Genomic DNA, 55,916 nt, shown 5'->3' on the forward strand with positions numbered 1-55,916 from the left:
AAAGGCGTGCCCTCTACCGGCAGCGGGTGCTCACCTGCAGCACGGCCGCACGCAGCATGTCGCGGTCGGCTTCTTCGACGGCGTTCTGGAAATAGTCCATGTCCTGCTTGCCCAGCTCGCACGGGTCGACGATGTACCCCGGTGGCCACAACCCCAGCAGCTGCGCCACGCCATGCACGATCTGCTCGGGGGTCATCTGCCGACGGATCCGGAAGTAATTGCGGCGCGGCCCGAACGCGGGATGGACCTCGCGCCGACCGATCAGGCGTGGCGCCACGCCCGCCGCGCTGATACCGTCACCGCCATCGATGCTGCCCGCGGGCAGATCCAGCATCAGTGGCGCCGGTGCAGGCGGTTCCTCGGACGCGGGCGTGTTGACATCCGTGGGTGCCGACGGGGTCGGGCGTGGCGCTGTCGAGGGGGCCGGACGCGCCGCCGATGTGGTGGGGGGCGCCGGATGTGGTTGAACCGCCGGGGGGTGCTCCGGCGGTATCCAGCGCAATGAAATCCTGGCACCTTCGTCGCTGCGCAGCGTCATCCTGCCACTGCCCAGCAGCCACACTGCCATCAACCCATGCACCAGCAGCACCGCCAGCCATGCCGCCATGCGCGGCAGCTTCGGCGAATCGGACCACGACAGCGCGACTGCAGTCATCGGCAAAGCATCCATGCAGGGACCGGTGGCGCAGACTAGCGGGCGGCCCGAAAAATTCCGTTGGCATCGGTGTCGGCTGAAACCATCGTCCCGTGCGGCCGCCAGCCCGTGGCAGAATCGGGCGATCCGCCGTTACCCGTGTTGCCGATGTCGACGATCACCGCTGCCGCACCGCCCGTGAATTCCCCCAGTCGAGTCCTGCTGGCCAGCCTGATCGGCACCACCATCGAGTTCTTCGATTTCTACATCTACGCCACGGCTGCAGTGCTGGTGTTTCCGCACCTGTTCTTCCCGGACAGCAGCGAACAGGCGGCGCTGCTGCAGTCACTGGCAACGTTTGCGGTCGCGTTCATCGCGCGCCCGGTGGGCTCGGCGGTGTTCGGCCACTTCGGTGACCGCATCGGCCGCAAGGCCACACTGGTGGCCGCGCTGCTGACCATGGGCCTGTCCACGGTGCTGATCGGCCTGCTGCCCACCCATGCCCAGATCGGCCTGTGGGCCCCGGCGCTGCTGGCGCTGTGCCGCTTCGGCCAGGGTCTGGGCCTGGGCGGGGAATGGGGCGGGGCGGTGCTGCTGGCCACCGAGAACGCACCGCCGGGCAAGCGCGCCTGGTACGGCATGTTCCCGCAGCTGGGCGCACCGCTCGGCTTTCTGCTGTCGGCCGGCATCTTCCTCGTGCTTGGCCGCTGCCTGAGCCAGGACGACTTCCTGCAATGGGGCTGGCGTATTCCGTTCGTGGCCAGCGCGCTGCTGGTCGGCCTTGGCCTGTGGGTGCGCCTGAACATCCACGAGACACCCGATTTCAAGAAGGCACTGGAGCGCAAGGCGCCGGTGCGGCTGCCGATGTGGACGGTGCTGCGTGACCATCCGGTGCCGATGCTGCTGGGCACCCTGGGCGCGTTCGCCACCTTCGTGCTGTTCTACCTGATGACGGTGTTCAGTCTCGGCCATGGCACCGCAGTGTTGGGCTACAGCCGCGAGCAGTTCCTGCTGATGCAGATGGCCGGCATGCTGTTCTTCGCGCTGGGCATCCCGCTGTCGGCGCGCTATGGCGACCGTTGGGGCACGCGGCGCACGATGATCGTCGCCAGCGTACTGATCGTCGGCTTCGGTGTGCTGTTCGCGCCGCTGTTCCAGCCGCACAGCCCGTGGCTGGTCACCGGCTTTCTGTGCCTGGGCCTGTTCCTGATGGGCTTGACCTACGGCCCCTGCGGCACCTTCCTGGCCGAGATCTACCCGGTGGAAGTGCGCTATACCGGCGCGTCGCTGTCATTCAACCTGGCCGGCATCCTCGGTGCGGCACCGGCGCCGTACCTGGCCACCTGGCTGGCCGAACGCTTCGGCCTGGTCGCGGTGGGCTACTACCTGTGCCTGACCGCGGTGGCGACCCTGTGCGCGCTGGTGGCACTGCACCGGCGCGCGCTGCGGCTCAACCAAAGAAGCGCTTGAGCGTGCGCCCCAGCCAACCGCCGCCCTGGTGTTCGCGGGCGAACTGGTTCAGGTGCGCCTTGACCTGTTCGGCATAGGCCTGGTCATCACCGCGGATGTGGTTGAACAGCCAGCGCGAGAGCATGGTGCGCAGCTCGTCACTGATGTCCTCGCCGGCCTGGAAGCGCATGCGGTATTCCGATACCCGCTTGATGAAGACCTCATGCACGCGCTTGTGCGCGGCACAGAACGGATAGCCCGCTTCCTCCATCAGCTCTTCCTCGAACGCGAAGTGCGACATGGTGTAGTCCACCACCTCATCGATCACTTCACCCACCGCCGCACGCTGCATGCTGGCCTGGGCCACGTGCAGGTGGTTGAGCATCTCGATGATGCGGCGGTGTTGTTGGTCGATCACATCGATGCCGATGTTCAGATCGTCCTGCCAGACCAGTAGTGCCATCCCCGGCTCCCCTTCATGCGTATGTCGGGGCCGACTGTAGAACTGCCGCGCGGGTGCGGCGTTGATCTGGATCAAAGCGGGCCGGTCAGGGCAGGGCAGGCTCGCGTGGGCGCAGCGGGCTGGCCACCGTGGTGCAGCTGACCCGGTTGCGGCCACCGGCCTTGGCCAGGTACAGCTGGCGGTCGGCCTCGGAGATCAACCGGTGCAGTGCATCACGCTGCGGGCGCAGGCAGCACAGGCCGATGCTGACCGTCATGCGCAGGGTGGCGGTGCCGATGTCCACTTCCAGTGCGGCGATGCGCTGGCGCAGTTCCTCGAAGTACAGCAGCGCCTCGTCCTGTTCCATGTCCGGCACCAGCAGGCAGAACTCCTCGCCGCCGAAGCGTGCGATCAGGTCCTGGCTGCGCGCATGTGCGGCTACCGCGCCGGCCACCGCACGCAGTGCGTCGTCGCCGGCTTCATGGCCATGGGTGTCATTGATGTGCTTGAAGTGGTCGATGTCGATCATCGCCACCGCCACGCACTGGCCATGCAGCTGCAGCTGAGGCAGCTGGCGCTGGCTCTGCTCCAGGAAGCAGCGGCGGTTGGGCAGGCCGGTCAGGAAGTCGCGGGTGGCCAGATCCTGCAGGGTGCCGATCAGTTCCAGCTGGTCCACGTTCTGCGAGACACGGCAGAAGAATTCCTCGCGCGAAAAGGGTTTTCGCAGGAAATCGTTGGCGCCGTTCTTCAGGAAACGCGGGATCAATGAGGCATCGGTATTGCCGGAGATGCCGATCACCGCCACCTTGTCGCGCGAGCGCAGGGTGCGCAGGCGGCGGGTGAATTCCACGCCCTGCATGCCGGGCATTTCCTGGTCGACCACCGCCAGGCGGATCGCCGGGTGCGCCTCGATCGCAGCCAGGCCCTCGTTGCCGTCGGCGGCTTCATGCACCTCATGGCCGTACATGCGCAGCAGGGCCGCAGCATAGCCACGCGCGGACGGCGAATCGTCCACCACCAGCGCGGCGATGCGGCGGTTGCGTTCCAGCCGCTGCACCAGCCACACCAGGTAGTCGATGCTGCCCGGGGTGTTCTTCAGCACGTAGTCGATGATCTGCTGCTGCAGCACGCGCTTGCGCAGGTCCTCGTCGTACACGCCGCTGACCACCACGGTGGGCAGGTCGCGCTTGAGGAAGAACTCGACCACCGCATCACGGTCGCCGTCGGCCAGCACCAGCCCGGTCAGTACCAGGAACCAGCCGCCGCCTTCGCTGAGCAGGCGATCGGCCTCGGCGAGGGTGGAAGCGATCACCACCGGCAGTTCCAGGCGCTGTTCGATGGCCTCGCGCAGCATGCTGGTGAACGCACGGGAGTTTTCGACCAGCAGGATCCGCTGTGGCAGCGGATCGGCCAGGTCGCCATCGACGGCGGCCTGCGGCAGGACGGGCATGATGCGGTGGCTCACGAAGGAGGGCTCGGCACGGATAGCGGCGGTTTCGGGTGTAACTTTAGCGGCGAACGTTGCGCGCTGGGCCAGATTCCGTGTCAGGCCGCCGCTGGCGCCGCGTGGCTGATCGATTCATGCAGGACCAGTCGCAGCCGATTGCCCCGGCAGTTGACCTTGCCGCCGTAAGCAAGCATTCGACCGGCCAGGCGCTCGACGGCCTGGTCGGTGGTGCGTGCCGACAGCGTGCAACCACGGTCGAGCAGGCTCACGACAGCAACGATGCCGCGACGTCCGCCCGCCCGGCCACTTCGGGCACGCACGCAGACCTGCCCGGTCTCCAGCTCCAGCAGCAGTGACACCGCCTCGATCAAGGAGCGATAGATGGCCAGTTGCAGATCTACAGTCAGCAGACAAGGGTTACCCGCCAGCCTGGGCGGAATGACGCGATGCGTGTTGTTCCAGATCTCGCATGCGCCGCCTGCTTGCAGCGCGATGTACAACCCGACCTGCTCCAGCCCGGTGGGGTAGACCATGCTGGCCTGCTCGCGGAACAGACGTGAGTGCACGGATGACGCGTGTTGCAGGCTGTTCGCCACGGCATGATGACCCTGATCCTTCAGCCAGCTGACCATCTCGCTGAGCGAACTGTCCATGCCCTCGCCTAGATGCTTCAGATGGGCCGCGCGTTCACGCAGCTCACGCTCGCTGGTCTGGTGGGAACTGCGTGCCAGACGCAGGGCGTTCCGTTCAGCCTGCCAACGGGCCTGTGCGCGTTGATGGTGATAGCTGATGCTGGATCCGAGTGCGAGCAATGCGACGCTGATCACAGCCATGTTCTGTTGGGTGGCGAACGTACCGAGGTCGAAAGAGGAGGGCAGGCCGGTACTGGGCGTAGCGCCGTGAAGTGGGAGATTCAACAGCGGAATCGCGATGGCAGCGCCACGCCAGCCATGCATGAAGGTCAGGGCGATGGCAGGCAGAGCCGCCAGCAGGACAAGGTGTGTGCGGGTGGTATGGGCGCTGCTGTCTGTCAGTTGCATGCCCAACCCCAGTATCAGCATCGCCAGGATCGCCGCAGCTGTAGGCGCGACAAAGCGGGTGCTCCAACTGGGATCCACGTGCCGCTGCGCCCAAAGAAAGGCCAGTGGGAGCAGGGTAATGATGGCCGCGAAGTGGCCAAAGATCGTTCGGTCGACCGCGTCCAGCAGGTTGCTCGGCGGAGGATTCGACCAGAGGACATATGAAATGCTCAGGTTGAGAGCCGGGACGAACAGTGCCGTGCAGATCGACAACGACAGCAGCCAGAGGCCGGTGGCTGCCTCGGACGGCATTCTCCTTCGATGCAGGTAGACCACCAGCATCGCCATCGGCATCAGCAGTGTCGAAGCCAGAATGACCCAATCCAGGCCATAGGAGTCGATCATAGGAATGCGCAGCGTTGCGAAGTACGCATACTCGCCCAGCAGCAGGTAGGGCCACAGACGGGTCGGGACGATCAGCAGCGCCGCTGCCCGGATACCTGCGGGCAGGAAGAACTGATCCAGCGAGAACTGACGCGATATGAGGCAGCTGGCAGCATAGGTGGCGGCCAGCACAAGACCGACCGGACGGATCCGGAAACTCAGTTCAATTGCCTTCTTGAATCGGTCCAAGTCCGAACCTCTCGTCTCCCGGCCAATAATGGCTGGCTACTTCCGCAGACACTATCGACAGTTGGAGATAGGTGCAATCGAGGTGTCTGGCCCCCCTCTGCGCTGCCATCGGCCGCTTCTCATACATCGTGACCGTACACGCGCAGTAGCGTGGCGGCTTGGCCACGTGCGGACGGTGAATCATCCACAACCAATGTGGCGACGCTCTGATCGCGTTCCAGCCGCTATACCAACCATGCTTGGCGGTTGATGTTGTTCGGCGTGTTATCGTCGCGAGCAGCATGCCTGCGAACGCACCCGGATGTTCACCGGCACAGGGCACCGTGGTCGCCATCGATAGCGACCTACAGCAAGGCAGGCTTGGGGCGCTGGCTCGATTGCAAATTTTTTTGGACAGGTATCGGCGGTTTCGGGCGCAACGTCAGCGGGGAATGGGTTTGAATGGCCCCAGCGGATTATGTCCGACAGACGCTACGGAGTGCGCCCCGGCATATGCTAATGGAATTGGGTAGCATCCTTCATGATGCAAATTGCATCCAACCTGGAGGTCAGTGTGAGAAATTCACGAATTCATGCATTTGCTGGTGCGTTGATGTTGGTGCCGTTGTCTGTGTTTGCTTTAGCCCCGGGTGATGACCATGGAGTCAAGATGGCTGCCCGAGGGCTCGGTCAGTCGGTTCCGCTGGCGGAAAACCTGAGCGTGGATCCCGGTTGGCTGGTCTACGGGTTCGAGCGCGATGGCATGGATTATTTCCAGGTGAATGATCTCGCGGGGCGCGTGCACATTGTGATCGGCAATGCTGCTGGAACGTTCTGGGTACTGCCTGCAGGTGATCCATCCGCAAAGGTATCGTTGCCGGAACAGCGCCTGCCTGTTCCCAGTAAGGGCACCAGAACGGTTATCTATCGGGCTGCTTCATTCACGCTTGTCAGATATGCGAGCGGAGCTGATACGTTGTGGGCGGTAGAGGCACCTTAATAGGGCCTGCTGCCGGGATATCGGCGAGCCTCAGCATCGGATTGCATGGGCGCCCGGTGCTCGCCGGGTGCCCGTGACATCCTGGAACAGGGTGGTGTGGGACATGCTGATGCCATTTCACTGCTTTGGCTCGATCCGGTCGCTTGATTGTGAAATGCACTACTGCAGCGCAGAAGGTGCGGGACAGCTGTACGGCGATGGATTGCCGGGCGCGGTCTCAAGATTGGTTTCGCGGTCGAGGAACAGAATCCTGACCCGGTTGCGATAGCAGTCAACGGTCCCGTCATAGGCGAGGGTTCGCCCGGTCAGTCGCTCGAACGCGGTCATGGTTGTCTGCTGGGAAAGGCGCCCATGCGGATCCAGCAGTGACACGACCATGAGGATTCCGCGCCTTGAGCCCATTCTGCCGCATCTGGCACGAATGCGAATTTGACCACCTTCATGCTTGAGAAGAATGGAGACCGCATCAATGAGTGTCCGGTAGGCAGCCAACTGCAGTTCCACGCTCAGGTTACAGGGGTCACCTTTCAGATCCGGGCGAAGAACGCGCTCCGTCAGCTTCCATGACTCACGGATGCCACCAGCCTGCAAGGCCACGTAAAGCCCAAGGTGCTCCAAGCCCGAGGGATAGACCATGCTTGTCTGTTCGCGAAACAGCCGCGAATGGACATTTGAGGTATGCAAAAGGCTGCTGGCCACTGCGTGATGTCCATGAGCCATGAGCCAGTTGGCCAGTTCAACCAGCGAAGTATCGATGCCGTCGCCGAGCTTGCGAAGATGCAGGGCGCGTTCACGCAGCTCCATCTCGCTGGCTAATTGCGAGCTCCTGGCAAGATGGATAGCGTCCCTTTCCCCCATCTCTCGCAGTCTGTAGCGGTGGTAGAAGTGGGTAATGCGTGACCCGAGCAGTAGCAATGCGATGCCGCTGATCGCCATGATCTGCTGAGTGATGAAGGCCGCTGGATCGAATGCGGTTGGATGGGTGTTGGGCGTGGTCAGACCGATAACCATGTTGAGTGTCGGAACTGCAAGGGCAGCGCCCTTCCAGCCGTACAGGCAGGTAAGCGTGGTCGCTGGGAGTGCCAACAGCAGCAGGAACGTTGCCTTCAATGCAATCCACTCTGTGGGCAGTTGAGTCGCAGCTATCCCGATCAGCAGCATCAATGAAAGTGATGCCAGCATCGGGACTTTTCTTAGCGCGCTCCACTGCTGCTCCACGTCCTGTCGCGCCCACAGCATGGCGATGGGGGCTACCGTCAGAATGCCGATGAAGTCACCCACACTGTAGCGAGCCGCATTGGTCAGGAAGGGCGTGGATGGGGGTGTCGGCCAAAGTAGATGGGAAAAGCTCAGGTTGAGCAGAGTGATAACGACACTGGAAGCGGCGGCAATCAGCAAAAGGCCGATCGTCTGCGATTCTGCCATCAGCCGCCGTTGCAGCTTCACAATCAGCATCACCGCTGGCATGAGAAACGCGGAGGCAACGATGACCCACGTCAGGCCGTACTTCTCGATCATCGGCACGCGGGATTGTGCAAAGTACGCATATTCGCCCAACAGCAGATAGGGCCAAAGGCGTGGCGGGCACAACAACACGGCTGCCACCCGGATGCCGGCTGGTAAATAGAACTGATCAAGCGACAACTGTCGGGTTGCCCAATAAGCAACTGCATAAAGCAAGGCCAGCATCAGGCCAGCCGGTCGAATGCGCACCTTCAGCAACAATCCTTCTTTCCACCAGTCCAATCGCACGTCCCCCTCTCCTACGTGTCCCCTGTCAGCATCCATTCGCCGCGGGGCCCGGTTTTCAGGACGGTATCGGTCTGCGAACGATTATGCAATTGCGCAGCTGCGCATTTAGGAATCTGACGAGCCGTCCATCACAGATGTTGCGTGAAAATCTGTGACGCGTGCGGCACGATGAGCGCTCCGATGTGTTCTTCAGAACGTTCCATACACGCGTAAATGCAGGATGTTCACCACAACGCATCCCGCAGCTTGTACCACGACATCGCCGCCACCAGCAGCGGCGTGCGCAGCAGCCGGCCGCCAGGGAAGGGGGCATGCCGCAGGCGCTGGAACACGTCCAGGCGCTCACTCTGGCCTGCAATGGCGGCGGCGATCACCTCGCCGGCCAGCCCGGCGGCGGCCACCCCATGGCCGGAGAACCCCTGCGCGAAGTACAGATTGCCGTCCAGCCGGCCCCAATGCGGGGCGCGGTTGCGGGTAATGTCCACATAACCGCCCCAGACCTGCTCCAGTGGCACGTCGGCCAGCTGCGGGAACACCTGGTGCATGCGCCGCTGCATCACCCCGCGCAGGCCGGGTGGGGGCAGTGCTGAATAGCTGGCACGGCCACCAAACAGCAGGCGATGGTCGTGGCTGAGACGGAAGTAATCCAGTGCCCAGGCGGTGTCGGCCACGGCCATGTTGTTGCCGATCAGGGCACGGGCGCGCTCGGCACCCAGCGGCGCGCTGGCGCCGATATAGGTGCCGACGGGCATGATCCGCCGTTCCAGCTCGGGTAGCAGGCCCTGCAACCAGGCGTTGCCGGCCACCACCAGTTGCGCAGCGCGCACGCTTCCCTGCGCGGTATGCAGGGTGGGCTGCGGTCCGCGCTGCACGCGGGTCACTGCGGAGTTCTCATGGATCACCACGCCGGCCGCACGCGCCGCATCGGCCAGTCCGCGGGCATAGGCCAGGGGCTGCAGATGCGCGCTGAGCGGATCGAACATCGCGGCGCGGTAGCGTGGGCTGTCCAGCTGTGCGCGCAAGGCATCACGGTCCCACCACTGCATGGGGTAGTGGTAGTGGCGTTGCAGATGCTCGCAGTTGGCCTGCAGGTCGCGCTCATGGCGTTCGCGGATGGCGACGCTGGCGTGGCCTTCCACCCAATGGCAGTCGATGCCGTGGCGATCGATGCGTGTGCGCATTGCCTGCACCGCGTCGCGTGACCAGTCGAACAGGTGGCGCGCATCATCACGACCGAGCTGACGCTCCAGCTCGTCCACCTCGCAGCCATAGCCGACCAGCGCCTGGCCACCGTTGCGACCGGACGCGCCCCAGCCGATCCGCTGCGCGTCCAGTACCACCACGCGCTGGCCACGGGTAGCCAGTTCAAGTGCGGCGGTCAGGCCGGTATAACCCGCGCCGAGCACTGCGACATCGGCCTGAACCTCACCCTGCAGCGAGGGCAGTGCGGGCGGTTCTGGCAGGCTGGCGGCGTACCAGCTGGGCGGGAAGGCGGCGCTCACCGCGGGCCTCGCGGGCGCAGTGCGGGAGGGGGGAGCGGGAGAGGACGATCAGCATTCACCCGCGTAGTTTCGCCGATGCGTGACAGCCATGGTGTGACGGCGACGACTTGCCGCCCTCGGCGGGCGACGGGTAACGTGTCGGCACGTCAAGGAGTTTTTCCATGCGCCGCCTGCCCTGGGTGGGCCTGCCCACCGACAGTACCGTGCTCGGCCATCACCGCTTCGCGGTGGCCGGCGAGAAGTACGTGCGCGCACTGGCCGAGGCCGCCGAAGTGACCCCGGTGGTACTGCCGAGCCTGCAGCCACCTTTGCCGGCTGGCGACTGGCTGCAGGGGCTTGATGGCCTGCTGTTGACCGGCGCGGTCAGCAACATCGAACCGCAGCACTACGAGGGCGGTCGCAGCTGGCCGGGCAATCCGCATGACCCGGCCCGTGATGCCAATGCGTTCGCGTTGCTGCGTGAGGCTTTGGCGCAGGATCTTCCGGTACTGGCGATCTGCCGCGGCTTCCAGGAACTGAACGTCGCGCTGGGTGGTAGCCTGCATCCGCAGGTGCATGCGGTGCCGGGCCTGTCCGATCATCGCGAAGACCTGCAGGCGCCGGTGGAGGTGCAGTACGGGCCGGCCCATGCGGTCACCCTGGCTACTGATGGCTGGTTGGCGCAGTGGCACGGCAGTGACCGGGCGCAGGTCAATTCGGTGCACGGGCAGGGCATTGCCCGCCTCGCGCAGGGCCTGCAGGTCGAGGCCGTGGCTGATGATGGACTGGTCGAGGCGGCGCGCAGCCTGCACCATGGTTTCGTGCTCGGCGTACAGTGGCACCCGGAGTGGCGTGTCATGCAGGCGCCGTTCTATCACGCTATTTTCCGTGCGTTCGGCCAAGCTTGCCGGCAGCACCAACAGAACCGACTGGATTCCCGATGAGTTCCCGAACGCGCCCGCGCAAGACGGCCACGCCCCCCGCACCGCAGGAAAGCAGCCTGCTGCGCTGGCTGAAGGAGCGACGCATCACCGAGGTCGAATGCCTGGTGCCGGACATCACCGGCAACGCGCGCGGCAAGATCATCCCCGCCGACAAGTTCTCGCACGACTACGGCACGCGGCTGCCCGAAGGCATCTTCGCCACCACCGTCACCGGCGAGTTCCCTGATGACTACTACGAGCTGACGTCGCCGTCGGACTCGGACATGATGCTGCGCCCCGATCCGGACACGGTGCGCATGGTGCCGTGGGCGGCCGATGCCACCGCGCAGGTCATCCACGATTGCTACACGAAGAACGGTGAGCCACACGAACTGGCACCGCGCAATGTGTTGCGCCGCGTGCTGGCAGCCTACGCCGAGCTGGGCCTGCGCCCGGTGGTGGCGCCGGAGCTGGAGTTCTTCCTGGTGCAGAAGAACACCGACCCGGACTTCCCGCTGCTGCCACCGGCCGGCCGCTCCGGGCGCCCGGAGACCGCGCGGCAGTCGTACTCGATCGATGCGGTCAACGAGTTCGACCCGATCCTCGACCTGATGTACGACTACGCCGATGCGATGAAGCTGGACGTGGACACGCTGATCCACGAATCCGGCGCAGCGCAGCTGGAGGTGAACTTCACCCACGCCGATGCGATGGACCTGGCCGACCAGGTGTTCCTGTTCAAGCGCACCATGCGCGAGGCAGCGATGCGCCACGGGGTGTATGCCACGTTCCTGGCCAAGCCGATGGAGAACGAGCCGGGCAGCGCCATGCACATCCACCAGAGCCTGGTGCGGGTGAGCGATGGCAGCAATGTGTTCGCCGGCGAGACCCATGCCGAAGGCGAGTTCAGCCCGGTGTTCGGCCACTACCTGGGCGGCCTGCAGAAGTACGTGCCGCAGGCGATGGCGTTCTTCGCGCCGAACGTGAATTCCTATCGGCGGTTGGTGTTCGGCGAGGTTTCGCCGAGCAACGTGCACTGGGGCTATGACAACCGCACCTGCGGGCTGCGCGTGCCGCTGGACACGCCTGAGAACATGCGCGTGGAAAGCCGCTTCGCCGGCTCCGACGCCAACCCCTACCTGGCGATGGCCGCGACCCTGGCCTGCGGCCTGCTGGGCATCCGTGAGCGGCTGGCACCGGATGCACCGGTGACCGGCAGTGCCAAGGAACTGGGCTACAACCTGCCGCGCTCGCTGGGCGAGGCGCTGGACGGGCTGGAGCAGTGCAGCGAGCTGCAGGCACTGCTCGGCGAGCGCTTCTGCCGCGCCTACATCTCGGTGAAGCGCAAGGAATATGAGACCTTCTTCCGCGTCATCAGCTCGTGGGAGCGCGAGTTCCTGCTGCTGAACGTCTGAGCATCTGGAATAGAAAAATCCGCCGCCGGGGGGTAGGCTGGCACCCGTTGCCGGCCCCGCCGGCCCCCCTTTCCGCATTCTGGAGCACCCGATGAAGCTGCGTATCCTCACGCTCGGCCTGGCCTCCGCCATGCTCGCCGCCTGCAGCGGTGGCAACGGCGGCGCGCAGGACAGCCAGGTCCTGAACGTCTACAACTACAGCGATTACATCGCCGAGGACACCATCCCGACCTTCGAGAAGGAGAGCGGCATCAAGGTGACCTACGATGTGTTCGACAGTGATGAGATGGTCGAGACCAAGCTGCTGGCCGGCAACAGTGGCTACGACGTGGTGGTGCCGACGCTGAACTTCTTCGGTCGTCAGATCCAGGCCGGCGTGTTCCTGCCGCTGGACAAGAGCAAGATTCCGAACCTGGCCAATCTCGATCCGGCGGTGATGAAGCGCATCGCCACCCAGGACCCGGGCAACCAGTACGGCGTGCCGTACATGATCGGCACCACCGGCATCGGCTACAACGTGGAGATGCTGAAGCAGCGCTTTGGCGGCAGCACCGATATCGCCAACAGCTGGGACCTGGTGTTCAAGCCGGAGAACATCAGCAAGATGAAGGACTGCGGCGTGACCATCCTGGACACGCCGGCGGACATGATTCCGATCGCGCTGCATTACCTGGGTCTGGACCCGCACAGCGGTGACCCGGCCGAGCTGCAGAAGGCGGCCGACCTGCTGAAGTCGATCCGCCCCTACGTGCAGAATTTCCACTCCTCTCAGTACGTGGGGTCGCTGGCCAATGGCGGCACCTGCCTGGTGGTCGGCTGGTCGGGTGACATCATCCAGGCCCGCGACCGCGCCGAGGAAGCCAGCAATGGCGTGCACGTGGCCTATTCGATCCCGAAGGAAGGCGCCCCGCAGTGGTTCGACATGCTGGCGATCCCGAAGGATGCCAAGCATCCGGAAGCCGCTTACGCGTTCATCAACTATCTGCTGCAGCCGAAGGTTGCCGCAGCCAACACCAACTTCATCCACTACGCCAACCCGGTGCCGACCGCGACCCCGCTGGTGGATGAGGCGATCCGTACCGACCCGACCATCTACCCGCCGGCCGACGTGGCCGAGAAGATGTTCACCTATTCGATCAACACGCCGGAGACCGACAAGCTCTACACCCGGCTGTGGACCGAGGTGAAGACCGGCCGCTAAGCCGGTCTGGCGCCGTCGGGCCTTGCCCGGCGGCTCCCTTTCCCTGCGCCGAAGCCTGTACTCCCGCTTCGGCCAAGGTGCCGCAGGATGGCCGGCAGCAGGTCGCGTGCATCGCGGCCGCCGTTGCACAGGAACGACGAACTCATCCGCTGCAGGTTGTGCATGCCGATGAAGAACAACCCCGGCTGCGGTGAAACACCGAACTCGCCGAGCGGATAGCCGTGTGCATCCAGCGCGCCCTGCACGTCGAGCCAGGGCCATTCGGCGACGAAACCGGTGGCCAGCACCACCGAGCGGATGCCTGCGGCCTGCAGATCCAGCTCGCATGGCGACGGTTCCGGCTCCCAGTGCAGATAGACCTCTTCGGGAATGTAGCGGGCATCGTCGGTGCGCGGTTCGGTCCGCGTGGCGTAGTACGCGCTGGCCAGCGAATCGAGATAGGCATACTCGGCCCGAGTGGCCTCGATCGCGGTGCGCAGCTGCGGACGGACATCTGCGAAGCGGGCGGTGTTTCCACTGAATTCCTGCAACCGGCCCAGCAACCTGATGCCTGCGCGGTGCATCGCCAGCAGGCTGATCGAGCTGCCCAGGCCGCCGCTTCCCTTGCCCGAGATCAGCGGAAACTCCGCAGTGCGGGCCTTGCGCAGCGCATCCGGTTCTCCGGCCAGTACGGCGGCCGCTTCACTCACATGCTGGTGGATGCGCCCGGCCATGTCCCACCAGGTCATCGAGTCCTTGCCGCGCAGCCGGCGGGTGTGCGAATGGCGCTGGGCCAGTGACCAGTACACGCTGCGACCGCTGTCGCGCAGGTCCTGGGCGATCTGCGCGCCCGACTGCCCACCCCCGATGACCAGCACCGCGCCATCGGGCAGCTGACGGGCACTGCGGTAGTCGCCCGAGTGCAGCACGGTGAGGCCTGGCGCGGGTGCGAAGGGGACCCGGGGCATCCGCGCGCGGCGGTATTCACCGGTGGCGACCACCACTGCGCGGGCATGGATCGGCCCCTGACTGCTGTCGATGGCATAGCCACCGGACTCAGGCCCAACCCGATGTACCACGCATCCCTCGTTGATCGGCAAGGAGCGCTCGTGGGCATACGCGCGGAGCCGCCGGATCACCTCCGGGGCACCCATGAAGCCCTCCGGGTCATCGCCGGCATAGGCATGACCGTGCAGGGCCATCGTCGCATTGGCGGTATTGGTCTGGAACGACTCCCAGCGTCGCTGCCAGCTGGCGCCCACGGTTTCGGCTTCCAGCACGCGATGCGCGACGCCGGCCTCCTGCAGGAGCGCGCTGAGGGACAACCCGGCCTGGCCGGCGCCGATGATGACCAGTGGCAGCCTTGCAGGCAGGGAGCCCGGCAGGCGGGGCGGGAAGGGGGAGGGGCTGTCCGGGGAAATCACCAGTGTGGGTCCATGCAAGGCCTTGATCCGGGCCATTGCGCGGGCAATGGCCGAGGCCTTCAACAGATCCGGTTCTGAAAAACGTTGTAGATCGGGCCAACGCCGGTGGCGCCTGGCCGGGACGGCCGCAGGATGGTCCAGGGGAGCCGGGGCCTTCGAGTGGACAGGCCACCATGGCGGGGGAAAACCGACACCCCTCGGGGCCCCGGGGCCGCCCACCGGCCGCTTCCACCTGCTCCCGTCATATCCCCTGCGGCCCCCGGCCGTTAGAATGACCGCCGCTGTCCACCGCCCGCTCCCGGAGCCCCCATGCCCGTTGAAGCCCAGCCGGTAGCCGCCGTCGTCGACACGACCGGTGCGCCCGGCTATCTCTCCATTCGTGACCTGCGCAAGGAATTCGATGGTTTCGTCGCCGTCGACGACGTCAATCTGGACGTGCGCAAGGGCGAGATATTTGCCCTGCTCGGTGGCTCCGGCAGTGGCAAGTCGACCCTGCTGCGCTGCCTGGGCGGCTTCGAGACGCCCACCAAGGGCAGCATCACCGTTGATGGCCAGCGCCTGGACGCGCTGCCGCCGTACCAGCGGCCGGTCAACATGATGTTCCAGTCCTATGCCCTGTTCCCGCACATGACGGTTGAACAGAACATCGCCTTCGGCCTAAAGCAGGATGGCCTGGGCAAGGATGCGATCAGCAAGCGCGTCGGCGAGATGCTCGACCTGGTGCAGATGGGCCACCTGGGCAAGCGCAAGCCGCACCAGCTGTCCGGTGGCCAGCAGCAGCGCGTGGCGCTGGCGCGGTCGCTGGCCAAGGGGCCGAAGCTGCTGCTGCTGGACGAGCCGATGGGCGCGCTGGACAAGAAGCTGCGCTCGCAGATGCAGCTGGAACTGGTCAGCATCATCGAATCGTCGGGCGTGACCTGCGTGATGGTTACCCACGACCAGGAGGAAGCGATGACCATGGCCACCCGCATCGCGGTGATGGATGCCGGCTGGATCCAGCAGGTCGGCAAGCCCGACGAGGTCTACGAGCAGCCGGCCAACCGCTTCGTCGCCGAGTTCATCGGTTCGGTCAACCTGTTCGACGGGGTGATCGACGAGGACCTGCCCGAGTACGTCACCGTGCGCTCGCCGCTGTTCCCGGCGCCGATCTACATCGCCCATGGCATCACCGGCTATGAAGGGCAGCCGGTCGCGTTCGCGCTGCGCCCGGAGAAGGTGATGATCGGCAAGGAAGAGCCGGAAGGGCACACCAACAAGGCACAGGGCGTGATCGAGGACATCGCCTATTTCGGCAGCCACTCGGTCTACCACGTGCGCTTGCCCAGCGGCGCCAAGGTGCTGGCCAACTTCGCCAACTCGCAGCGCTGGGCCAGTGATGGCCTCACCTGGGGCGACGAGGTGTGGGTGCACTGGCGCGACAACGACGGCGTGGTGCTGACCTCATGAGCACGGCCGGCCTGAAGCGCTGGCTGCCGGGGCTGCGTGCCACGGTGATCGGCATTCCGTACCTGTGGCTGCTGCTGTTCTTCGCAGTGCCGTTCCTGATCGTGCTGATGATCAGCTTCTCGCTCAGCCGGGTCGGCTCGCCGCCGTACACCTGGCTGCTGCAGTACGCCGACGGCGGCTTCTCGCTGAAGCTGAACCTGGAAAACTACCTGGCGCTGTTCCGCGATTCGATCTATGCGCAGGCCTTCCTGAGCTCGATCAAGATCGCAGCGATCTCGACCTTCCTGACCCTGCTGATCGGCTACCCGATGGCCTATGCCATCGCCCGCCTGTCACCGGCCGCGCGCAACGTGGCGATGATGCTGGTGGTGCTGCCGTCGTGGACCTCGTTCCTGATCCGCGTGTATGCGTGGAAGGCGATCCTGGACCGCAACGGCCTGCTCGACCAGTTCCTGCAGTTCACCGGCCTGCAGTCGCTGATGACGTCGATGGGCCTGCCGAAACTGCAGCTGATCGACACCCCGACCGCCGCCTACATCGGCATCGTCTACTGCTACCTGCCGTTCATGGTGCTGCCGCTGTACGCCAACCTCGTCAAGCACGACCACCGCCTGCTGGAAGCGGCCTACGACCTCGGTGCCAAGCCGTGGCAGGCGTTCCTGCGCATCACCCTGCCGTTGTCGAAGGCGGGCATCATCGCCGGCTGCATGCTGGTGATGATTCCGGCCATCGGTGAATTCGTGATCCCGGAAATGCTGGGCGGCTCGGAGACGCTGATGGTCGGCCGCCAGCTGTGGAACGAGTTCTTCAACAACCGTAACTGGCCGGGCGCCTCGGCGATGGCGGTGGCAATGATCCTGTTGCTGCTGGTCCCGATCCTGCTGTTCAACCGTTCCCAGCAGCGCCTGCTGGAAGGGAAGCAGGCATGAGCCCGCGTACCGCCAGGGGCCTGGGGCTGGGCGTGCTGCTGCTCGGCTTCGCCTTCCTGTACCTGCCGATCCTGCTGTTGATGTTCTATTCGTTCAACAGCTCGCGGCTGGCGATGGTCTGGGCCGGGTTCTCCACCCGCGCCTACAGCGATCTGTTCGCCGACCGCGCGCTGATGGAGGCGATGTGGACCAGCCTGGTGGTGGCGTTCTGGACCGCCTGCACGGCCACCGTGCTGGGCACGCTGGCGGCGATGGTGATGACCCGCTTCAAGCGCTTCCGCGGCAAGCCGCTGTTTGGCGCGCTGGTCACCGCACCGCTGGTGATGCCGGATGTGATCCTCGGCTTCTCGCTGATGGCGCTGCTGGCTTCGATGGGTACGATTCCCGGGTTCCCGGCGCGTGGCTTGACCACCATCTGGATCGCGCACGTCACCTTCACACTGTGCTTCGTCACCGTGGTGGTGTCCTCGCGCCTGCAGGAGATGGACCTGTCGCTGGAAGAAGCCGCGATGGACCTGGGCGCGAGCCGGCTGACCGTGTTCGGCCGCATCACCCTGCCGATCATCGCGCCGGCGCTGGTGGCAGGCTGGCTGCTGGCGTTCACGCTGTCGCTGGATGATGTGGTGGTGGCCAGCTTCGTCGCCACGCCGGGCTCGACCACGCTGCCGATGAAGGTGTTCGCTTCGGTGCGCATGGGCATCAGCCCGAAGATCAACGCACTGGCCACGCTGCTGGTGTCGGCGGTGTCGATCGCCGCGGTGATCGGCTGGTACATCAATGCGCGTGCGGAGAAGCGGCGCCAGCGCGATCTGCAGCTGGCGCGGCAGGACAACGGCTGAGCACACGGCCTGTCGACAGCGCCGGCAACACCCGGCTCACGGACAGCGGCGCACAATGGGGGTCTTCCAGATGGAGATCCCCCATGACCGTCGAGATCATCAACCCGGCCACCGGCCAGGTGACCTACCGCCATGAACTGATGGGTGCAGCCGACATCGAGCAGCGCCTGCAGGCCGCTGCCGATGCCTTCCCCGGCTGGGCTGATCACTCGCTGCAGGACCGCGGCGCCATCCTTCGCCAGATTGCCGCGCAGCTGCGCGCCCGTCGCGATGACCTGCAGCAGGCGATGACCCACGAGATGGGCAAGCTCAAGGCTGAGGCGCTGGCCGAGGTCGACAAGTGCGCGGCCGCCTGCGAGTACTACGCCGACCACGCGGCCGACTACCTGAAGCCGCAGCTGATCGACACCGAAGCCCAGCGCAGCTATGTGCGCTACGAGCCGATCGGCTGCGTGTTCGCGGTGATGCCGTGGAATTTCCCGATCTGGCAGGTGTTCCGTTTTTTGGCCCCGGCGTTCATGGCTGGCAACGTGGCCGTGCTCAAGCACGCCAGCAACGTGCCGCAGTGCGCCGACCTGATCCTGGCGGTGTGCCGTGACGGCGGCCTGCCCGATGGCGTGTTCGATGTACTGCACATCGACAACGACCAGGCCGCCGAGGTGCTGCGCGACGCACGGGTGAAGGCGGTGACGCTGACCGGCAGCGAGCGGGCAGGGCGCTCGATCGCTTCCAATGCCGGCAGCCAGCTGAAGAAGACGGTGATGGAGCTCGGCGGCAGCGATGCCTTCGTGGTGCTTGACGATGCCGACCTCGACAAGACCGTGGCCGCGGCAGTGAAGTCACGTTTCGACAACAGCGGGCAGACCTGCATCGCGGCCAAGCGCTTCATCGTGGTCGATGCGGTGGCCGATGAATTCACCCGCCGCTTTGTCGAAGCGGCGGGTGAGCGCCAGTATGGCGACCCTGACGAGCGCAGTACCACGCTGGCGCCGATGGCGCGTGCCGACCTGCGCGACGAACTGCACAAGCAGGTGCAGGCCAGCGTGGCCAAGGGCGCGCGGGTGCTGGTGGGTGGTGAGCCGATTGCGGGCACGCACGCCGGCTATCCGGCCACCGTGCTCGACCAGGTCGGCCCTGGCATGCCGGCGTATGACGAGGAATTGTTCGGCCCGGTAGCTGCGGTGATCCGTGTCGCTGACGAGGCCGAGGCACTGCGCGTGGCCAACGACACCCGCTTCGGCCTGGGCGGCAGCGTGTGGACGCGCGACCCGGTGCGCGGTGAACGTTTCGCCCAGCGCATGGAATGCGGTGCGGCGTTCGTCAACGCCATCGTCAAGAGCGACGCGCGGTTGCCGTTCGGTGGCAGCAAGCAGTCCGGTTTCGGTCGCGAACTGGCCGACCACGGCATCCATGAGTTCATGAACATCAAGACCGTCTACGTGGCTTGATGGATCATCCAATGCGCCACGACCAACGGTCGTGGCCCACCGGTCTGGTGGGTATCGACCGTTGGTCGATATGTCCCCGGTTTTGTGGGTATCGACCGTTGGTCGATACGATCTACAACCACTTCGCGCGCTTGAACAGCCGGTACAAGCCCACGCACACACCGCCCACGCCAACGATCATCAACGGGTAGGACCACGGTTCGCTCAGCTCGGGCATGTGGCTGAAGTTCATGCCGTACCAGCTGGTGATCAGCGTCGGCGCCGCCAGCAGCGCCGCCCACGCACCCAGCCGCTTGACCGTCTCGCCCTGCGCCAGCGTCACCAGTGACAGGTTCACGCTCAGTGCGGTGCCCAGCATCTCGCGTAGGGTGTCGATCACATCGCTGATGCGTACCGCGTGGTCGTGCACGTCGCGGATGTACAGCTTCACTTCGTCGGGAATCAGTTCGCCCTGGTAGCGGCGCAGCTGTGCCAGCACGTCCTGCAGCGGCGCCACCGCCATCCGCATCTTGTTCAGTTCGCGCTTGAGCTCGTACAGCCGCACCACCGTGCTGCGCTTGTAGGTGTCGGCGAAGATGTCCTTTTCCAGCAGGTCCAGGGTGTCGCGGAAGCGGTGCACGATGGGCAGGTAGTTGTCGACCACGAAGTCGGTCACCGCATACAGGCAGTACGACGGGCCCATTTTCAGCAGCTGGGGCTCGCGCTCGACCCGCGCGCGTACCGGGGCGTAGGACAGCGAAGCGCCATGGCGCACCGTCACCAGAAAGCGTGGGCCGAGGAAGGCGTGGGTTTCGCCGTACTGGATGCGCTCGTCGACCATCTGCGCGGTCGTCACCACCACGAACATCGAATTGCCGTAGGTCTCGACCTTGGGCCGCTGGTGCGCATTGCGCGCATCCTCGATGGCCAGGTCGTGCAGGCAGAACTCCTCCTGCAATTTCAACAGCACATCGTCATTGGGGTCGTACAGGCCGACCCAGACGAAGCCATTGCCACCGGCAATGACATCGCTGATGGCGTCCAGGGTGATGTCGTGGCGTTTGCCCTCGTCATCGTAGTGGACGCAGTTGATGACGCAGGTGGGGTTGGCCGAAGCCGGGGCGGAAGCGGAGGCGGGCAATGACATGCCCGCCATCGTGCGTCAGGGCCGTGTTTCGGACAAGTGAGGACGACGCCCCAGTACCCACGCCAGGGCGACGTGCACCGGCAGCAGCAGCACGATCCACTGCACGTTGTACTGCGCCTGCAGGCTCAGCCAGTGCAGTACCAGCGCGGCCACGGCCTGCACCGCCAGCAGCCACAGCACCACCCTGAACATGCGCCCCGGCACGCGACGGCGCAGCAGGGCGATCGCACCCGGCAGCAGCAGCACCGCCAGCGGCGAAAGCAGCAGCAGGTTACGGTTGGCCCACGCGGCGTAGTGGATGCTGAAGCCCCACAGGAACACCAGCACGCCGCCGAAGAGGGCGCACAGCAGCCAGAACGGCAGCGCCAGCCCGGCCAGCAGGCGCGGACGGCGACGCAGCGCCAGCACGCCGGCGGCGATCACCAGGCCGCACAGCAGCCACGGCCACCAACGGCGCGCGAACTCCTTCGGCTCCGGGGCGATGCGGTGCGGCAGCAGTTCCTGTTCGGACTGCACCAGCGGCCGGCCATCGCTGTTGCGTGCCTGGCGCAGGGCATCGGCCAGGCGCATCGGCACGAACGCCTCCTGCCAGCGCGACAGCGGCTGGTCGGCGAACGGCCCCAGGCCGACGTCGAAGCCCAGCCACATCCACGGCGCCGGCGAGGCCAGGCGCACCGATTCGCTGCGGTAGGTGTTGCCGCGCGAGCGACCGGCAAGCTGCGACTGCAGGCCGCCGCCCAGTGCCTTGTCCACCGTGTCGCGCACCATCGTGGCGCAGTTGGCGGTGTAGTAGTCGTAGTGGTAACGCGCGTTTTCCGGCTTGGCCCGTTCGGCCAGATCGGCGGCCAGGGAGCGGGCCTGGTCCGGGCGCAGGTCCAGCCACTGCACGCTGGCGCCACGGCCGGTCTCGTCGTAGTAGGACAGGTCCTGCTGCAGCGGCAGCGCCACCAGGTAATACATCATGTCGCCGCGCGCGAAGCGGCTGATGAAATCGTCCTCGGACGGATCGAAGTAGCCGAAGTTGTACGAGGTCGCTTCGCCGCTGAGCGGATCGACCACGACGATGGCGTCGTGGCCGAAGCGTTCGAAGAACACCGTGCCGGGCTGCATGGTCACCACGCCGATGCGCGGCGCAGGGGCCTCGGCGCCGGTGCCGGGCGCAGCAGGTGTGGCCGCCGCCGGCTGCGCGAACGCGCCCAGCGGCAGGGCCATGGCCAGCACGTACAGTGCCAGCCATACCATGAGGATCAGGCCGCGGCGCTTCAAGCGTCGTCCTGCGCGTCCGGCGGCAGCACGGTCACGTGGAAGGCCTGCACCCGGCGCGCATCGGCGCGGGCCACGCGGAACATGAAGCGGTCCAGCGCCAGCTCGTCACCGACTTCCGGCAGGTGGCCCACGGCCTCGGTGACCAGGCCACCGATGGTGTCGTAGTCCTCGTCGGAGAAGGTGGCACCGAAGCGTTCGTTGAAGTCGCCGATCGGGGTCAGCGCGTCGACCACGTACTGGCCGTCGGACTGGATCGCGATCTGAGCGGAAGGATCCTCGGCCTCGTCATGCTCGTCATCGATCTCGCCGACGATCTGTTCCAGCACGTCCTCGATGGTGACCAGGCCGGCGACACCGCCGTACTCGTCCACCACGATGGCCATGTGGTTGCGCGACAGGCGGAACTCCTTCAGCAGCACGTTGAGCTTCTTCGCCTCCGGGATCAGTACCGCCGGGCGCAGCAGCTCGCGCACGTTGGCCGGGCCGTTGTCGGCAACCACGCCGCGCAGCAGGTCCTTGGCCAGCAGGATGCCGAGGATGTCGTCCTTGTTTTCGCCGTGCACCGGGAAGCGCGAATGGCCGGATTCGACCACCTGCTTCATCAGTTCCAGGAAGGGCGCTTCGACCGGCAGCGAGACCATCTGCGAGCGCGAGATCATCACGTCGCCCACGGTCAGCTCGGCCACCGAAATGGCGCCTTCCATCATCTTCAGGGTATCGGCGGCGATCAGACCCTCTTCCTGCGCGGTGTGCAGGACAGCGACCAGCTCGTCGCGGGTATGGGGTTCGCCGGAGAAGGCGGAGGTCAGGCGTTCAAGCCAGCCGCGCTTCTTTTCACTGTGCTCCGCAGGGGAGCTACTACTGTCGTCTTCTGACATCTCTGGAAAAAAGGCACCCGGCAGGCCGGGCGTTGGCCCAAGTCTAGCAGGATGTGGCGGCCTGTCAGTGACTGCCGGTGGCCGGGGCAGGGGAGCCCGGGGCTGCCGCTTCCTCGGGCAGGTCCAGGCTGTAGGTGCAGCCGGCCAGGGTCTTGCCCGGGTGGGAGGCCACGGTGGAGACGCTGAGGATGATCGACTCGATCTGGGCCTCGCCGGTCTTCGGGTCGGTCACGTCGCGGCTGACCAGCTCGCGGCCGGCCATGAACTTGCCGTCCTGGTCGTAGCCGGTCTCCAGCGCCAGGCGCTTGGCCAGCGGGCGTGGGTCGGCCTGGTCGAGGACTGCCATGACGCTGGCCCCGGCCACCGCCACCCGCTCGGTGCTCACGCCGAACACGCTGATCGGCTGGGCCAGGCGGTACTCGCTCATGAACTGGTTGCCCTGCGGCAGCGGCTGCAGGCCCTGGGCCACGGCCGCCAGCGGGTCGGCCAGCAACGGCGCCAGCGCAGCCTGGTCGGCCACGCCCTGGCGGCATTCGATCAGCGCCGGCAGGTCCAGGCGGGAAGCGAACGCGGATGGGACCGCAAGGACACACAGCAGAGGCAGGCAGCAGCGCAGTGACACGAGCGGTTTCCGCAGGCAGAGGGGCGCCATCATAGCCCTGGCGAGCGCCGGAGCGGTGCCACCAGACGGCGCGCGAAACCCATCATCAGGAACCGCACGACCATGAAGGACAAGGTGAGCACGACCGACGTCATGGCGATCTGCATGGCTTCCCCTGCGGCACGCACCACTGCCGGCCACAGGCCTGGACCTGTCAGCCACGGCATCAGGTCGTCCGCCGCCTTGCCGCTTGCTTTCAGGTAGATCAGGGCCAGCACGAACAGCACCAGCAGCGAGGTCCGGCTGGCATGGAAGAACGGCAGCGCGTTGACCGGGCGGCCCAGGTGCCGGTGCACCAGCATCCGCCACAACACCGGCAGAGTCAGCGCACCCGCCAGTACCAGGATCATCGACGCCCCCCACAGTGCGGGGGTATGGGCCGGTTCCCGTTCGCCATTGAGATGCGGGCCGATCAGGCCGATCACCGCGCCGGTCAGCAGGCAGAGGGGCGACAGCAGGGCCAGGCTGCGCAGCAGCCAATGCCTGCCGCTGGGGTCGCGGGCGCTGATGCGGCGCACGGCATAGGCGCCAAGCGCCAGCAGCACGGCGAAAAGACCCACGCCGAGCGTAAACATCATCGAGCCGTTGTCCGAGGTCATCCTTGGTTTCCTTGCGCCCCATGCCTGGCGGCGAACAATAGCGCAGCGCGCGGACCGGCGCCCGCAGGCCACGTTGGTCAGGGGGATCGCCGCTGCGATGTCGCCGGATACCAGCGCAGCCTGACCGGGTAGCCCAGTTGCACCTGCAGGTGGTCGCGCACGGTCGCCGCCGTTGCGCGGTTGGCTGGGGTATCCCGGAGTTCCACCTCCAGCTCCCCGGTCTTGACATCCAGGCTATAGCCGAACTGGTCGGGCAGCTGGGCGAGCAGCCCGTCCTGCTGAGCATGCAGGCGGCGCTCCATCTCCGCTTCGGTCATCGCGGCGCCGGTGATGTAGTGCACACGTTGCGGGCCATCCGCCCCTGGGTGTGTCTCATCGGCCTCGGGTGCGGCGCCTGTCAGTCGCACCACAACGTTCCAGCCCCTCGCATTGTCCACCCAGATGCCGGCCAGGCGGGCCGCGTGCCGCGCTTCCAGGCGGTCGATCAGCGCCCGTTGCTGGGCGGTGGCGACGGTATTGCGGGTGTCGCGCTCGTTGCTGCCAAAGAACGCCCGTAGTTCGGCGATCTTTGCGGCGATGTCGGCCTCGCTGTCACTGGTGGGGAACGGTGACGGACGGTCAGGATCGGGCATCAGGCCAGCCCCGGACTGCAGTAGCGCGGCAAGCACAAGTGCGGGCAGGGACATGCTGCGCTCCTCTTCCGTGAGTGCGTGGGCTCGGAACAGAGCCCGGTGTCAGCGCTCGCCCGCGTATGGGTCGTCGATGCCCAGCTCGGCCAGGATCTCCCGTTCCAGCTGCTCCATCGCCTCGGCTTCCTTGTCGTCCTCGTGGTCCCAGCCGAGCAGGTGCAGCACGCCGTGCACGGTCAGGTGCGCGTAGTGGGCGTTGAGCGCCTTGCCCTGTTCGTCGGCCTCGCGTGCCACCACCGGTGCACAGATCACCAGGTCACCCAGCAGCGGGAACTTGACGCCCTTGGGCAGGCCTTCGGGTACTTCGGCCGGGAAGCTGAGCACATTGGTCGCGTAGTCCTTGCCGCGGTAGTGGCGGTTCAATGACTGTCCTTCCTTGGCATCGACCACGCGGATGGCCAGATCGGCCTCGCGGATGCGGCCCTTCAACGCGGCGGCCACCCACTTGCGGAAGCTGACTGCCGCCGGCAGGCCGGCACGTGGCAGGGCATAACTGACGGCGACGTCCAGTCGCACGGGACCACGGGTCATGGAGTTGCTCCAGGTTGGATCTGATGCAGGTCGCGGCGGTCGTAGGCGCTGACGATGCGTGCGACCAGCGGGTGGCGGACCACGTCACGGGATTCGAAGAAGGTGAAGCTGACCCCCTCGACCTCACGCAGCACGTCGATGGCGTCGCGCAGGCCGGACTTCACATGCTTGGGCAGGTCGGTCTGGGTCAGGTCACCGGTGACCACCGCAGTGGAGCCGTAACCCAGGCGGGTCAGGAACATCTTCATCTGCTCGATGGTGGTGTTCTGTGCTTCGTCCAGGATCACGAACGCATCGTTGAGCGTGCGGCCGCGCATGTAGGCCAGCGGTGCGATCTCGATGACGTTCTTCTCCAGCAGCTTGACCACCTTCTCCACGCCCATCATCTCGTACAGGGCGTCGTACAGCGGTCGCAGGTAGGGGTCGACCTTCTGGCTCAGGTCGCCGGGCAGGAAGCCCAGCTTCTCGCCGGCCTCCACCGCCGGGCGCACCAGGATCAGGCGCTGCACCCGCGATTCGTTCAGTGCTTCGACCGCGCTGGCCACGGCCAGGAAGGTCTTGCCGGTACCGGCCGGACCGATGCCGAAGTTGATGTCATGCGTGGCGATCTGGTGCAGGTAGCGGCCCTGGTTGGCACCGCGACCGCGCACCGTACCGCGCTTGACCTTGATCGCCACCTCCTGCGCTTCGTAGGAGCGTTCGGCGATCTGCTCGACGTTGGCCTGCGCCAGGCGCAGGTGGATGGCGTGGTTGTCGAAGGTGGTTTCGCCGGCTTCGGCGTACAGCGCTTCAACCAGTTTCTGCGCCTCGACGATGGCTTCGTTCGGCCCGCTGATGCGGAACACGAAGCCACGATTTGCGATCTCCACGCCGAGCTTCAGCTCGATCTGGCGCAGGTGCCCGTCGAAGGGGCCGCACAGGTTGGCCAGTCGCTCGTTGTCTTCCGGCGACAGGGTGAAGTCTCGATGATCGATGCTTTTCATTGCTTGGGGTGGGGCGGACGCCTTCCACCGCAGTGTATTCAGGGAGGACAAGGGTAGCGCGCGTGCGGGGTGCACGGCCAGCAGACGGTCGATACAGCGTTTTCCACACCCGGTGTGGACGGGGCGCGCGGAAACCTGTGGATAGACCTTTGCAATGCTTGTGCCACAAGGCCCATGAGGTCCTGGTGAAAAAAGCGTCATGGCCGTTCGTCGCTGCGGCAGCACTGCCACAGGTGGCCTGCACGGGGGCATTCATCGTGATGGCAGTGCAGGTTTCGTTGCCGGGCGAGCAACAAAGCCACGTCCTGGCGGATTTCCACAGCGGTTGTGGAATGATGCCGAATCAACCTGTGGATAGGTGGTGCGGAGCCTTGCGGCAAAAGGCTTGCCCACGTGTGGTGAAAAAACCGTCAGGGCTGATCGGAATCATTGAGGATGCACGGGGCACATGGCACCGTGTCGCCGTCGCAGGAGGGGATGGCATGGGCATCGGCAACGGGATGCGTGGGATCGGACTGGCGGGCATCGGCCTGCTTGCGGGGTGCGGGCAGTCAGCGCCGACTGCACTGGGCACGCTGGAATGGGACCGGATCACGGTGCCGGCGCCGGCGGCCGAAGTCATCGCCACGGTGGAGGTGCGCGAGGGCCAGCAGGTCAAGGCCGGGGCTGTGCTGATGCAGCTGGACCCGGCGCGGGGAGACGCGCAGTTCGCCGCAGCACAGGCTGATACGGCGCGTGCGCAGGCGCAGCTGGAAGAACTGCAGATCGGCCCACGCCAGGAGCAGATCGCGCAGGCCCAGGCGCAACTGGCCGCGTTGCGCGCACAGGCTGCCGAAGCAAGTGCCTATTACCGCCGGGTCCAGCCGTTGGCACAGCAGCGCTTGATTGCCGCCGCTGAACTGGATCGTGCACGCGCCGCCGCCGGCAATGCCGAGGCCAGCGCGCGTGCTGCCGAGCAGGCCTGGCTGGAGCGGGTGCACGGCAGCCGTGTGCAGGATATCGCCCAGGGCCAGGCGGCCGCGGATGCCGCACAGGCACAGCAGGTGGTGCAGGGCGTCAACCTGCAGAAGCTGCAACTGCGCGCACCGCGCGACGGCGTGGTCGATGCCTTGCCTTACCGGCAGGGGGACCAGGCGCCGGTCGGCGCGCCGCTGGCGGTGATGCTGGTCGGCGAGCGCCCCTATGCACGCGTCTACCTGCCGCAACCGCTGCGCCTGCAGGTCAAGGTCGGACAGGCCGCGCAGATACAGCTGGAGGGAGGCAGCACGGTGCTGACGGGGCGCGTGCGTGCGATCCGCAGTGAGCCGTCGTTCACGCCGTACTACGCACTGACCGGTGATGACGTCGAGCGCCTGAGCTATCTGGCCGAGATCGAAGTGGACGGGAACAGCGACATGCAGAAGCTGCCAGCGGGCCTTCCGGTACAGGTGCGCTTCTGAACACCGGTGCGGACATCGCGGTGCACGCGCAGGGCCTGACCCGCCGCTTCGGCGATCTGCTGGCCGTGGACCATGTCGACCTGACCGTGCCGCGTGGCCAGGTCTATGGCTTCCTGGGGCCGAACGGGTCGGGCAAGTCGACCACCATCCGCATGCTGTGCGGCCTGCTGGAACCGAGTGCCGGGCAGATCGAGGTGCTGGGCCTGGCGGTTCCCGAGCAGGCCGAAGCACTGCGCCGGCGCATCGGCTACATGACCCAGCGCTTCTCGTTGTATGAAGATCTTTCGGTACGCGAGAACCTGGAATTCCTCGCCGCCATCCAGGATCTGCCACGCGCGCAGGCCCGGCAGCGGGTCGACGAACTGCTGCAGCAGTATCGTCTTCTGGACAGGCAGCCGCAGCTGGCCGGCACCCTCAGTGGTGGCCAGAAGCAGCGCCTGGCGCTGGCCGGCGCTGTCGTGCACGCTCCGGAGCTGCTGTTCCTGGACGAGCCGACCAGCGCAGTCGATCCGGAATCGCGCCGCGATTTCTGGGAGGCCCTGTTCGAACTGGCCGATGCGGGCACCACCGTGCTGGTCTCGACCCACTACATGGACGAGGCCGAGCGCTGCCACCGCCTGGCGATCCTTGATCGTGGCGCGCTGGTGGCCGACGGCACGCCGGCCGAACTGTGCGCACGGCTGGAAGGGCGCACGCTGCAGGTCACCGCGTCGCAGCCGCGCCTGGCCAGCCGCGCACTGGCCGATCTGCCCGGCGTGCTCAGCGTGGCGCAGATCGGCACCCATCTGCGCGTGCTGTGCAATGAGGGAGCGGCGGACATCGCAGTGCTGGGCCGTGCGCTGGCCAGTGCTGACCCGCAGGCCAGCATCGAGAAGGTGGCACCGAACCTGGAAGACGTGTTCGTGGCCGCCACCCGTGGTCGTGGCCGGGAGCCGGCGGAATGAACCTGCGCAGGCTGTGGGCGATCATGCTCAAGGAACTGCGGCAGCTACGGCGCGACCGCATCACGCTGGCGATGATCGTCGGCATTCCGGTGATGCAGCTGCTGCTGTTCGGCTATGCGATCAATCTCAACCTGCGTCACCTCGACGCCGGTGTCGCCGATCAGGCCAACAGTGCCGCCTCGCGCGCGCTGGTGCAGGACATGGTCGCCACCGGCGTGATCACGCCGCGCAGCGAGGCGTACACGCCCGACCAGCTGATGCAGGCGCTGCGCCGTGGCGAGATCAGTGTCGGCATCGTGGTGCCGGCCGACTTCGAGCGTCGCCGCTTCGACGGTAGCGAAGCAGTGCAGGTGCTGGTCGATGGCAGCGACACCGTGGTGCAGAGCGCAGCGATCCAGCTGGCGCAGGTGCCGCTGGACACGCGTCCGACCAGCAACACGCGTCCCCTGCGCGAAGGCAGCATCGCCAGTGGTCCTATCAGCGTGACCAGCTTCTACAACCCGCAGCGGCGCTCGGCGGTGAACATCGTGCCGGGCCTGATCGGGGTGATCCTGACCATGACCCTGGTGATGTTCACGGCCGTGGCGGTGGTGCGCGAACGCGAGCGCGGCAACATGGAGCTGCTGATCGCCACGCCGGTGTCGCGCAGCGAACTGATGGTGGGCAAGGTGCTGCCTTATGCAGCGATTGGCCTGCTGCAGACCACGCTGGTGCTGGTGCTGGGCACCTGGCTGTTCCAGGTGCCGATCCGCGGCAGCCTGCTGGACATCTACCTGGCCGCAGTACTGCTGGTGCTGGCCAACCTCGCACTGGGCCTGCTGATATCCACGCGCGCGCGCTCGCAGTTCCAGGCGATGCAGATGACGTTGTTCCTGTTCCTGCCGTCGATCCTGCTGTCGGGCTTCATGTTCCCGTTTGCGGGCATGCCGCGGCCGGTGCAATGGCTGGCGGAAGTGCTGCCGCTGACCCACTTCCTGCGGCTGGTGCGCGGCATCATGCTGCGCGGCGCCTCGCTGTGGGAGCTGTGGCACGACGCGCTGGCGCTGCTGGCCTTCATCGTGGTGATGATGACGCTGGCGATCCTGCGTTTCCGCAAACGATTGGATTAAGGCATGCCGACCCACGGTCGGCATCCACAACTACCCCGGTAGGTGCCGACCGTTGGTCGGCACACCCAGACCTTACTCCGCCACTACCCGCGCGCGCAGCGAATTGGTCAGCGCTTCGGTGATCACCACATCCACGAACTGGCCGATCAGCCGCGCCGGCGCCGGGAAGTTCACCGAACGCATGTTCTCGGTCTTGCCGGTCAGCTCGTTCGGATTCTTGCGCGACGGGCCTTCCACCAGCACGGTCTGCACGGTGCCGACCATCTTTTCGGAGATGCCGGCGGCATGCGCATTGATGCGCTCCTGCAGGCGCGACAGGCGCGCGTGCTTTTCGGCATCGCTGATCGTGTCCTCCAGGTCGGCCGCTGGCGTGCCCGGGCGGCGCGAATAGATGAAGGAGAAGCTGTGGTCGAAGCCGATGTCTTCGATCAGCTTCATGGTCTTCTCGAAATCGGCATCGGTCTCGCCGGGGAAGCCGACGATGAAGTCCGAGCTGATCGAGATGTCCGGGCGCACCGCGCGCAGCTTGCGGATCTTCGACTTGAATTCCAGTGCGGTGTAGCCGCGCTTCATCGCCGACAGCACGCGGTCGCTGCCGGCCTGCACCGGCAGGTGCAGGAAGTTGGCCAGCTGCGGTACGTCGCGGAACGCATCGACCAGCGAATCGCTGAACTCCAGCGGGTGCGAGGTGGTGAAGCGGATGCGGCCAACGCCATCGATCTCGGCGATGGTGCGGATCAGCAGGCCCAGGTCGGCGAACTCACCATCGCCATACGGGCCACGGTAGGCGTTGACGTTCTGGCCGAGCAGGTTGATCTCGCGCACGCCCTGCGCGGCCAGCTGCGCCACTTCCACCACCACGTCCTCGAACGGGCGGCTGACCTCCGTGCCGCGGGTGTAGGGCACCACGCAGAACGAGCAGTACTTCGAGCAGCCTTCCATGATCGACACGAACGCCGAGGCGCCATCGGCACGCGGCTCCGGCAGGCGGTCGAACTTCTCGATCTCGGGGAAGCTGATGTCCACCTGCGGGCGCTTCTGTTCGCGCCGCGCGCGGATCAGTTCCGGCAGGCGGTGCAGGGTCTGCGGTCCGAACACCAGGTCGACGAACGGCGCGCGCTTGATGATCGCTTCGCCTTCCTGCGAGGCGACGCAGCCGCCGACGCCGATGATGACCTCGCGGCCCTTGTTCTTCAGGCCCTTCCACACGCCCAGCTGGCTGAATACCTTCTCCTGCGCCTTCTCGCGGATGGAGCAGGTGTTGACCAGGATGACGTCAGCGTCGTCCGGGGTATCGGTCAGTTCCAGGCCATCGCTGGCGGCAAGCACGTCGGCCATCTTGGCCGAGTCGTACTCGTTCATCTGGCAACCGTGGGTCTTGATGTACAGCTTGCCCTTGACCTGGTCGGGCTTGCGCGGACCAGCGGGCAGGGCAACGAGCGGGGTACCGCCCGGCGTGGCGGGCGGAAAGACGTCTGGCGTCCCGGTCATGGCGCTTAATCCATTCGGGTGGCGGGAAAGCGGGCAATTCTACCCGCATCCCGCGCCAGCCGCCGCGTTCATGCGGCCAAGCCCAAGCCCGGCGTGGTCATCACTGTAGAGCCGAGCCCACGCTCGGCTGCCTTGTGCAAGGCGGAGGAGCAGCCGAGCGTGGGCTCGGCTCTACAAGGGGGCGCTGATTACGCCGCCACCAGCTCCGCATCGATCCGCCGCGACCGGTCGAAGGCGGTCATCGCGCTCATCCGGGCGATGTAGTCGGCTGTTGCCGGCGCCGGCTGTACGAGGCCAAAGGCGGTGGTCCAGGCCAGCGCATTGCCCCACAGCACATCGGCGGCGCTCATCGTCTCGCCGAGCAGGTACGGGCCCTGCGCCAGCTGGGCCTCGACCACCTGCAGCACGGTCTCGGCGTCGTTGTACGGCGACATCAGGCGCGGCGGCGGCTCGCGATGCATCGCCTTGTCGATCATCGCCGGCTCGAAACAGGCGCCATAGAAGGCCATCCAGCGCAGGTAGGGCCCGCGCAGGGCGTCGCCGATCGGCGGGGCCAGCCCGGCTTCCGGATACAGGTCGGCCAGGTACAGATAAATGGCCACCTGTTCGGTTACCAGTGCGCCGTTGTGGACGATGGCCGGCACCTTGCCCATCGGGTTGATGGCCAGGTAGGCCGGGGCCAGGTTGGCGCCGGCCTTCAGGTCCAGCACCTGCATGCGGTAGTCGGCACCCAGCGCTTCGAGCAGGGCCACGGCGCCGCTCGAGCGGGAACGGGCGGCGTGGTACAGGGTGATCTGGCGTGAATTCATGGCATTGCTCCTTGCGGTGGGTGGTGAACTGGAGGCCATCCTGGGGCACTATTGCGGACGACTTCTGTCCTCGATCCTTCATGCGCCATACCGCCCACCGACTGCTGCGCCTGATCGCTCTGTTGCAGGCCCGCCGCCAGTGGTCTGGGGCCGAGCTCGCCGAGCGCATGGGCGTGGACCGACGCAGCATCCGCCGCGATATCGAGCGCCTGCGCGAGCTGGGCTACCCGGTGCAGGCCTCGGCCGGGGTAGGGGGCGGCTATCAGCTGGGGGCCGGGGCACCGGTACTGCCGATGTTGCTGGATGAGGAGGAGGCAACCACCCTGGCCATCGCCCTGCGCGCCGCCTCGGCCACCGTCGCCGGCATCGACGACACCGCGCGTGGCCTGCTGTCCAAGCTCGACCCGCTGGTGCCGACCCGTCGCCGCCAGCAGGCCGGCGAGGTGCATGCAGCGACGGCCACCCTGTCCGATCTTCCGTCCACCGACGCACGCCTGCTCGGACGGCTGGCCCAGTACTGCCGGCAGGCGTCACGGCTGGCCTTCGAATACCGCAGCGCGCAGGAGGCTGTTACCCAGCGCGAAGTCGAGGCACAGCACCTGGTCAATTACGGCCGGCGCTGGTACCTGTTGGCCTGGGATCTGGGCCGGCAGGACTGGCGCACCCTGCGTGTGGACCGGATGGGCGCGGTGCGCGAATGCACCGAGCCCGGCCTGCATCGGCGCACGCCGGCCCCCCCGGACGTGATGGTGCGGCAGGCGGTCAGCCAGGCCCCGTTCCCGCTGCAGGCCATCGTCCGCCTGGCCGGCAGCCGCGCCGAGCTGGAAGGCCGCATTCCTCCCTGGTGCGGGGTGCTGGAGGCGGATGGTGCCGAGCACTGTCTGCTGCGCATGGGGGCCGAGAGCCGGGGCATGATGCTGGCGCAGATCCTCAGCCTGGACCGCGTGCCGGTGGCGCTGTGGACCACGCCGCCGGGCCTGCGCGACGAACTGGCCCAGCGCCTGGCCGGGCTGGGCCAGGTGCTGGCCGTGCCGCCGGTCACAGGCTGAGCCACATCGCTTGGCAAGCCCCGGCGAAGCTGGGACACTCGCCGCCATGAAGGGGATACTGGGGACAACGGCGATCATCATCGCTGCGCTGACCGCTGCGCCGGCCAGCGCCGGCACCCTGTACAAGTGCCAGGGCCCTGACGGCGTCACCAGTTATGTGAGCAAGCGGGTGGCGGGTGCGCGCTGCAGCACCATCAGCTACAGCCGCGACACCCGTCCGGCACCGCGCCCGGTGGTGGCCGCGCCCAGGCCGGCGCCGACCACGGTGGCCAGCATCGAACGCAACCCGGTTGCCGTTGCCGCCAGCGCCGCCACGCCGGCAACGGTCGCGCCTGCGCCTGCAGCCGCCGCGCCGGCACAGCCGGTCGCCTCGCGCGCCGGGCGCATGGTCAGCGGCCAGGTCTATTCCTTCATGAAGGACGGCGTGCGCCACTACACGAGTGCGCGCCCGACCCAGGTCGCCAACCTCGGCCCAGTGCGGACCATCCGCTACAGCTTCATGGAGCGCTGCTACGCGTGCGGGGTCAATCCACGCGTGGACTTCGGCACCGTGCGCCTGAACACCTCGGCCTTCCAGACCGAGATCACCTCGGCCGCACGCGAGTTCGGCGTGGAAGAGGCGGTGGTGCGGGCCATCATCCATGCCGAGTCGGCCTACAACCCGACCGCGCTCAGCCGTGCCGGTGCGCAGGGCCTGATGCAGCTGATGCCGCCAACCGCCGCGCGCTTCGGGGTCAGTGACTCCTACGATGCCGGGCAGAACATCCGCGGCGGCGTGCAGTATCTTGCGTGGTTGCTGAAGCGCTTCAATGGCGACCTGACCCTTGCCGCAGCCGGCTACAACGCTGGCGAAGGCGCGGTCGACCGCCATGGCGGCGTACCGCCCTACAGCGAAACCCAGTACTACGTGCGCCGGGTCGGGCAGCTGGCCGAGCGTTACCGCACCGCCCTGAGCCACCAGTAGGTACCGCAGACTGGTAGGTGCCGACTGTTGGTCGGCACTCCTTGCAAAGAGCGTTGTGTGGCGCGCGACGGTTCCGCTACACTCGACCGTGATTCAATGCGGCTCTGGCCCCCACCGGATCCGCTGGCAGCCTTAAAGCTACCTAATCAATATCGGAGTGCCGGATGGCCAACGATGGGGTACACGATCCAGTCAACACCGGACGTCGGCGTTTTCTTTCTGCCACCACAGCCGTGGTGGGCGCCGTCGGCGTCGGATTCACCGCAGTTCCTTTCATCAAATCCTGGAACCCCAGTGCCCGCGCCAAGCTTGCCGGCGCACCGGTGGTGGCCGATATCAGCGCCCTGCAGGAAGGCCAACGCCTGATCGTGGAATGGCGTGGCCAGCCGATCTGGATCGTCAAGCGGTCCAAGGCGATCCTCGATGCGCTGCACGGGCTGGATGGCCGTCTCAAGGACCCCGAGTCCGGCGAGAAGGACCAGCAGCCGGACTACGTGCTGAAGCAGAACCCCGAGCTGCGCTCGATCAAGCCGGATATTTCCGTGCTGGTCGGCCTGTGCACGCACCTGGGCTGCTCGCCGGAAATGGTCGCCGAGATCCGGCCTGAGCCCTACGACCCGCAGTGGAAGGGCGGCTACTTCTGCCCCTGCCACAAGTCGCGCTTCGACATGTCCGGCCGCGTCTTCAAGGACGTGCCGGCGCCGATCAACCTGAAGGTGCCCGCGCACCACTACCAGGACGACAACACCATCATCATCGGTGTCGATCCGCAGGGGGCTGCCTGATGGCCAATATCCTCAGCCGTACCGCCAGCGGCGTGGCCGACTGGGTCAATGCCCGCGCACCGGGCCTGATGCCGGTGTACCGCAAGCACGTCAGCGAGTACTACGCGCCGAAGAACTTCAACATCTGGTACTACTTCGGTTCGCTGGCGCTGCTGGTGCTGGTCAACCAGATCGTCACCGGCATCTTCCTGACGATGCATTACAAGACCAACGCCGCCGAGGCGTTCGGCTCCATCGAATACATCATGCGTGATGTGGAGTGGGGCTGGCTGATCCGCTACATGCACTCCACCGGTGCCTCGCTGTTCTTCATCGTGGTCTACCTGCACATGTTCCGCGGCCTGCTGTACGGCAGCTACCAGAAGCCGCGCGAGCTGGTGTGGATCCTGGGCATGCTGATCTACCTGGTGCTGATGGCCGAAGCCTTCATGGGCTACGTGCTGCCGTGGGGCCAGATGTCGTTCTGGGGCGCCAAGGTGATCATCTCGCTGTTCGGCGCGATACCGGTGATCGGCAACGGCCTGACCGAATGGATCATGGGCGACTACCTGCCCAGTGACGCCACGCTCAACCGTTTCTTCGCGCTGCATGTCATCGCATTGCCGCTGGTGCTGTTGCTGCTGGTGATACTGCACCTGGGCGCGCTGCACGAAGTGGGTTCGAACAATCCCGATGGCGTGGAGATCAAGAAGGGGCCGAAGGGCAACCGCTGGTCGCCGAACGCGCCGGCCGACGGCATTCCGTTCCACCCGTACTACACGCTCAAGGATGGCGTCGGCGCCGGCTTCCTGCTGATCATCGCCGCCTTCATCATCTTCTTCGCACCCGGTTTCGGTGGCCTGTTCCTGGAGCACGACAACTTCACCGAGGCCAACCGCCTGGTGACCCCGGAGCACATCAAGCCGGTCTGGTACTACACGCCTTACTACGCGATGTTGCGCGTGGTGCCCAACAAGCTGGGTGGCGTGCTGGTGATGTTCTCGGCCATTGCGATCCTGTTCCTTGTGCCGTGGCTGGACAAGGCCAGGGTGAAGTCGGTGCGCTACCGCGGCTGGATCTCGAAGGTGATGCTGGGTGTGCTGGCGGTGTGCTTCGTGTGGCTGGGCGTGATTGGTTCCGGCCCTGGCACCGACGTGCACGAGACCTACATCGGGCGGGTGCTGACCTTCCTGTACTTCGCGTTCTTCATCACCATGCCGCTATGGACAAGGTTGGACAAGACCAAGCCGGTACCGGAGAGGGTGACCACGCATGACTGAGCGCTGGATGGTCCGGCTGGCCCTGATGGCCACCCTGATGCTGGGCAGTTTCCTGGCCTCCGCCGCCGAAGGCGGCACCAAGCTGCTGCAGGCCGGCAACGACCTGGGTGACCGTGCCTCGCTGCAGCGCGGCGCGCAGCTGTACATGAACTACTGCTCCGGCTGCCATGCGCTGAAGTACCTGCGCTATTCGCGGATGGCGCAGGACCTGGGCCTGACCGAGGAAGAGGTGATGAACAACCTCAACTTCACCGGCTCGGCGATCGGCGATCCGATCCCGGTGGCGATGCCCAAGGAGAATGCCGAGAAGTGGTTCGGCAAGATGCCGCCGGACCTCAGCCTGATCTCGCGCGTGCGGGGCAGCGACTGGGTCTACACCTATCTCAAGTCGTTCTACCTGGACAGCAGCCGGCCGCTGGGCTGGAACAACGCGCTGTTCGCCAATGCCTCCATGCCCAACCCGCTGTGGGAAATGCAGGGCCTGCAGCATGCCGTGCATGGCAAGCCGGAGGCGCCGGGCATGGATCCGCCGGTGACCGGCCTGAAGATTGAAACGCCGGGTTCGGTCGATGCCGGGCAGTACGACCAGGCCGTGCGGGACATCACCAACTTCCTCGAATATGCCGGTGAACCGGCCGCGCTCAAGCGCCAGCAGCTGGGCGTGTGGGTGATCCTGTTCCTGGCCCTGCTGACTTTCCTGCTGTACCTGCTGAAGAAGGAATACTGGAAGGACGTTCACTGATTATGCCGCCGGCCATCGCACGGGCCTATTGGCTTTTGTGATGGTCGGTTGCACACTCGGGGAGGAGTCGATCGCTGGCACGGTGCCGGCGGCGCCGATGCGGCAGGCGGTCTCCTGTCGTGGGAGAGCCTTTGATGGCGGCGAGCGTACGCATGCGCAATACACTGACGCTGTTTTCCTCGAACGACGATGTACTGTGCCACCGTGTACGCCTGGTCCTGGCGGCCAAGGGTGTGACCTTCGACTTCGTTCCGGTCGATCCACAGAACCCGCCTGAAGACCTGATCGACCTCAATCCGTACCACTCGGTGCCGACGCTGGTCGAACGCGAACTGGTGCTTTACGCCGCGTCGGTGGTCAGCGAATACCTGGACGAGCGCTACCCGCATCCGCCGCTGATGCCGGTCGATCCGCTCTCGCGTGCGCGCATCCGTCTGGCCATGCTGCGCATCGAGCACGACTGGGTGCCGCAGGTGCAGGCCATCCAGCTGGGCAACAAGACCCAGGCCGAGGCCGGCCGCAAGCGCCTGAAGGAGTTGCTGACCGCCTCGCTGCCGCTGTTCAAGGCCAGCAAGTTCTTCCTCAACCCGGAAATGAGCCTGGCCGACTGCGCGATGGCGCCGATCATCTGGCGCCTGCAGTCGCTGGACGTACCGCTGCCGAAGGACGGCAAGGCGATCGAAGACTACGGCAACCGCATCTTCCGCCATCCCGGTTTCGTCCGCAGCCTGACCGATCAGGAAAAGAAGCTGCGCGATCTGCCGGTCTGATCCGGGCATGCGTTACCCGTCTGCACGCCGACCGGCGTGCAGGCGATCCGCCCCGGCAGGGCGCCGGGCGCGTACACTTCACGCATGACCGAAGACTTCTTCCACATGACCAGCCACCGCCCGTACCTGCTGCGGGCGCTGGTGGAATGGATCAACGACAACCAGCTGACCCCGCACATCCTGGTCGACGCCGGCGTTCCCGGCGTGCAGGTCCCGCCTTCGGCGGTCAAGGATGGCCGGGTCGTGCTCAACATCGCCGAACGTGCCGTCGTGCGGCTGATGATCGACAACGAGATGGTGAGCTTCTCGGCGCGCTTCTCCGGCACCAGCTACCCGGTGCAGGTACCGATCAGCGCCGTGCTGGCCGTCTACGCCCGCGAGACCGGGCAGGGCATGGCATTGCCGGATGACATTCCGGGCAACGAAACCGCGCCGACCAGCGACGAGCTGCTGCACGAGGAAGGCACGCCGCCGGACGATACGCCGCCGGCCAGTCCGCCGCCGAAGGGGCGCCCGAACCTGCGCGTGGTCAAGTAATGTTTCCGACGCCGCCCCGATGGGCGGCGTTTTCCTTTGCAGGATTTATCGGCGGGTGCCGGGATTGTGTGGGTGCCGACCGTTGGTCGGCACACCTTCAGTCCTTACACATCCTCGGCATCATCCACATCCGGCCGGATCTGGCTGATCCGCGCCGCGCCCGGGCCAGTGAATGAGATCAGCTGGTCGCCGCGCAGGACCATGCGGCCCACGTGGCGATCGATGCCATCGTAGGAGTACTCGAACTTGAAGGTGCGCTCGAAACCGAGCCGGCCATCCTCGCCGCGCGACAGGCGCAGGCCGGTGGCGTGCACCGCCTGGTCCAACCACTGCACATCGGCGGCGCGGCAGGCATTGCGCCCCAGTTCGACCGCGCGCTCGGCGGCCGAACGTGCGGCATTCCAGAAGAAATAGATGATTCCGCCGGCAATCAGCAACAGCAGCAGGGTGGGCATGGCGTCAGCCGTCAGAGGTCGATCCCTCAAAGATGGCGGCGAACGCGCGCTGGATCAAGCGCCTGGCATCACCGCGTCGGTTGTGGACCAGCAGAGACTGGTTGAGGCGGTATGACGACCGGCTGCGGTGGCGCGGACTGCATTGGCGTCGCAGTTGGCGACGGCATCACCAGCGGTGATGTGGCGGTCAACTGCAGCAGCGCTGCCCAGTCCTGGCGGTTGAAGCTGCATTCGTCCTCGCGGCCGGGCGTGCAGCTGGGGTCGATGCCGGTACTGTTGCGTTCGCGTGCCGGAGGCAACTTGATCAGCCCGGTGCGGTCCAGCTGCAGCAACCGCATCGCCACGGTGTTCATGACGTTGCCACCGACCAGGTACAGGGTCTGGTCGCCCCCCAGGTTGGCAGCCACCACCACTTCGCAATGCGATTTCCAGTGGCCCACCGAACCGTTGCCCAGCGCCTGCACCAGCCCGCTGTAGCTGAGCGTGGTGCTGCGGTCGCGCAGGAAGCAGAGCAGGTCGCCGGGCGCGGGCTTTGCGGTCGCGGGATCGACCAGCCGGTACGGCACGCCCGAGGGGCCGCCCTGGTACGCGGCGCGGATGTAGTCGATATGGCGCGGCGACGTGTTGAAGCCGGGAACGCCGGACTGCACCATCACCCAGGAAATGAACGCGGCCGACCACGGGTTGTCGATCAGGAAGGCACGGCAGTCGCTGTCGGTGTAGCGCGTGCCCAGCGGTGCCAGGCAGCTGCTGGCACCCGCGATGCTGCCCATCGCGTTGAGCGTGCCGCTGTTGCGCCAGTAGCCGGCCACGCGCTGCCAGGCGATCAGGCCGTTGTCGGCCAGGTGATCGCTTTCGGCCTCGGTGACACTGAGGCTGGCGGCGCGGCCATCGCGGTCGATGAAGGGCCGGTACCAGAGCCGGTGCTCGTTGCAGGCAGTGTTGCGGATGGCCACCGCCAGCGGACTCAGGCCGAAGCGGGGCGGTACATCGCACGCTTCGGCGGCCGCTGCGGACAAGGGGGCTGCCGCGAGCAGCAGACAGGCAGGCAAGAGCATCCGGCGCATGCGCGGCTCCTGTGGGGGATGTCGGCAGCGTCGCAGAGGCGGCCGTAGCCGAGCCGTGAAGGCGTCCCGGATCGTGTAGAGCCGAGCCTGTGCTCGGCTCAACGCGTGCAGGGCGCGCCGCAGATCGAGAAGCAGCCGAGCGTGGGCTCGGCGCTACAAGGTCACGTAGGCCTCAGCCCGGCGGCGGGCCCAGCTTCAACGACAGGTCAATCGCCTGCACGTGCTTGGTCAGGCCACCAATGGAGATGCAGTCCACGCCGTCCTCGGCGATCGAACGCAGGCCGCCCAGGCCCACGCTGCCGGACACTTCCAGCGGAATGCGGCCGGCGGTAATGCGCACGGCCTCGCGGCGCAGGTCCGGGCTGAAGTCATCCAGCAGGATGCGTTCGCAACCGGCTTCCAGCGCCTGGCGCAGCTGCGCCAGATCCTCCACCTCGACCACCAGGGGCAGCGCGGGCCATTGCCGGCGCGCGGCAGCCACGGCTGCGGGCAGCGAACCGGCAGCGCGGATGTGGTTTTCCTTCAGCATCACCGTGTCGTACAGGCCGAAGCGGTGGTTCTCGCCGCCGCCACAACGCACTGCGTACTTCTGCGCCAGGCGCAGGCCGGGCAGGGTCTTGCGGGTGTCGAGGATGCGCGTGCCGGTGCCGGCCACCGCCGCCACGTAACGCGCGGTGGTCGTGGCGGTGCCGGACAGCGTCTGCAGGAAATTCAGCGAGGTGCGCTCGGCGCTCACTAGGCTGCGGCTGCGCCCATGCAGCACGGCCAGCACGGTGCCGGCAGTGACCGCGTCACCTTCGGAGACACGCCATTCAATGCGCACCTCCGGGTCGAGCGCGCGGTGGGTGGCGTCGAACCAGGGGCGACCGGCGATCACCCCGTCCTGCTTGCACAGCAGGTACGCGCTGTCAGCCTGGTCGGGCAACAGCGCAGCGGTGACGTCGCCGCTGCCAAGATCCTCGGCCAGCGCACGCGCGACATCGGCGGCGACAACGGCCGCATCCGGCGTCGGCAGCGCGCTCATGCGGCCGGGAAGTCGGCGATCTGGGCGGTGGGGATGGCTTCCTCGGCCAGCAGCACCGGGATGCCGTCGTCAACGCGGAACACCTGCTTGCGGTCGCGGGTGACCAGCGCTTCGCGCAGCGGCTGCGCCAGCGGGTTGCCATCGGCCTTGTTCACCGCGCCGGCGGAAATGGCCTTGTTGAGGGCTTCCAGGCCCTTGCCATCCAGCAGGGACAGGGGCTGGCGGGTGTCCGGCGACACCAGCAGGTCGAGCAGCTTGCGATCCATGGTTCTTCGTCTTGCGTGGAAGATGGCTAGAATACGTCTTTAAGGCAGGTGACGGCCAATGACCCCCAACCCGATCGCGCCGCTTGTCGGCATCGTCATGGGTTCCCGTTCCGACTGGGAAACCATGCAGCACGCCGCCCAGAAGCTTGAAGCCCTGGGTGTTCCGTTCGAAGTGAAGGTGGTGTCCGCGCATCGGACGCCGGATGTGTTGTTCAGCTACGCCGAGCAGGCGGGCCCGCGTGGCCTGCGCGCGATCATCGCCGGAGCCGGCGGGGCCGCGCACCTGCCGGGCATGATCGCCGCCAAGACCGCCGTGCCGGTGCTGGGCGTGCCGGTGCAGTCCAAGGCCCTCAACGGCATGGATTCGCTGCTGTCGATCGTGCAGATGCCGGCCGGCATTCCGGTCGCCACCTTCGCCATCGGCAATGCCGGCGCCTCCAACGCCGCGCTGTTCGCCGCAGCGATGCTGGCCAGCGACCAGCCGGCGATCGGCCAGGCGCTCGACGCCTTCCGTGCACGCCAGACCGAAGACGTGATGGCCCACGACGATCCGCGCCAATGAGCCTGACCGTCGGCATCCTGGGCGGCGGTCAGCTCGCCCGCATGATGGTCCTGGCCGGTGCGCCGCTGGGATTGCGCTTCGAACTGTACGACCCGGCAGCCGACGCCTGCAGCGGCCCGCTGGCGCCGCTCACCGTCGGTGCCTTCGATGACCGCCAGGCGTTGGCGGATTTCGCCGCCAAGGTGGACGTGGTCACCTTCGATTTCGAGAACGTGCCTGCCGACAGCGCGCAGTTTCTGGCCGACCGCGTGCCGGTCTACCCGCCGCCGGCTGCGCTGGCGGTGGCCCAGGACCGGTTGAGCGAGAAGACCCTGTTCCAGCAGTTGGGCATTCCGCTGCCCGCCTTTGCTGACATCCGCAGCCGTGACGAGTTGGCCGCGAAGGCCGCCGAGTTCGGCCTGCCGTGCATCCTCAAGACCCGCCGCCTCGGTTACGACGGCAAGGGCCAGTTCCGCCTGCGCAGCGAAGCCGACATCGACGCTGCATGGGACGCGCTTGGCGCACAGGTCGAGCGCACCGGGCTGATCCTGGAAGGCTTCGTTGCCTTCCAGCGCGAGGTCAGTGTGGTCGCTGTGCGTGGCCGCGATGGCAGCTTCGAGGCCTGGCCGGTCACCGGCAACTGGCATGTCGACGGCGTGCTGTCGGCCAGCGTGGCCCCGGCCGTGCTGTCCGATGCCGAGCAGCAGGCCGCGATCGGCTATGCCCGCCGCGTCGCCGAGCACCTGCAGTATGTGGGCGTGTTCGCACTGGAGCTGTTCTGTCGTGACGGCGAACTGCTGGCCAACGAGATGGCACCGCGCGTGCACAACTCCGGCCACTGGACCATCGAAGGCAGCGAGACCTCGCAGTTCGAGAACCATCTGCGTGCCGTGCTGGGCCTGCCGCTGGGCAGCACCCGCATGCTCGGCCATGCCTGCATGCTGAACTGGCTGGGCGCGATGCCCGACCCGGCGCCGGTGCTGGCGCAGGCCAGTGGCCATTGGCACGACTACGGCAAGGAGCCGCGCGAAGGCCGCAAGGTCGGCCACGCCACGTTGCGCGACGATGATGCCGCTGCACTGGCCGATGCGCTGGACCAGGTTGGCCTGGAGCTGGACCGCCAGGCCCAGGTGGCGCCGGCGGTGCACGCGCTGCGCAACCGCTGAGCCGGTAGTGCCGGCCGCTGGCCGGCAATGCAGCGATGTGGCGCGCCGGTGCAGGCATTGGCGCAACATTTCCGGTGGTAGCGTGGAGCTCCTTTCACAGGAGTCACTCCCATGCTCGACTGGAATGCCTATCGCAAGGAACTGAAGGGCCGCATCGGCGAGATCGGCAAGCTCTCGCCGGACACGATCAAGGGCTACGCCACGCTGGCCAACGCCGGCGCCCAGACCAACCACCTTGATGCCAGGACCCGCGAGCTGATCGCGCTGGCAGTGGCGGTGACTACCCGCTGCGATGGCTGCATCACCGTGCATGTTGACGCCGCGCTGAAGCAGGGCGCCAGCCGCGAGGAAATCGCCGAGGCGCTCGGTGTGGCGGTGTCGCTCAATGCAGGCGCTGCGCTGGTGTACTCAGCGCGGGTGATGGACGCCGTGGCCGCGCACGAGAGCGCGTGATGCCTGATCTGTAGAGCCGAGCCCATGCTCGGCTGGCCGGACAGCAGCCGGGCATGGGCTGGGCTCTACAGGGGTCAGCGCAGCTGGCTTTCGGCAAATTCCCAGTTGACCATCTGCCAGAACGCGTCCAGATACCGCGCGCGATCGTTCTGGTAGTCGGTGTAGTAAGCGTGCTCCCAGACGTCGCAGCACAGCAGCGGGGTGCTTTCACCGGTCAATGGCGTGCCTGCATTGCGGGTGGCCTGCAGGCCCAGCTGCCCGCCCGGATGCTGCACCAGCCAGACCCAGCCGGAGCCGAACAGGCCCAGCGCGGTGCGGTTGAATTCCTCGCGCAGGCGCTGCACGTCGCCGAACTGGCGCTTGACCAGTTCGCCCAGTCGCCCCTGCGGCTCACCGCCGCCGCGCGGGCGCAGGCATTGCCAGTAGAAGCCATGGTTCCAGGCTTGGGCGGCGGCATCGAACAGCGTGCCCTGGGCGTGGCGGACGATCTCCTCCAGCGACGCTTCCTCCCACTCGGTGCCGAGAATGCCGGCGTTGACGGCATCCACATAGGCGCGATGGTGGCGGCCGTGATGCAGTTCCACGGTCTGTGCGGACAGGTGCGGCTGCAGGGAGCCGGGAAGATAGGGCAGGGCGGGCAATTCGACAGGCATGGACAGGTTCGTGGCCAGGGGGCGGCGGCAGCCGGTTCCATCCGCTTACAATGGCGGCTACCGTGGGCAGTCTAGCCGACCATCACGGTCGGTTTGTCCGGCGAAGCAAGGAGTGTGGTTGTGGCGGTAATGCAGCAAATCCAGGCCGAGGTCGATCGTTACCCGCTCGTGCTGTTCATGAAGGGCACCCCGCAATACCCGATGTGCGGCTTCTCCAGCCGCGCCGTACAGGCGTTGATGGCGGCCGGCGCGGTCACCCTGCGCACCGTCAACGTGCTGGAAGAGCCCGAGATCCGCGCCAACCTGCCGCGTTTTTCCAACCTGCCGACTTTCCCGCAGCTGTTCATCAACGGTGAGTTGATTGGCGGCTGTGACATCGTGCTGGAGCTGTTCGAAGCCGGCGAGCTCAAGCGCATCGTCGAAGAGGCGACCCAGGGATGAGTGCCTGGCCATCGACGTCACCGACCGACGGGGCGCTCGATGGCCGCCCGTTGCAGGATCGCGTGGTGCTGGTCGCCGGTGCCGGTGGCGGATTGGGCAGTGCGGCGGCAGTGGCTGCTGCGGCCGCCGGGGCCACCGTGGTTCTGCTGGGCCGCAAGCCTCGCCGCCTGGACCGTGTCTACGCCCAGGTGCAGGCGGTCGGCCCGGAGCCGCTGCTGTATCCGCTGGACCTGGAAGGCGCGGGCCCCGACGACTATGCCGAGCTGGCCCAGGCCCTGCAGCGCGAGCTGGGGCGCCTGGATGGCCTGCTGGTCTGTGCCGCTCACTTCCCGGGCCTGACCCCGTTTGAGCTGGCAGACCCGGCCAGTTTTGCCCGCGCGGTGCACGTCACCCTGACTGCGCCCGCCTGGCTGGCCCAGGCCTGCCTGCCGCTGCTGCGGCAGCGCGAAGATGCGGCGCTGGTGTTTGCGGTCGATGCCCCCGAGCGGGTCGGTCAGGCCTACTGGGGCGGTTACGGGGTGGCCCAGCACGGCCTGCGTGGCCTGATCGCCAGCCTGCACGACGAGCTCGGCCGCAGCCCGGTAAGGGTGAGTGGCCTGTACCCCGGCCCGCTGCGCACGGCCTTGCGGGCCCGGGCCTATTCCGTAGACCAGGACCCGGCCGCGCAAGGCCCGGAGGCCGCCGCCGCCGCGGCCGTGACCCTGTTGTCCGGTGCTGGCGCTACCTGGCGCGGCCAGATTCTCGATGCCAGCGAGGCGCCCCCCGGCGAGTAGATCCCGGGGAAAGGCGGAGTGAAGAACCCGTCACGATTGCGTTGCGATCCGGTGCCGTTTGTCGCACAACCGTCACATTGATGGCGTAGCGTGTTAATCTAGTGTTAACCGTTGTGGCTTCCTTCAGCCAAGCGGTAGGGAACCCCAGATAAATGTCCGACCAGCCACCCGCAGGGCTGTTTGGATGCGCTTTTTTTTCCGCCATCGCCAACTCGCATCGAGGCTACCGAAAAATGACCCACCCACTCCGGATGTCCAAGCTCACCCTTGGTCTCGTGGCTGCGCTCGCCGCCGCTCCCGCCTTCGCCCAGAGCACCTCTGCCGGTGTCGGCGGCCAGGTGATGTCCGCCGCAGGCCAGCCAGTTGCTGGTGCTGAAGTCACCATCACCCACACCGAGTCGGGCACCGTTTCGCGTGCCACCACCGATGCGTCGGGTCGCTACACCGCGCGCGGCCTGCGCGTGGGTGGCCCGTACACCATCACCATCACCAAGTCCGGTGAAGGCACCAAGACCGAAGAAGGTGTCTTCCTGAATCTGAACCAGGTCAACACGGTCAACGCCAACCTGGGCGGTGATCTGGCGGCGACGAACCTGGATGCCGTGAACGTTGTTGCCACTGCCGGCTCGAGCGTCTTCAGCTCGGAAAACAAGGGCGTGGGTACCTCGGTTGACGGCCGCAAGCTGGAGCTGGCGCCCAAGGGCAACCGTTCGTTGGATGACGTCGCTCGCCTGGATCCGCGCATCAGCGTGACTGACCAGGCCACCGGCGCAATCTCGGTCGCGGGTATCAACAACCGCTATAACAAGATCTCGGTCGACGGCCTGTCTCAGGGTGACCCGTTCGGCCTCAACGCCAACGGCATGCCGTACACCGGCTCGCCGATCTCGGTGGACACGATCGCTGCCTACGATATCAAGGTCAGCGACTATGACGTGTCTCAGGACGTGGTCGGCGCCGCGATCAATGCGGTCACCAAGTCTGGTACCAATGAGTTCCACGGTTCGGCGTACTACGTGTACAAGAAGGCCGATAGCATGGTGGGCAAGCGCAACGGCGAGGACTACGATGCTTTCGGCAAGGACACCACCAAGGGCTTCACTCTGGGCGGTCCGATCCTGAAGGATCGCCTGTTCTTCTTTGGGTCGTATGAAGAACAGGAAATCACCGACTTCGGTGGTGCGGCGTCTTCCGACGGTCTGAGCACTGGTGCGGTGACGCGCGCGGAGATCGACCGGGTCATCGATATTTCCAAGAACAAGTACGGAATCGATCCGGGTACCTATGGTGCAGCCGGTGGCGTGAATCTGACCAACAAGCGCTATCTGGGCAAAATCGACTGGAACATCAACGACTCACATCGCGCCAGCCTGACCTACCAGCAGACTGAGGAGTCGCTGCCGCAGCCGTACGACAGCAACGCAAACTCGGTGATCCTTACCAGCCGTTGGTTCACCAAGACCAGCGAGACCAAGAACACTGCACTGCAGCTGTTCAGCGATTGGACCGACAACTTCACGACCGAGGCCAAGTTCAGCTACCAGAAGTTCGAGCAGGTCTCGGGCGCTTCGCAGAACCTGCCGACCATCAATGTGGGTGTGGCCAGCACCCAGTCTGGCTCGAGCAACGGTGTGCGCCTGGGTGAAGACCGCAATCGACACGAGAATGCGATCAACACCAAGAAGAAGACCGCCTCGATCTTCGGTACCTACTACGCCGGTGATCACACCATCAAGGGTGGTTTCGACTATGAAGATACCGACGCGCTGAATCTGTATGGTCGCGATCTGCACGGTGTGTATACCTTTGACAGCATCGCTGACTTCGAAGCAGGCAAGTACTACCGCTACGATGTGCGCCGTCCGATCGGCGGGTACTCAGAAGCCGACACTGCGGCTGCGATTGGTTTCACCATGATCAGTCCGTACCTGCAGGATACTTGGCAGGTAAATAACAACCTGTCGATCACCTATGGTGTGCGCGCCAATATCCCGAAGGCCGACAAGGCGCCGCCGCGCAAGCCGGGTTTCGAGGAAACCTTCGGCTTCCGCAATGACTACAAGCTCGGCAGCAGCAATAAGGTGATCATGCCGCGCTTCTCGTTCAACTACACCTTCGATACCGAGCGCTACTCGCAGCTGCGCGGTGGCGTGGGCTTGTTCCAGTCGGTCCCGCCGTTCGTCTGGCTTGCCAATCCGTACCAGAACAACGGCATGACCTCGGCCTCGTTCTGCGCCTACGGCAACACCGTGGTTCGCGGCTGTGTCCCGAACAATGGCCAGTACGCGTTCAGTCCGGATGCATTCAATCAGCCGTTCCCGAGCGGTGCCGCCGCGCCGACCAACGCGCAGATGGATTCCATTGATCCGGACTTCAAGCTGCCGACCGTCTGGAAGGCTAGCCTGGGCTACGATCATGAGCTGCCGTGGATGGGCCTGGTGGGCACCGTCGAAGTGCAGTACCTGAAGAACAAGGATGCGGTGTTCTACAACGCCCTGAACATTGGTACGCCGAATGGCCAGCTGTTCGATGGTCGTGATAGCTACTGGGTCACTCCGGGCGGCGTGAAGAACAATGGTAGCAAGCCGGGTTACACCACCAACTCGACCTACCTGACCAACTCCGACAAGGGTAGCTCCACTGCAGTCACCTTCTCGTTGGACAAGCCGATGGCGAATGGTTGGTACGGCAACCTGTCCTACACCTACACCAAGGCAACAGAGGTGGGTTCGGACACCAGTTCACAGGCCTGGTCGAGCTACCAGTTCGTTTCGCGCCTGAACCCGAACGAGGAGTATGCCGGCACCGCCACTCGCGAGATCCGCAATCAGATCAAGCTGTCGTTGGGTTGGGAGCACGCGTTCTTCGGTGACTACAAGACCAGCATTACCGGCTTCTACACCGGTCGCAACGGCCTGCCTTACACGTGGCTGGTTGATGGTGACATGAACGGTGACGGCATCTTCCAGGATCCGGCGTACATTCCGTTGCTCAATGACGCGAAGGTTTCGTACGTGAAGGGCAATCGTGCTGCGACCGCCGACGAGATCGCCGAGTTCCAGCGCCGCATCGACGAGAATCCGTATCTGGCAGCTCGTCGCGGTTCGGTCGCCGAGCGTAACGGTGCCCGCAACCCGTGGGTCAACCAGCTGGACGTGGCCATCCAGCAGGAACTGCCGGGCTTCTTCAAAGAGCACAAGTCGATCCTGCGTCTGGATATCTACAATTTCCTGAATATGTTGGACAAGAGCTGGGGTCGGACTCGCAACGCGTCTGACTTCGATACTCGCTACCTGACCACTGGCAAGGTCAAGGCCGACGGTTCGTACGAGTACGATCTGGGGCGCAACTCGCCGCAGGAACTGCGTGAGTACGATTTCAGCTCGGGCTACCCGTCACGCGTCGTTTCGCGTTGGTCGGCAATGCTGACCCTGCGTTACGAGTTCTGATCCATCAGAGCTTGAAGCAGTAAGTGAAAACGGCCGGGGAAACCCGGCCGTTTTCCGTTCAGGCGAAAGTCCTTGCAGGTCACTTGGCATCGGCGTAGCATCCAGAAATGTGCGCGGTGCCAACGCCGCCGATGCGGTCCCGGAAAGGCGAACGCGGGAAGCACACATCCAACGGTCGGGCTTCCCGGCCGTTTTGCTTTTTAAGGGGGCGGCAGTACAGTCGGAAACCTTGAAGGAAGCGAAAAATTGGACATGACCACGAACGAAAAATCAGCCCGTGCACTGCCGGTGCAGGACGCGCGGATCTACCCGCGCGGTGGGCTGGATGTGCTGTCGCGGGCCGAAGTGGCCCGCCTGCGCGATGCCTCCGCCGGCGGCATGCACGAGCTGCTGCGCCGCTGCGCGCTGGCCGTGCTGACCAGCGGCAGTGCTTCTGACGATCCGCGCGCGGCGCGCGATCTGTATCCCGATTTCGACATCCAGGTGGCGCAGCAGGATCGCGGCGTGCGCATCGACCTGGTCAATGCACCGGCGATGGCTTTCGTCGACGGTGAGATCATCCGCGGCGTCGCCGAACTGTTGTTCGCGGTGGTGCGTGACCTGGCCTACATGGCCATCGAGATGGGCCCTGCCTACGCGGCCGAGCTGGAGTCGTCCGAGGGCATCACCAATGCGGTGTTCGGCCTGCTGCGCAACGCGCGCATCCTCAACCCGGGCGACCCGAATCTGGTCGTCTGCTGGGGTGGCCACTCGATCTCGCGCGACGAGTACCTGTACACCAAGCAGGTGGGCTACGAGCTGGGCCTGCGCGGCCTGGACATCTGCACCGGCTGCGGTCCGGGCGCGATGAAGGGCCCGATGAAGGGCGCCACCATTGCCCATGCCAAGCAGCGCCGTACCGTGACGCGTTACATCGGCCTGACCGAGCCGGGCATCATCGCCGCCGAGTCGCCGAACCCGATCGTCAACCACCTGGTGATCATGCCGGACATCGAGAAGCGCCTGGAGGCCTTCGTCCGCATCGGCCACGGCATCATCGTGTTCGCCGGTGGTGTCGGCACCGCCGAGGAAATCCTGTACCTGCTCGGCATCCTGCTGCGCGAGGAGAACAAGGACCTGCCGTTCCCGCTGATCCTGACCGGACCGACCGTGGCCGCGCCGTACTTCGAGCAGATCGACCGCTTCATCCGCCTGACCCTGGGCGATGCGGCCGCCGAGCGCTACGAGATCGTCATCGGCGATCCGGTGGCGGTGGCAAAGAAGATGGCCAACGGCATCAAGCGCGTGCGTGAGCACCGCCTGGCGCAGAAGGACTCGTTCTTCTTCAACTGGTCGATCGAGATTCCGTGGGAGTACCAGCAGCCGTTCGTGCCAACCCACGAGGCGATGGCCGCGCTGGACCTGCACCACGGGCGTGCCCCGCACGCGCTGGCGGCCGACCTGCGCCGGGCGTTCTCGGGCATCGTGGCCGGCAATGTGAAGGAAGACGGCATGCGCCGCATCGAGCAGTTCGGGCCGTTCCAGATCCATGGCGACCCGGACATGATGCAGGCCCTGGACGGGCTGCTGCGTGCCTTCGTCGAGCAGCGCCGGATGAAGATCTCCGGCGAATACCAGCCCTGCTACCAGGTGCTGGCCTGAGCCTGCGCCGGCGCGATGGGGATCGCGCCGGCACAGGCAGGGGAGGGCGGGTCGTCAAGGCTTTGACGCCCGTCGCCCCGGAATGACCGTTCATCCTGCCGCCGCTTGCCGGTGGCAGGGCGATGGCCCATCGTGGCCATCAACACGCTGGGGAGCGTCCAATGTCTTTGCGCCGGCAAAACGGCTTCACGCTGGTTGAGTTGATGGTCACGGTTGCCGTCCTGGCGATCCTGAGCACCATCGCGTATCCCAGCTTCCAAAGTACGATCCGCTCAAATCGTGTGGCCACGACGACCAACGAACTGATCGCGTCGCTAGCACTTGCCCGTTCCGAGGCGATAAAGAACACGCGTGGTGGGGCTGTATGCGCATCCACCGCAGGCAAAGAGTGTGATGGCAGCAGCTGGGCCGACGGCTGGATGGTCTGGGAGGATCGCAACGGGAACGGGTCGCTTGATTCCGGTGAGAACGTGCTGCGCTACAGCGAAGGTCGCCCAACCATGAAGTCCGCAACCGAAACGTTGACCATCGGCTTCGATGGCCGTGGCCGCAATCGCGCCAACGCGGAAGTGGATGTGACACTGCGCCCTGAGAAGTGTGGCGACCAGCCCCTGCAGCGAACGCTGCGTATATCGCCTACGGGACAGGTCCGGCTGTTGAAGGAGAGTTGCTCATGAGAAAGATCGGCTTCCAGCCGCACCGTATGGCGCAGGGAGGTTTCACCCTGATCGAGGTCATGATCGCGATCCTGGTGATGGGTATTGGCCTGCTTGGCTTCGCGCTACTGCAGACGATGAATGTACGGTTTGTCCAGAGCGCGAACTACCGCACCCAGGCCACCAACCTGGGGTACGAGCTGCTTGATCAGATCCGGGCCAACCGGATCAACGCGCTCAGCTATGCCGGTACCTATGCTGCTACCACCGGCAAGGGTGACTGCGCGCCGTCCATTGGCAAGGATATCGGCAAGGATGACTTCACCCGCGACTGGCGCTGCCGCCTGGGCCGTGCACTGGGTGACTCGGCATCCGGAACGGTAACCGTCAATGACGGCCGGGTACGGGTGTCGGTCAGTTGGGGCGATGAGCGTTGGAATCCCGATTCGAAGGCTGACACCACCTTTGCTGCGGAGAGCCTGCTGTGATGACCAGAATGCGCTCCCGCCAAACGATGAGTGGCCTGTCGTTGATCGAGTTGATGATCGCCCTGACCATCGGCCTGATCATCATGCTGGGCGTGGTCCAGGTGTTCGCCGCTTCACGCACGGCCTACCAGTTGTCTGAAGGGCTGGCGCGGGTCCAGGAGAACAGCCGTTTCGCGATGGATTCCCTCCAACGCGAACTGCGCATGGCGGGACACTTCGGCTGCGTGAACGATCAGGCGCATGATCCGCAGGGCACCTTGGCAACCACCTTCGCTGCGGGAGGCCACCCCGCGCTGGACTTCGCGCGGTCGATCCAGGGCTACGAAGCAACGGATACCAAGCCGGGCGACGCGGTGACGTTGGCGGCAACGCCGTCAACGGGCGGCAGCAAGTACTCGCCGGCGTTGCCGAGTGAGTTCGCCGCGGCCATCAAGAACCGGGTCGACGGCAGCGATATCGTCGCTCTGCGCTATCTGGTGCCCACCGGTGTGCCGGTCACGGCGGTAGCCGGTACGGTTGCCCAGCCGGTTTTCAGCTTTGATCCAAAACGTCTTGCCGTGCTTGATAGCGGAGTTACCGACCCGGGGCTGTTCGGTGTGGCCGACTGCATTTCCGCCACGGTCTTCCAGGCTCGTGCGATCGATGCAAAGGCTGGCACCGTGACGGTGGGTACCGCACCCAACAACGATGTGGCCATCGCCCGCAACTACGAGCCCGGCCAGGCGGTGCTGTATCGCGCCGAGACGTCCATCCTGTACGTGGGCTACGACGCTACGACCAAGCAATCCTCGCTGTATCGCCTTCGATTCACCGCCAAGCCCGGTGCTGCCCTGGTGGCGGGACCGGCAGAGGCGCTGGTCGAAGGCGTGGAGAACATGCAGCTTCTGTACGGCCAGGATCACGGTCTGAGCACGGTGTCGCCGACCGGCTACATCGATCGCCAGGGTACCGCGACCGATGTTCAGGCCTCCATCGTGCCGGCCTCGCGCGGCTGGCAGCGTGTGGGCACGGTGCAGTTGGGGCTGGTGGTATCCAGCCCGGACCCGGCTGCATCTGTCCAGGCCAGTTCGAGTGCGCCGCTGAGCGCGCTCGGCGTGACCTATACCGCGCCCTCTGACGGCCGCATGCGCGCCGCCTACCAGAGCACGATCGCTCTGCGCAATCGCCTGTATGGCAACTGAGGCCACCATGCGTACCCATCCCGCCCGCCGCCACTCTCTGCATTCACCGCGCTCCCAGCGCGGCGCGGTGCTGTATGTCGTGCTGATCATGCTGGTGCTGATGGCCCTGCTGGGCATCGCCGGCATGCAGGTCACGAGCATGCAGGAACGCATGGCCGCTAATTATCTGCGCAGCAACGTTGCATTCCAGAACGCTGAGGCCGACGCCCGGCAAACCGAGAAATCCATCGAGAAGGCACTGGCTGACGGGGGCATCTTCAAGGCCAACCAGGAGGAATGCAGTCCCTCCTACGATCCGCAGACGTGGGCCGATGGTCTCAGTGAAACTAAGTCCACCTACACGCGTCGCATCGACAAGTGCTTTGCAGCGTCCAGCCGGCGCACCGGCGGCCGACAGAACGAAGAAACCGGGAACATCTACCAGGTCACGGCGCTTGCCAGTGACGATCCCTCCAATGCGTCCGCCAGTGCGGTCATCGACACGATCTTCATCCCATGAACAGCGAGCGCCGTTTCCTTCGACTTCGTTCCTCCACCTGGCTGCGGGCCGGTGTGGGTGTTGCTGCGCTTGCCGGTCTTGCCGCGTTGATCATTCCGCTGCAGGCCGCGCTTGGTGACTACGACATCGCGCAGGAGCCGCTGTACAGCAAGCAGAGCCAGCCGCCATTGATGATGATGGTGATGTCGCGCGACGAGCAGCTGTTCAACAAGGCGTACAGCGATTACAGCGACCTTGACGGGGATGGGGTGCTGGATACCACTTACCAGGACAAGTTCGATTACTCAGGCTACTTCGACTACAACCTCTGCTACTCGTACAACAGTGGTGTCTTCAAGGCCAGTGCAGAGGCAAAGGGCGCCAACAAGCACAGCTGCAGCGGCGCGTGGTCGGGCAACTTCCTCAACTGGGTGACGATGAGTCGCCTGGATGTGATGCGCTACGTTCTGTACGGCGGCCAGCGCTTCACCGATACGAAGGAAAAGACGGTGTTGGAGCGGGCGCCGATCCCCAGCGATCTGCATGCGTGGGTCAAGGTCTACAGTGGATCGAATCTTCGCGAGTTCGCCAACCTTCCTGGAAGCGGGACGGCTTTCAGCTTCTGCAGCGTAACGCGTTCGGATAAAGGTGCGCCTTTGATGCGCGTGGCAGAAGGTTCATTTACCGAGTGGGCATCGACTGCCAGCAATCAGTGCGATACCGGACGAGCCAGCAACGCCGATGGCTACGCAGACATTCCCCGCTCGACCTCGGTCCCGGACTACACCGTACGTGTCGAGGTGTGTGATGCCAGTTCAACGGTGCGTGAGAGTTTCTGCCGCAAATACAACGATGGCATCACCGACCGTTTCAAGCCGGCCGGGTTGCTGCAGACCTACGGTGAAAGCGGGCGCCTGCGCTTTGGACTTGTCACGGGAACCTACGCCAATCCACGAGATGGTGGCGTCCTGCGCCGGAACATCGGCAAGATCGCGGGCAATGGTACGAAGTTCTGCGGCACGGGCGATGAAATCGACCTGTCTACGGGGCAGTTCTGCTACCTGAATCTGACGGGAAACGCCAAGGCCGACGATGAGGGCGTGATCAACGCGATTTCAAGCTTCCGTCTGGACAACTGGAACTGGTCCAACAACTGGAATGACTGCAACACCTACGGCATTCTCAATCGCCAGGACCAGAAGGGAAATGGCAATCTGACCGATCCGGGGACCGGAGGCCAGAAGTGCAGTGCCTGGGGCAATCCGTTGGCGGAAATGTATGCTGAAGCGCTGCGCTACATCACTGCGGGTTCCAAGGTCTATAGCGACAGCGGAGATCTCAGCGGCCTGCCGACCAATATCAGCTGGAAGGATCCCTATCGCCTGCCTGCAGAGGGTGGCAACTCCTATTGCGCGACCTGCAATATCCTGGTGCTATCGTCGGGCCTGCCGTCCTTCGACAGTGACAACGTCGGTTCCGTGACCGGCCTTGCGTCTGCGGTTTCCGCGACGGATGCAGTCGGCACGGCCGAAGGAATCGCTGGCAAGAGCTACATGATCGGTCGCGTGGGTGATACGCCGCGATACACCTCACTTGATACACACAGCGATATCTGCCAAGGGCAGACAATCGGTAGCCTCAGCAAGGCGCGCGGCATCTGCCCGGACATTCCCTCCATGGAAGGCAGCTTCCTGATGGCGGGGCTGGCCAAGGCGGCCGCGGAGACTGATCTGCGTCCCAACGTGCAGAACAAGCCAAGCACGTACAAGGTCACCGCCACCACCTACGCCGTTGCCATGGCGGAAAATCTCCCGCAGTTCGAAATTGCGGTGGGCAACAGCAAGATCGGACTGGCCCCGCTCTGCCAGGCGAATAACACCGGCGGCGCAACGGCAACAAGCGCTGGCTGGCGCAGTTGCTTCCTGGGCTCGGTCGGCATTGGCACCAAGCAGGCCAACGACACCGGCGGGAAGCTGGTCTATGGCCGTCCCTACCGGACAGATGCGAAGTCCGGCAGCTTCTCGCTGGTGTGGGAAGACTCCCTGTGGGGCAATGACCATGACAACGACGTCGTTGCCATGCTGAGCTACTGCGTAGGCGCGGCGTGCAATGATACCGGGGATTTCAATGACATCTGTTGGCGTGCTGATGCGAAGGTGAGCAACAGTGCTGCGGGCAATACGCGGCTGTGCAACTACACAACCGTAGTAAAGAATAAAGTGGAGAGTTGGATCGGTACGACTCTGGCCGGCAAGGTTGAAGAGGATGAAGTACTCGTCCGAATTGAGAACCTGTCGGCCTACGCTGGCAACGCAATGTTGACCGGGTACACGATCACCGGCTCGAATGCCTCCAGCACCGTGCAGCGTCTGGCGCTGCGTCCGGGCAACAGCAATGGCTCTGTGCTGACCAGCTCAAACAACTTCCGCGACGATTGGCAAAAGCCGGTGGTCATCAAGTACAAGGCCTCTACCACTGCGGCGGGCCAGCTGCAGAGCCCGCTGTGGTATGCCGCCAAGTACGGTGTCCCGGCCGGTAAGAAGTGGGACAGCAAGAAGCCAGGGGTGCCGGACAACTACTTCCTGGCACGCAATCCGACCAAGCTGAAGGAGGCGCTGGAGGCGATCTTCAACAGTGCAGCGGAAGGTGATGCGCCGGTCGGTGGCAGCGGCAGTGGCGCGCGCATTTCGACCAACTCTTTCACCGTATCGTCCCATTACAGTGTGCCCTCTGGCACCGTGGACTGGACCGGTGATGTCATCGCCACCCAGGTCGACGGCCAGGGTGCGGATGGTGCCGTGCTGTGGAAGGCGTCCAGCAGCATCGGCAGTGCCACGCGCCGCATCTACATGGCGACGTCCCCTACCAGTACTGCATCCGATGGCACGGTGACCCCGGTCAACGCGACCGAGTTCCTGGCCACCAATCTGCCGGGCACCGATGAGCGGGCGAAGCTGTCTGCGTTGGGATTCAGCGACTCGATTCCTGCCTGGTTCGGCAAGATGACCTCGACCAATCTGGTCAACTATCTGCGGGGTGCAGCGGTGAGTGGCCTGCGTTCGCGCACATCGCCGTTGGGTGACATCGTCAATTCCACAACCGAGATCGTCTCC

The 55,916-nt window shown here is 65.5% G+C and carries 53 protein-coding genes and 1 pseudogene (1 of these 54 running past the window's edge); 31 read left to right on the top strand and 23 right to left on the bottom strand.

Annotated features, from left to right (window positions below; translation table 11 throughout):
• Positions 1–13: 13 nt before the first annotated feature.
• Positions 14–655: a hypothetical protein gene (locus N5D20_RS19850; RefSeq protein WP_057504259.1), complete on the bottom strand. Its 642-nt coding sequence runs from the start codon at positions 653–655 to the stop codon at positions 14–16.
• Between the two features lie 147 nt (positions 656–802).
• Between N5D20_RS19850 and N5D20_RS19855 the strand changes: the two genes are divergently transcribed.
• A complete protein-coding gene (locus N5D20_RS19855; protein ID WP_010486179.1) occupies positions 803–2,104 on the top strand; it encodes an MFS transporter in 1,302 nt (433 codons plus the stop codon).
• On the opposite strand, the gene N5D20_RS19860 is transcribed toward N5D20_RS19855, so the two are convergent.
• The 4 genes and pseudogenes from N5D20_RS19860 to N5D20_RS19875 all read right to left on the bottom strand — a co-directional run.
• Complete coding sequence (locus tag N5D20_RS19860; protein ID WP_004151683.1) at positions 2,085–2,546, bottom strand: bacteriohemerythrin; 462 nt, start codon at positions 2,544–2,546, stop codon at positions 2,085–2,087. The genes N5D20_RS19855 and N5D20_RS19860 overlap by 20 nt on opposite strands.
• A gap of 85 nt (positions 2,547–2,631) precedes the next feature.
• The gene (locus N5D20_RS19865) at positions 2,632–3,975 is read right to left on the bottom strand and encodes a diguanylate cyclase (RefSeq protein ID WP_171954091.1); all 1,344 of its coding nucleotides are present in this window, start codon (positions 3,973–3,975) and stop codon (positions 2,632–2,634) included.
• 95 nt (positions 3,976–4,070) lie between these two features.
• Positions 4,071–5,624, bottom strand: a complete 1,554-nt coding sequence (locus N5D20_RS19870) for an MASE1 domain-containing protein (RefSeq protein WP_043400407.1) — start codon at positions 5,622–5,624, stop codon at positions 4,071–4,073.
• Positions 5,625–5,746: 122 nt separating this feature from the next.
• Positions 5,747–5,890, bottom strand: a pseudogene (locus tag N5D20_RS19875) (diguanylate cyclase response regulator); the annotation flags it as partial.
• A gap of 257 nt (positions 5,891–6,147) precedes the next feature.
• Between N5D20_RS19875 and N5D20_RS19880 the strand changes: the two are divergent.
• Positions 6,148–6,603: a hypothetical protein gene (locus tag N5D20_RS19880; RefSeq protein ID WP_235652111.1), complete on the top strand. Its 456-nt coding sequence runs from the start codon at positions 6,148–6,150 to the stop codon at positions 6,601–6,603.
• Positions 6,604–6,762: 159 nt separating this feature from the next.
• Here the strand turns inward: N5D20_RS19880 and N5D20_RS19885 are convergent, their stop codons facing one another.
• Positions 6,763–8,355, bottom strand: a complete 1,593-nt coding sequence (locus N5D20_RS19885) for an MASE1 domain-containing protein (protein WP_029550724.1) — start codon at positions 8,353–8,355, stop codon at positions 6,763–6,765.
• 224 nt (positions 8,356–8,579) lie between these two features.
• A complete protein-coding gene (locus N5D20_RS19890) occupies positions 8,580–9,818 on the bottom strand; it encodes an FAD-binding oxidoreductase (RefSeq protein ID WP_235652182.1) in 1,239 nt (412 codons plus the stop codon).
• A gap of 200 nt (positions 9,819–10,018) precedes the next feature.
• Between N5D20_RS19890 and N5D20_RS19895 the strand changes: the two genes are divergently transcribed.
• The 3 genes from N5D20_RS19895 to N5D20_RS19905 all read left to right on the top strand — a co-directional run bounded on the left by N5D20_RS19895 (position 10,019) and on the right by N5D20_RS19905 (position 13,375).
• A complete protein-coding gene (locus N5D20_RS19895) occupies positions 10,019–10,780 on the top strand; it encodes a gamma-glutamyl-gamma-aminobutyrate hydrolase family protein (RefSeq protein WP_197579507.1) in 762 nt (253 codons plus the stop codon).
• A complete protein-coding gene (locus tag N5D20_RS19900) occupies positions 10,777–12,174 on the top strand; it encodes a glutamine synthetase family protein (protein WP_019337139.1) in 1,398 nt (465 codons plus the stop codon). Before N5D20_RS19895 ends, N5D20_RS19900 begins: the two co-directional genes overlap by 4 nt.
• 91 nt (positions 12,175–12,265) lie before the next feature.
• Positions 12,266–13,375, top strand: a complete 1,110-nt coding sequence (locus tag N5D20_RS19905) for a polyamine ABC transporter substrate-binding protein (RefSeq protein ID WP_004151739.1) — start codon at positions 12,266–12,268, stop codon at positions 13,373–13,375.
• Here N5D20_RS19905 and N5D20_RS19910 read toward each other — a convergent pair.
• Complete coding sequence (locus N5D20_RS19910) at positions 13,372–14,814, bottom strand: NAD(P)-binding domain-containing protein (protein ID WP_197579508.1); 1,443 nt, start codon at positions 14,812–14,814, stop codon at positions 13,372–13,374. The genes N5D20_RS19905 and N5D20_RS19910 overlap by 4 nt on opposite strands.
• A gap of 273 nt (positions 14,815–15,087) precedes the next feature.
• Here N5D20_RS19910 and potA point away from each other — a divergent pair, with 273 nt between their 5' ends.
• The 4 genes from potA (at position 15,088) to N5D20_RS19930 (ending at position 19,440) form a co-directional block, all read left to right on the top strand.
• A complete protein-coding gene (gene potA, locus N5D20_RS19915; protein WP_197579509.1) occupies positions 15,088–16,224 on the top strand; it encodes a polyamine ABC transporter ATP-binding protein in 1,137 nt (378 codons plus the stop codon).
• Positions 16,221–17,153, top strand: coding sequence for an ABC transporter permease subunit (locus N5D20_RS19920; protein WP_197579510.1), 933 nt, complete (start codon positions 16,221–16,223; stop codon positions 17,151–17,153). The genes potA and N5D20_RS19920 overlap by 4 nt, the downstream gene beginning before the upstream one ends.
• Positions 17,150–17,992 (top strand): ABC transporter permease subunit, encoded by an 843-nt coding sequence (locus tag N5D20_RS19925; RefSeq protein WP_197579511.1) that lies wholly within the window; start codon positions 17,150–17,152, stop codon positions 17,990–17,992. The genes N5D20_RS19920 and N5D20_RS19925 overlap by 4 nt, the downstream gene beginning before the upstream one ends.
• An 83-nt stretch (positions 17,993–18,075) precedes the next feature.
• Positions 18,076–19,440: an NAD-dependent succinate-semialdehyde dehydrogenase gene (locus N5D20_RS19930; protein WP_197579512.1), complete on the top strand. Its 1,365-nt coding sequence runs from the start codon at positions 18,076–18,078 to the stop codon at positions 19,438–19,440.
• Positions 19,441–19,552: 112 nt separating this feature from the next.
• Here N5D20_RS19930 and N5D20_RS19935 read toward each other — a convergent pair whose 3' ends face one another.
• The 8 genes from N5D20_RS19935 to N5D20_RS19970 form a co-directional block, all read right to left on the bottom strand.
• The gene (locus tag N5D20_RS19935) at positions 19,553–20,575 is read right to left on the bottom strand and encodes a magnesium and cobalt transport protein CorA (RefSeq protein ID WP_197579513.1); all 1,023 of its coding nucleotides are present in this window, start codon (positions 20,573–20,575) and stop codon (positions 19,553–19,555) included.
• Positions 20,576–20,581: 6 nt separating this feature from the next.
• On the bottom strand, positions 20,582–21,832 hold the full coding sequence (locus tag N5D20_RS19940; RefSeq protein ID WP_197579514.1) for a DUF4105 domain-containing protein: 1,251 nt from the start codon (positions 21,830–21,832) through the stop codon (positions 20,582–20,584).
• Positions 21,829–22,710, bottom strand: coding sequence for a transporter associated domain-containing protein (locus tag N5D20_RS19945; protein ID WP_005408827.1), 882 nt, complete (start codon positions 22,708–22,710; stop codon positions 21,829–21,831). The genes N5D20_RS19940 and N5D20_RS19945 overlap by 4 nt, the downstream gene beginning before the upstream one ends.
• A gap of 64 nt (positions 22,711–22,774) precedes the next feature.
• On the bottom strand, positions 22,775–23,362 hold the full coding sequence (locus N5D20_RS19950; RefSeq protein ID WP_053443804.1) for a hypothetical protein: 588 nt from the start codon (positions 23,360–23,362) through the stop codon (positions 22,775–22,777).
• Complete coding sequence (locus N5D20_RS19955; protein ID WP_049482916.1) at positions 23,362–23,970, bottom strand: hypothetical protein; 609 nt, start codon at positions 23,968–23,970, stop codon at positions 23,362–23,364. The genes N5D20_RS19950 and N5D20_RS19955 overlap by 1 nt, the downstream gene beginning before the upstream one ends.
• 77 nt (positions 23,971–24,047) lie before the next feature.
• A complete protein-coding gene (locus tag N5D20_RS19960) occupies positions 24,048–24,656 on the bottom strand; it encodes a hypothetical protein (RefSeq protein ID WP_197579515.1) in 609 nt (202 codons plus the stop codon).
• A 48-nt stretch (positions 24,657–24,704) separates the two neighbouring features.
• Positions 24,705–25,190: an rRNA maturation RNase YbeY gene (gene ybeY / locus N5D20_RS19965; protein WP_005408831.1), complete on the bottom strand. Its 486-nt coding sequence runs from the start codon at positions 25,188–25,190 to the stop codon at positions 24,705–24,707.
• Positions 25,187–26,173, bottom strand: a complete 987-nt coding sequence (locus N5D20_RS19970; RefSeq protein WP_019337148.1) for a PhoH family protein — start codon at positions 26,171–26,173, stop codon at positions 25,187–25,189. Before N5D20_RS19970 ends, ybeY begins: the two co-directional genes overlap by 4 nt.
• Before the next feature lie 482 nt (positions 26,174–26,655).
• Between N5D20_RS19970 and N5D20_RS19975 the strand changes: the two genes are divergently transcribed.
• Genes N5D20_RS19975 through N5D20_RS19985 form a run of 3 tightly spaced genes read left to right on the top strand, consistent with a single transcriptional unit; the run spans position 26,656 to position 29,665 of the window.
• Positions 26,656–27,612, top strand: a complete 957-nt coding sequence (locus N5D20_RS19975; RefSeq protein ID WP_197579516.1) for an HlyD family efflux transporter periplasmic adaptor subunit — start codon at positions 26,656–26,658, stop codon at positions 27,610–27,612.
• Positions 27,613–27,632: 20 nt separating this feature from the next.
• On the top strand, positions 27,633–28,556 hold the full coding sequence (locus tag N5D20_RS19980) for an ABC transporter ATP-binding protein (protein ID WP_043400443.1): 924 nt from the start codon (positions 27,633–27,635) through the stop codon (positions 28,554–28,556).
• Entirely contained in the window at positions 28,553–29,665 is a 1,113-nt protein-coding gene (locus N5D20_RS19985) for an ABC transporter permease (protein WP_197579517.1), read from the top strand. The genes N5D20_RS19980 and N5D20_RS19985 overlap by 4 nt, the downstream gene beginning before the upstream one ends.
• Before the next feature lie 72 nt (positions 29,666–29,737).
• Here the strand turns inward: N5D20_RS19985 and miaB are convergent, their stop codons facing one another.
• Both miaB and N5D20_RS19995 read right to left on the bottom strand, forming a co-directional pair.
• On the bottom strand, positions 29,738–31,156 hold the full coding sequence (miaB, locus tag N5D20_RS19990) for a tRNA (N6-isopentenyl adenosine(37)-C2)-methylthiotransferase MiaB (RefSeq protein WP_043400449.1): 1,419 nt from the start codon (positions 31,154–31,156) through the stop codon (positions 29,738–29,740).
• Between the two features lie 188 nt (positions 31,157–31,344).
• Positions 31,345–31,965, bottom strand: coding sequence for a glutathione S-transferase (locus tag N5D20_RS19995; RefSeq protein WP_191863136.1), 621 nt, complete (start codon positions 31,963–31,965; stop codon positions 31,345–31,347).
• 80 nt (positions 31,966–32,045) lie between these two features.
• On the opposite strand from N5D20_RS19995, the gene N5D20_RS20000 reads away from it, so the two are divergent.
• The 7 genes from N5D20_RS20000 to N5D20_RS20030 all read left to right on the top strand — a co-directional run bounded on the left by N5D20_RS20000 (position 32,046) and on the right by N5D20_RS20030 (position 38,071).
• Positions 32,046–33,014: a WYL domain-containing protein gene (locus N5D20_RS20000; protein ID WP_197578850.1), complete on the top strand. Its 969-nt coding sequence runs from the start codon at positions 32,046–32,048 to the stop codon at positions 33,012–33,014.
• A 46-nt stretch (positions 33,015–33,060) separates the two neighbouring features.
• Positions 33,061–33,978, top strand: coding sequence for a lytic transglycosylase domain-containing protein (locus N5D20_RS20005; RefSeq protein WP_197578851.1), 918 nt, complete (start codon positions 33,061–33,063; stop codon positions 33,976–33,978).
• A gap of 164 nt (positions 33,979–34,142) precedes the next feature.
• Positions 34,143–34,763 carry a ubiquinol-cytochrome c reductase iron-sulfur subunit gene (petA, locus tag N5D20_RS20010; protein ID WP_004151998.1) on the top strand — a complete coding sequence of 207 codons (621 nt, stop codon included), beginning with the start codon at positions 34,143–34,145 and terminating at the stop codon, positions 34,761–34,763.
• Positions 34,763–36,022 (top strand): cytochrome bc complex cytochrome b subunit, encoded by a 1,260-nt coding sequence (locus tag N5D20_RS20015; protein WP_197578852.1) that lies wholly within the window; start codon positions 34,763–34,765, stop codon positions 36,020–36,022. Before petA ends, N5D20_RS20015 begins: the two co-directional genes overlap by 1 nt.
• Positions 36,015–36,764: a cytochrome c1 gene (locus N5D20_RS20020; RefSeq protein ID WP_049436543.1), complete on the top strand. Its 750-nt coding sequence runs from the start codon at positions 36,015–36,017 to the stop codon at positions 36,762–36,764. The genes N5D20_RS20015 and N5D20_RS20020 overlap by 8 nt, the downstream gene beginning before the upstream one ends.
• A 134-nt stretch (positions 36,765–36,898) precedes the next feature.
• Entirely contained in the window at positions 36,899–37,534 is a 636-nt protein-coding gene (locus N5D20_RS20025) for a glutathione S-transferase N-terminal domain-containing protein (protein ID WP_005408842.1), read from the top strand.
• An 84-nt stretch (positions 37,535–37,618) separates the two neighbouring features.
• The gene (locus tag N5D20_RS20030) at positions 37,619–38,071 is read left to right on the top strand and encodes a ClpXP protease specificity-enhancing factor (RefSeq protein WP_005412806.1); all 453 of its coding nucleotides are present in this window, start codon (positions 37,619–37,621) and stop codon (positions 38,069–38,071) included.
• Between the two features lie 104 nt (positions 38,072–38,175).
• Here N5D20_RS20030 and N5D20_RS20035 read toward each other — a convergent pair whose 3' ends face one another.
• From N5D20_RS20035 to N5D20_RS20050, 4 genes are all read right to left on the bottom strand, one after another.
• Positions 38,176–38,526: a DUF3301 domain-containing protein gene (locus N5D20_RS20035; RefSeq protein ID WP_049436544.1), complete on the bottom strand. Its 351-nt coding sequence runs from the start codon at positions 38,524–38,526 to the stop codon at positions 38,176–38,178.
• A 68-nt stretch (positions 38,527–38,594) separates the two neighbouring features.
• On the bottom strand, positions 38,595–39,593 hold the full coding sequence (locus N5D20_RS20040) for a DUF2272 domain-containing protein (RefSeq protein ID WP_197578853.1): 999 nt from the start codon (positions 39,591–39,593) through the stop codon (positions 38,595–38,597).
• A gap of 172 nt (positions 39,594–39,765) precedes the next feature.
• Positions 39,766–40,617, bottom strand: a complete 852-nt coding sequence (gene nadC, locus N5D20_RS20045; protein ID WP_049436546.1) for a carboxylating nicotinate-nucleotide diphosphorylase — start codon at positions 40,615–40,617, stop codon at positions 39,766–39,768.
• Complete coding sequence (locus N5D20_RS20050) at positions 40,614–40,883, bottom strand: Trm112 family protein (RefSeq protein WP_005408847.1); 270 nt, start codon at positions 40,881–40,883, stop codon at positions 40,614–40,616. The genes nadC and N5D20_RS20050 overlap by 4 nt, the downstream gene beginning before the upstream one ends.
• Positions 40,884–40,941: 58 nt before the next feature.
• On the opposite strand from N5D20_RS20050, the gene purE reads away from it, so the two are divergent.
• The 3 genes from purE (at position 40,942) to N5D20_RS20065 (ending at position 43,043) form a co-directional block, all read left to right on the top strand.
• Positions 40,942–41,445, top strand: a complete 504-nt coding sequence (purE, locus tag N5D20_RS20055) for a 5-(carboxyamino)imidazole ribonucleotide mutase (protein WP_005412808.1) — start codon at positions 40,942–40,944, stop codon at positions 41,443–41,445.
• On the top strand, positions 41,442–42,590 hold the full coding sequence (locus N5D20_RS20060) for a 5-(carboxyamino)imidazole ribonucleotide synthase (RefSeq protein WP_197578854.1): 1,149 nt from the start codon (positions 41,442–41,444) through the stop codon (positions 42,588–42,590). The genes purE and N5D20_RS20060 overlap by 4 nt, the downstream gene beginning before the upstream one ends.
• 111 nt (positions 42,591–42,701) lie before the next feature.
• Entirely contained in the window at positions 42,702–43,043 is a 342-nt protein-coding gene (locus N5D20_RS20065; protein ID WP_197578855.1) for a carboxymuconolactone decarboxylase family protein, read from the top strand.
• Positions 43,044–43,117: 74 nt separating this feature from the next.
• Here the strand turns inward: N5D20_RS20065 and N5D20_RS20070 are convergent, their stop codons facing one another.
• Positions 43,118–43,696: a superoxide dismutase gene (locus N5D20_RS20070; RefSeq protein ID WP_049423333.1), complete on the bottom strand. Its 579-nt coding sequence runs from the start codon at positions 43,694–43,696 to the stop codon at positions 43,118–43,120.
• 120 nt (positions 43,697–43,816) lie between these two features.
• Between N5D20_RS20070 and grxD the strand changes: the two genes are divergently transcribed.
• The 9 genes from grxD to N5D20_RS20115 form a co-directional block, all read left to right on the top strand.
• On the top strand, positions 43,817–44,137 hold the full coding sequence (gene grxD / locus N5D20_RS20075; RefSeq protein ID WP_005408852.1) for a Grx4 family monothiol glutaredoxin: 321 nt from the start codon (positions 43,817–43,819) through the stop codon (positions 44,135–44,137).
• Entirely contained in the window at positions 44,134–44,910 is a 777-nt protein-coding gene (locus tag N5D20_RS20080; RefSeq protein WP_049455524.1) for an SDR family NAD(P)-dependent oxidoreductase, read from the top strand. Before grxD ends, N5D20_RS20080 begins: the two co-directional genes overlap by 4 nt.
• Before the next feature lie 233 nt (positions 44,911–45,143).
• Positions 45,144–48,359 (top strand): TonB-dependent receptor, encoded by a 3,216-nt coding sequence (locus tag N5D20_RS20085; protein ID WP_057503591.1) that lies wholly within the window; start codon positions 45,144–45,146, stop codon positions 48,357–48,359.
• Positions 48,360–48,611: 252 nt separating this feature from the next.
• On the top strand, positions 48,612–50,000 hold the full coding sequence (gene ppnN, locus N5D20_RS20090; protein ID WP_049436550.1) for a nucleotide 5'-monophosphate nucleosidase PpnN: 1,389 nt from the start codon (positions 48,612–48,614) through the stop codon (positions 49,998–50,000).
• 161 nt (positions 50,001–50,161) lie between these two features.
• Complete coding sequence (locus N5D20_RS20095) at positions 50,162–50,677, top strand: Tfp pilus assembly protein FimT/FimU (protein WP_043400476.1); 516 nt, start codon at positions 50,162–50,164, stop codon at positions 50,675–50,677.
• Positions 50,674–51,144, top strand: a complete 471-nt coding sequence (gene pilV / locus N5D20_RS20100) for a type IV pilus modification protein PilV (RefSeq protein WP_054171396.1) — start codon at positions 50,674–50,676, stop codon at positions 51,142–51,144. The genes N5D20_RS20095 and pilV overlap by 4 nt, the downstream gene beginning before the upstream one ends.
• Positions 51,145–51,152: 8 nt before the next feature.
• Positions 51,153–52,325 carry a PilW family protein gene (locus tag N5D20_RS20105; protein WP_313123896.1) on the top strand — a complete coding sequence of 391 codons (1,173 nt, stop codon included), beginning with the start codon at positions 51,153–51,155 and terminating at the stop codon, positions 52,323–52,325.
• A 7-nt stretch (positions 52,326–52,332) separates the two neighbouring features.
• The gene (locus tag N5D20_RS20110) at positions 52,333–52,824 is read left to right on the top strand and encodes a PilX N-terminal domain-containing pilus assembly protein (RefSeq protein WP_099559616.1); all 492 of its coding nucleotides are present in this window, start codon (positions 52,333–52,335) and stop codon (positions 52,822–52,824) included.
• Positions 52,821–55,916 carry the 5' portion of a PilC/PilY family type IV pilus protein gene (locus N5D20_RS20115; protein ID WP_197578856.1) on the top strand. It continues 1,596 nt past the right edge of the window, so only the first 3,096 of its 4,692 coding nucleotides appear in the window; it begins with the start codon at positions 52,821–52,823; its stop codon lies off the right edge, out of view. Before N5D20_RS20110 ends, N5D20_RS20115 begins: the two co-directional genes overlap by 4 nt.

This window comes from Stenotrophomonas sp. GD03877 (assembly GCF_029840555.1).
Taxonomy (GTDB): Bacteria; Pseudomonadota; Gammaproteobacteria; order Xanthomonadales; family Xanthomonadaceae; genus Stenotrophomonas; species Stenotrophomonas geniculata.

What these genes read in the sequence shown, in the direction of transcription:
- N5D20_RS19880 (WP_235652111.1), top strand. Translation starts at nt 6,148, where the DNA reads ATGCAAATTGCATCCAACCTGGAGGTCAGTGTGAGAAATTCACGAATT.
- N5D20_RS20015 (WP_197578852.1), top strand. Translation starts at nt 34,763, where the DNA reads ATGGCCAATATCCTCAGCCGTACCGCCAGCGGCGTGGCCGACTGGGTC.
- N5D20_RS19905 (WP_004151739.1), top strand. Translation starts at nt 12,266, where the DNA reads ATGAAGCTGCGTATCCTCACGCTCGGCCTGGCCTCCGCCATGCTCGCC.
- N5D20_RS19955 (WP_049482916.1), bottom strand. Translation starts at nt 23,970, where the DNA reads ATGACCTCGGACAACGGCTCGATGATGTTTACGCTCGGCGTGGGTCTT.
- N5D20_RS19960 (WP_197579515.1), bottom strand. Translation starts at nt 24,656, where the DNA reads ATGTCCCTGCCCGCACTTGTGCTTGCCGCGCTACTGCAGTCCGGGGCT.
- N5D20_RS20085 (WP_057503591.1), top strand. Translation starts at nt 45,144, where the DNA reads ATGACCCACCCACTCCGGATGTCCAAGCTCACCCTTGGTCTCGTGGCT.
- ybeY (WP_005408831.1), bottom strand. Translation starts at nt 25,190, where the DNA reads ATGACCCGTGGTCCCGTGCGACTGGACGTCGCCGTCAGTTATGCCCTG.
- petA (WP_004151998.1), top strand. Translation starts at nt 34,143, where the DNA reads ATGGCCAACGATGGGGTACACGATCCAGTCAACACCGGACGTCGGCGT.
- N5D20_RS19975 (WP_197579516.1), top strand. Translation starts at nt 26,656, where the DNA reads ATGGGCATCGGCAACGGGATGCGTGGGATCGGACTGGCGGGCATCGGC.
- N5D20_RS19930 (WP_197579512.1), top strand. Translation starts at nt 18,076, where the DNA reads ATGACCGTCGAGATCATCAACCCGGCCACCGGCCAGGTGACCTACCGC.
- N5D20_RS19925 (WP_197579511.1), top strand. Translation starts at nt 17,150, where the DNA reads ATGAGCCCGCGTACCGCCAGGGGCCTGGGGCTGGGCGTGCTGCTGCTC.
- miaB (WP_043400449.1), bottom strand. Translation starts at nt 31,156, where the DNA reads ATGACCGGGACGCCAGACGTCTTTCCGCCCGCCACGCCGGGCGGTACC.
- N5D20_RS19920 (WP_197579510.1), top strand. Translation starts at nt 16,221, where the DNA reads ATGAGCACGGCCGGCCTGAAGCGCTGGCTGCCGGGGCTGCGTGCCACG.
- N5D20_RS19910 (WP_197579508.1), bottom strand. Translation starts at nt 14,814, where the DNA reads ATGGCCCGGATCAAGGCCTTGCATGGACCCACACTGGTGATTTCCCCG.
- N5D20_RS19985 (WP_197579517.1), top strand. Translation starts at nt 28,553, where the DNA reads ATGAACCTGCGCAGGCTGTGGGCGATCATGCTCAAGGAACTGCGGCAG.
- nadC (WP_049436546.1), bottom strand. Translation starts at nt 40,617, where the DNA reads ATGAGCGCGCTGCCGACGCCGGATGCGGCCGTTGTCGCCGCCGATGTC.
- N5D20_RS19895 (WP_197579507.1), top strand. Translation starts at nt 10,019, where the DNA reads ATGCGCCGCCTGCCCTGGGTGGGCCTGCCCACCGACAGTACCGTGCTC.
- N5D20_RS19855 (WP_010486179.1), top strand. Translation starts at nt 803, where the DNA reads ATGTCGACGATCACCGCTGCCGCACCGCCCGTGAATTCCCCCAGTCGA.
- potA (WP_197579509.1), top strand. Translation starts at nt 15,088, where the DNA reads ATGCCCGTTGAAGCCCAGCCGGTAGCCGCCGTCGTCGACACGACCGGT.
- N5D20_RS19865 (WP_171954091.1), bottom strand. Translation starts at nt 3,975, where the DNA reads ATGCCCGTCCTGCCGCAGGCCGCCGTCGATGGCGACCTGGCCGATCCG.
- N5D20_RS20060 (WP_197578854.1), top strand. Translation starts at nt 41,442, where the DNA reads ATGAGCCTGACCGTCGGCATCCTGGGCGGCGGTCAGCTCGCCCGCATG.
- N5D20_RS20095 (WP_043400476.1), top strand. Translation starts at nt 50,162, where the DNA reads ATGTCTTTGCGCCGGCAAAACGGCTTCACGCTGGTTGAGTTGATGGTC.
- N5D20_RS19900 (WP_019337139.1), top strand. Translation starts at nt 10,777, where the DNA reads ATGAGTTCCCGAACGCGCCCGCGCAAGACGGCCACGCCCCCCGCACCG.
- N5D20_RS20065 (WP_197578855.1), top strand. Translation starts at nt 42,702, where the DNA reads ATGCTCGACTGGAATGCCTATCGCAAGGAACTGAAGGGCCGCATCGGC.
- N5D20_RS20040 (WP_197578853.1), bottom strand. Translation starts at nt 39,593, where the DNA reads ATGCGCCGGATGCTCTTGCCTGCCTGTCTGCTGCTCGCGGCAGCCCCC.
- N5D20_RS20070 (WP_049423333.1), bottom strand. Translation starts at nt 43,696, where the DNA reads ATGCCTGTCGAATTGCCCGCCCTGCCCTATCTTCCCGGCTCCCTGCAG.
- N5D20_RS19935 (WP_197579513.1), bottom strand. Translation starts at nt 20,575, where the DNA reads ATGGCGGGCATGTCATTGCCCGCCTCCGCTTCCGCCCCGGCTTCGGCC.
- N5D20_RS19970 (WP_019337148.1), bottom strand. Translation starts at nt 26,173, where the DNA reads ATGAAAAGCATCGATCATCGAGACTTCACCCTGTCGCCGGAAGACAAC.
- ppnN (WP_049436550.1), top strand. Translation starts at nt 48,612, where the DNA reads ATGACCACGAACGAAAAATCAGCCCGTGCACTGCCGGTGCAGGACGCG.
- pilV (WP_054171396.1), top strand. Translation starts at nt 50,674, where the DNA reads ATGAGAAAGATCGGCTTCCAGCCGCACCGTATGGCGCAGGGAGGTTTC.
- N5D20_RS20105 (WP_313123896.1), top strand. Translation starts at nt 51,153, where the DNA reads ATGCGCTCCCGCCAAACGATGAGTGGCCTGTCGTTGATCGAGTTGATG.
- purE (WP_005412808.1), top strand. Translation starts at nt 40,942, where the DNA reads ATGACCCCCAACCCGATCGCGCCGCTTGTCGGCATCGTCATGGGTTCC.
- N5D20_RS20050 (WP_005408847.1), bottom strand. Translation starts at nt 40,883, where the DNA reads ATGGATCGCAAGCTGCTCGACCTGCTGGTGTCGCCGGACACCCGCCAG.
- N5D20_RS20110 (WP_099559616.1), top strand. Translation starts at nt 52,333, where the DNA reads ATGCGTACCCATCCCGCCCGCCGCCACTCTCTGCATTCACCGCGCTCC.
- N5D20_RS20080 (WP_049455524.1), top strand. Translation starts at nt 44,134, where the DNA reads ATGAGTGCCTGGCCATCGACGTCACCGACCGACGGGGCGCTCGATGGC.
- N5D20_RS20035 (WP_049436544.1), bottom strand. Translation starts at nt 38,526, where the DNA reads ATGCCCACCCTGCTGCTGTTGCTGATTGCCGGCGGAATCATCTATTTC.
- N5D20_RS19850 (WP_057504259.1), bottom strand. Translation starts at nt 655, where the DNA reads ATGACTGCAGTCGCGCTGTCGTGGTCCGATTCGCCGAAGCTGCCGCGC.
- N5D20_RS20030 (WP_005412806.1), top strand. Translation starts at nt 37,619, where the DNA reads ATGACCGAAGACTTCTTCCACATGACCAGCCACCGCCCGTACCTGCTG.
- N5D20_RS19945 (WP_005408827.1), bottom strand. Translation starts at nt 22,710, where the DNA reads ATGTCAGAAGACGACAGTAGTAGCTCCCCTGCGGAGCACAGTGAAAAG.
- N5D20_RS19860 (WP_004151683.1), bottom strand. Translation starts at nt 2,546, where the DNA reads ATGGCACTACTGGTCTGGCAGGACGATCTGAACATCGGCATCGATGTG.
- N5D20_RS20005 (WP_197578851.1), top strand. Translation starts at nt 33,061, where the DNA reads ATGAAGGGGATACTGGGGACAACGGCGATCATCATCGCTGCGCTGACC.
- N5D20_RS19995 (WP_191863136.1), bottom strand. Translation starts at nt 31,965, where the DNA reads ATGAATTCACGCCAGATCACCCTGTACCACGCCGCCCGTTCCCGCTCG.
- N5D20_RS19950 (WP_053443804.1), bottom strand. Translation starts at nt 23,362, where the DNA reads ATGGCGCCCCTCTGCCTGCGGAAACCGCTCGTGTCACTGCGCTGCTGC.
- N5D20_RS20000 (WP_197578850.1), top strand. Translation starts at nt 32,046, where the DNA reads ATGCGCCATACCGCCCACCGACTGCTGCGCCTGATCGCTCTGTTGCAG.
- N5D20_RS20020 (WP_049436543.1), top strand. Translation starts at nt 36,015, where the DNA reads ATGACTGAGCGCTGGATGGTCCGGCTGGCCCTGATGGCCACCCTGATG.
- N5D20_RS20025 (WP_005408842.1), top strand. Translation starts at nt 36,899, where the DNA reads ATGGCGGCGAGCGTACGCATGCGCAATACACTGACGCTGTTTTCCTCG.